This is a genomic window from Weissella thailandensis (genome assembly GCF_005405465.1).
Classification (GTDB): Bacteria; Bacillota; Bacilli; order Lactobacillales; family Lactobacillaceae; genus Weissella; species Weissella thailandensis.
Genome location: NZ_BJEC01000010.1, coordinates 1 through 57,671, shown reverse-complemented (window position 1 = coordinate 57,671; position 57,671 = coordinate 1). Strand labels below are relative to the sequence as shown.

The window sequence follows — 57,671 nt, the reverse complement described above, 5'->3', positions numbered from 1 at the left end:
CCGGTATCAGGCGCCTGCACAACTCGGTACTTTTTGGGTGCCGTACGACTATTTTTAAAAACATTCGACCAGTTACTGGTCTTAATTTTTTCCTTCGGCTTACTTAAAACTTGCCACTGCGCTTGTTTCATCCACTTTGTATTCGCCACAGCATGACCTGATTTATCTTGTAAACTTACTGTTATTTGATCATTTTTGCGTAAAGAACGTGATAGTTTTGCCGTAAAAGCTTGATTTAAAATGACGGACTTCTTTAATAAAGTGTCTTTTTGGTTTTTCACAATGAGTGTGTAGGCAACCGCCCCTTTCTCATTGTCATCATAAATCGTCCCTTTGATTTGATCACTACCAGTTTGTAATTGAATATTCTGTTTCAAATCCATGCTGACAACTGTATTATTAGTCTGCCCATAAATGGCGTGATTAGGTACGCAAAATGCCATCACAAAGAACGTGCTAAAAGCCAATAATGTTTTTAAATATTTCATATTTACCCAATCACCTCACAAACTTTTGCCACAAAAACATTTTTCTATTTTATCATAATAAACTATCCGTAGTCTTGCGCACATTAAAAAAGTAGTTAAGACAACGCATGTCTCAACTACTTTTTGTACTAAAATTTATTGCATATAACCCTGTAAAAGCTTTTCCGTTTTATCCCATAATTGCTGTTGCAAGGTCAAATCATTGACCTGTGGGTTAACCTTCTTTGCTTTTTTACGTTTATTGTAATAAGCCCCTGACTCCCAGGTCTCACCAGGTGTGCCTTCAATAAAGAAACGCAACGTGTCGCCTCCTTCTTGTGCACTTTGCATGACAACCTTATTCAACATTGTATGATAAATGCGATACATCCAACTCTTTTTATCATTAGCAAAGTTTGTGCGAATCATACCAGGATGGAACGAAACGGCTGATAAACCATTTTTATGGAAACGTCGATCCAATTCATTGGCAAACAAAATATTTGCTAGTTTGGCATCGCCATAGGCCTTGCTCCCTTTATATTTTTTATGACTATTATTCAAATCATTCAAATTGATGTGACCAAACAGCTGATGCGCAATACTTGAAGTATTGAGGACAACTGCTTGATCTGAATTAAAGTTTGGCATTAATAATTGGGTCAATAAAAATGGCGCAAGATAATCCACTTGGATAGTTCGCTCAAAACCATCATTTGTTAATGCATGTGTCCCAAACAAACCACCAGCATTATTAACTAAAATATCAATTTTCTGATCACCTAAAGTTCGTTGCAATAATTCTGCTAAATGTCTAACCTGATCAAGTTGTGAAAAATCAGCAGTGAAATATGGCGCATCCACTTCGTTAGCAACTTTAGCGGTCTTCGCCTTATTACGACCAACTAAGTAGAGATTGTACTCTGCTTTATTCAGTCCACGAGCTACTGCTGCACCAATTCCGTCGGATGCACCTGTAATAATCACATTTTTCTTTATCATATAACTCACCAATCCTTTCGAATTAACGTGCGTTTAATTGATTTTTTTGTTACCACAAATCGTTGGTAATCGGCATGATCTAGCTTCATCAACGTTACGGTTGTTCGATCAGCATCACAAACCAAGTAATTAACCCTCGACATTAGCACTCTATCCGCACTTATTTTGATATCTTTACCCACTGTAAAAATATCATTCACTCTTAGTTGTCGGTATTTTTGTTGACTAATAATCCGTCTACTCAAAAATCCGATTGACCATAGTGTACCACCAACCAGTGCTGATTGTTCAAATTGTTCGGTTAATTTTATTTTTATTTTTTTGTCGTCTTTCTGCATAGAACCCCCACTTACTTTTAGTATAGCATAAAATATGTTATGCTTGGAGAAATCCATACAGATGACTGTTATTCTATAGTAAAAAAACAACTTTCTACTATATAAGTGGAAAGTTGTTTTTTATCAAGAGATTAGTATTCTGCCTAGTTTAGTTTTTAATTTGTAAATATACCTTGTGATAATCCTTCGCGCGGTTTGTTACACTTTCGAAATCGCCTATTGATGCGGCTCCTGTCAAATCATTGCCTGCTCCAACTGCTACAACGCCTAAATCAAACCATTCGTGCATATTGTCTAAGTTAACGCCACCTGTTGGCATGACATTAACAAATGGGAGCGGTGCTTTTATTGCCTTAACAAAATTCTTACCAACAGAACTACCGGGAAAGACTTTCACGATATCAGCACCATAACGCAATGCCGTTTTAATTTCGTTAATCGTCATACAACCTGGTAAATACGGTATCTGATATTCATTACATATAAAAGCAGTCTCACGATCAAATGCCGGGCTAACGATAAACTTCGCACCAGCCATAATAGCTACTCTAGCAGTAATAGCATCAAGCACTGTTCCCGCACCAACAATAACTTCTGGGTCATCGCTAAATTCAGCATTAATTTGTTTAATTAATTCATCCGCTGATGGTGCAGTAAAAGTCAGCTCAATGGCTTTAACACCACCTTTAATACAAGCTAATGCCGTTTTATAAGCCATTTCTTTTGTTTCACCACGCACGACTGATATAACACCAGCATTCCCCAAACGTGATAATGTATCAACTTTTTGCATACTATCCCCCCTTTGGCTAGTCTTTACTATTCCATATTACTGTGAGTTGCTTTAGCTGAATCATTAGAAATATTATCTCGGCGACTAACCATTAAGCACAAAACATCTAACGTAATGTGAACGCTTTGATCAAATAATGTACTTAATAGCTGAATAGATTTCAGACCATCACCTGTTTTGGTTGCACCAGGAACAACAATTGTTGCATCCCCAATCTGTCCCAAAGGTGATTGCTGGTCACTTGTTACTGATATTAAAGTAGCGCCAGTTTCCTTAGCTTTCTTACTTGGATTTAAAACACTGCCAGTTTTCCCAGATCCTGAAACTGAGACTAGCACATCGCCCGCCTGAATTGATGGTGTAATTGTTTCACCGATAACAAAGACAGTATATCCAATATGCATAAGACGCATCGCAAAACCTTTTGCCATCAATCCTGAGCGTCCAGCTCCTAAAATAAAGATACGCTTATCTTTATCAATCAATTTTTCCGCTTGTTCTAATTGATTTTCATCAACTAGTGACATAACTTCATTAACTTCACTAACTACTTCTTCAATCAACTTCATTTGATTGCCTCCATAAATTTTTGTGCTGCACTAACAGGATCAGATGTACCAGTGATTTTACCGCCAACAATAATAATATCTGCAATACCTTGTTCAGCAATTTTCTTGGCTTGTTCAATATCAATACCACCAGCAACGGCTAGACGGCTAATTTGTGAATGTTCATTATGAAATTGCTTAATCGTATCTACTGCATCAAATGATTCAACAGAATCTTTCGAATGGTGCAATCCAAAAATAGCATTCGGTAGCGCTGGCATTTGATTTAATTTATCATCAGAAATTTCCATCAAATCTATAAAAATATCTTTTTTTACATCTTGTGCAATCTGATAAGTTTGTTTTAAAGTGCCGTTTGATGAACTACCCATAACGGTTAGAATGTCAGCTGAAGTTTCAAATCCCTTATTAAATTCATACTCTCCTTCATCAATTGTCTTTAAATCAATGAGAAGTTCTGAACTATCAAGATGAAAATCTGCTTGCTTAAGTGCTTCTAGACCATAATCTTTTACAATAGAAGTCCCCAACTCAATAATATCTACCTTACCATCTAGACTACGCGCAATTTCTATCGCTCTATCTAATGACACCCTATCAATTGCTACTTGTAATTTCATTACTCCTCGGACACTCCTTCTTTAATATAAAACTCTTTTAATTCAGTTGGTGTTGGGTAACCATCATTATCACCAAGTGTTTGTACTTGTAATGCACCAACCGCATTACCACGCAATACAGCCGACTTTAATGATTTTCCTTCTAATAGCGCAGTAATTACACCTAATGCAAATCCGTCACCTGCACCAACAGTATCAACGACCTTTTCAACTTTAAATCCACTAACAGTATAGCTTTCACCATCCTGCGCCTTCACATATGCACCAGATGGACCAATTTTAACAATAACTGTCTTAGTACGTTCACCCTTTAGATAGAAATCAGCAATTTTTTCAGGATCATCTGAACCCATCAGAATTTTACCTTCTTCCATACCAGGCAATACAATATCTGCCATACCAGCCAGTTCGTTAATTGTTGAAATCATCTTTTCTTTAGATGACCACAATGTTGGGCGTAAATTAGGATCAAAAGTCGTTAGTATGTTTTTATCAATTAGTCGCTTGAACAATGTGCGAAAAGTATTTTCAGCAACATCTGAAATTGCTGGAAAAATTCCCGACATATGAGCAATTTTTACATCAGATAAATCAACTTGTTCAATCACTTCATCTGTTAAGTGGCATGCAGCTGAGTCTTTACGATAATTAAACGTTGCTGGATCACCCTGTGTTACTAATTGCTTCAACTGATGGCCCGTAAAATGATCAGCATCCTCGGAAATATAAGTTGTACCAACATTATGACTTAAAATTGTTTTCTTCACAAATTGTCCAAATGGATCCGCACCCACTTGTGAGACATATTCTGAACTATGACCTAAACGTGAAACACCAATTGCGACATTTAATTCTGCACCACCCATAATTTTATGAAAGTTAATTGCGTCAGCTAATGAAATATCAGCATCCTTTGACGCAAATGTCACTAACGGTTCACCAATTGTAATAAATTCACTCATCTTTTTTCCCTCTTTTTCTCTCTAATTAGCCAAAGAATACGTATACAAGTACTTCATTGATAATTGAAACTAACCACATCACTGGAACACCATACTTCAAGAAGTCTTTTGACTTAACCTTCATGTAGTCTAATCCCCAAACATTCCATGATTGTGTGATATCTGTTGAAACAGCCATCAAAGTTGGTACATATAACAATGGAAGCAGGAATGCATCACTGAACAATCCGGTACCAGTCAAAACAGCCGCTGTTGCAGCACCAGCTCCCCAAACATGTAATGGACCACGGAACAAAGCTAACGGTGCTAATACACCAAGTGCAATTGCCAAAATTAAATGACTATGCGGCAATATTGCGTTAAATAGTGGTTCGAAGTGTTGTGCATTTAATGTTGCAGCACCACTGAACATGATTAATGCCATCAAGAAAATAATCAATCCTGAAATGTCACTAATTGCTTGTGCGACAGTACTATTGATGAAGTTTACTGTTTCCTTGTAGCTCTTCATCTTACCGGTTAAAATCATGGCAACAATGACAGAAAGTACAAGTGATGGAATTGCATCCCACTTGAATAACATATTCATTGCAACTGGAATAATCGGTACAATGTAGGCAATATAAGGTACTTTCTTAGTCTCTTGACCATCATCGCCAAAACTAGCACCTATCACTTTCAAATTTTCTTCTGCGTTTTGTGGCTTAAACTTCTTACTCATCACGATTAAGAAGATAATCACAATAGCTAACTGAACTAAAGCCGCAGTCCAACCAAATTGCAGATACTTACCTCCATAAACTGCATCTGGAAAGAATGCTTTAATTTGATTGTACAAAACAACGTTGACATACATCGGTGCTCCAATAGCCAATGAAAAAGCTATTAAAGCAATTTCACGTGGCACACCAACAGACAATAGAATTGGTAGTAAAATAACACCAATTGCGATAACCGATCCAACACCGTAGGCACTAACAAAGATAAAGGCCGTTACGATGATAACCAAAATTGCGGCAATCAATGGTCTCTTTTTTCCGACCTTGTTAGTTGCTTCCGATATCGCTGGTGCAATGCCACTTTCAACCAATACTCTTCCAAACCATGAACCAAACACAATATAGATAATTGTTGGCCCATAGTTTAATGCTGGTTCAGCAAAAACTTTTTGAATTGCTGTATTGAAAGGTACTAGCCCAATAATTGACCATAGGATAGCCATTACGAAGAAGCCAATTACTAAATTTCCACCTTTTAAAATGTAGAAAATAAAGATGGCAAATGAAATCAATAATAGTATTGAAATAATTGTCGAACTCATATTAATCACCTATCTCGGCTTTCAATAAGTTAATTTGTTGTTTAATCTGCTCGTCTGAATCCATTGGATACTCCAATGCAAACGAAACTTCACGCGGTAAATGCGTTAAAATATCACGCCAATCATAAACGCCTTCATCTAAATCATCTGATGTACTTAATTCACCATTTACATTAATTGTGTTCTTCAAATGGATATAATTTGTCGACTCACGCAACGCATCTGCACTAGCGATAGCATCCCCATGAGTAAATGCCCAATTACCAAGGTCATACACATAACCTATTCCAGGATATCCAGCTTCATGAGCTGCCTCCAAAAATGTTTTAATCGGCGCAACTTTACCACTCAGAATTGTCTGATCATTTTCGACGTTCATTTCAATTTGATCTAGTGGTAATTCACTAAATGCTGATTGTAAATCACCATCAAATTTATCAAAATGCCCAGTGTTAAACTTAATTTTTGATATTCCCAGAATTTTACCTTCTTCAAAGTAGTTCATTAATTTTGGATTAATCGAACCATCTTCTGAAAAGACTACATCTGGCACACTGTAGTTGACGATTAAGCCAGCTTCTTTAGCTGTTTGTCCAACCTGTGCAAATTCCCTATCCAAATCTTTAAAATATTCGCGACGAACTTCAATACCATCAGCCCCCAATGCTTTGACACGACTAACTAGTTGCGCTTGGTTTGTTCCTTGCTTAACGTCTTTCTCAAAAATCCATGTATTTAAAATTACTGTCATAATAGCCCCCATTTTTTGTATCTAAATATTTATTTACCCTCTTTTATCAACATCAACACAAATACTTCACACCATAGGATCGCCCTCTCTTTTTGGTTTAACGTTTGCCTTACAAGCACTATGGTAAACGTTACACCTAAAAATTGCAAGCGCTTCAAATATGCTATTTAAAAGCAATTTTTATTAAATAATTGAAAAAATATGTATTTTTGGTTTAACGTTTGCCTAAAACGACCTAATTGTTCAAAAATAAAATTATCATTTTCAATACTTTTATTTATTAAATTAATTCTGGTTATTTTTTTCTTTTTCCTCAATTGCTATAAATTGTGATATGTTTATATCATTAAAATCCTTTTTTAACCTATTTTTAAATTGGTTTATAATTAGGATTAATGAGACTAATGGAGGGAACTATGGTCGACGAAAAAAGAAAAAGAAAAGCTAACATGAAAGATGTCGCTCACTTGGCCGGCGTTTCTACAACTACTATTTCGCGTTATTTAAATGGCAATCTTAAAAAGATGTCTGAACAGACTGCGAATAATATAAAAAATGCAATTGAGAAATTGCACTACATTCCCAATGCTGCTGCAAGACAAATGGTCACTAACTCAAGCAAATTAATTGCTGTATTAGTTTCTAATATTGACGATTACTTCTCTACAGAGTTATTCAAAGGTGCCAGTTCATTTCTAGAATCAAAAGGATATATGGCTGTACTTTTTGATAGTAATGCTAGCATAGAAAAAGAGCGTGAAATCATTAAAACAACAAGTACATACAACTTTGATGGCATCATTTTTCAGCCAAACGACAGTGATATGTCGCATATTTTTGCAGATGTTAATGCAGACACCCCAGTCGTAATTGTTGACCGTAATATTGACACATCAATCTGGCCACAAGTCTTAACTGACAATTATGAGAGTGCTAAAAATGCAACTCTTCTATTTAAAAATGCTGGTTATTCACGTGTCATTATTCTAACGTCACCAATTGACAGTGTTTCAACTAGACGAGATCGTTTTTTAGGTATCCAATCAATCATTTCTAACGTTGAAATTGTTGAAATTCCTGAAGAAAATTACAACAAAAAGAAAATTTATAATAACATCAAAAATCTTTTAACAAACAGCAATGAAAAAACTTTGATTTTTTCACTAAAGGAACGCTGGTTCTTAGAGTTTGTATCATTATTAACCTTCGATGGGCTCATTGATAATGACAATGTTGCTGTAACAGGATTTGCGGACACTAAGACTGCACATGCGATTAACCCAGACTCAAAATTAATCACACAAAATCCATTTCTAATGGGCAGTATTTCAGCAGAATTAATGTTAAAACAATTGAATAAAGAACCCATTGATACACAAAAAATTGTTGTACCAGCCAAAATTTTATAATGGCCTAAAAAAATACTACTTTCATTTCATGAATTGAGGTACACGCCTCAAGCTGAAAATGAGTAGTATTTTAGTATCCACTATTAAAATTTGTTGTCTCTTAAGATAATTTCAGGAAGTATAATATTCAATTTATTTTACCATTCCTTTACCTTAACAAGTCTTTTTCAATTATCCTGATCACCTGCTGAACCGCTTCATCCCATAAGCGCCATTCGTGACCACCAGCAGCTTGCACAAATTTATGTTGCAGCCCTTGCTGTTCAATCTGATTATTCAGTATCACATTCATATCATAAAAAGGATCCTTATCACCACAGAATTGCCAAATGAAAGGTACTTGTTCTGGCTGCTGCTGAGTAATCAGATATGCAATATCATTAATAGAATGCCGAACCTGGTCTGGTGAACCAAATAAACTACGGTACCAAGCATCGCGTTCTGGATTTTCACGCCATTTTCGTTCAACATCAGGCATTGCTGACATTGGAAAGATGCCTTGAAATTGGCCAGGATGAGTTAACCCCGTCTTTAAGGCACCAAAGCCACCCATCGACGTACCCGCGATGAATGTCCGTTCACGTTTACTTGATAAATGAAACCACGACCGACAGCGTTGCAAGACTTCCTTGCTGATATACTCAAAATACTGGCTTTCACCCGCCCGGCTCATATAATAGCTACGATCCACGCGTGGCATAATAATCGTGATATCTGTTTGGCTAGCATAATCTGTCAGACGCGACTGATTTAACCAGGCATTCTCATCTTCCCCCATACCATGTAGCAACAATAATATCTTACCGAATTCGGTTGGATGTTCCGGCAACACGACATTGATACTGGTATTCATTTTTAGCTTTTCCGAATAAAACGACATGCGACTAACTGCCATAATATATCCCCCTATTGTTCCCCTCAAATCACTTTGTCTATATAACCATTTATACCATTTTTTATCCCTAACTTTCTAAAAAAGCAACCGAATTCTACAAGAACTCGGTTGCTTAATAGTTTACTTTTTGTGTGTAAAGTCACTACTCAAATAATGCTCACCAGCACTTAAGTCGTACTGGACTAGTTTTAAGTCGTGTAATAATTCTTTTTGCTTCGATGTTAAGTCTTTTGTTTTTAACTCTTTACCATTGTTATCTACAAAAGTATCACGTGCATAATTAGCAAATACCGGCAATTTATCAACCACCTTTGTTTGTAAGGCAAAGAAAGGTGTCACCTTACTATTCGTTGCTTGCAATAATAGTGATGGGAAATCGCTTGGTGATGCGTATGGACGCTGATCACGACGTAACGTTGATTGCTTACTATTGTCACGCGCTGCTTTATTTTGATAAATAAAATAATCAGTTTCATGACTTTTTTTCATCTGCGTCTCTTGGTCAATAAACGTAAATACAACTGGCCAATGATCGCCATAGAAGACTAACGTTACTGGACGATCCATGTTCTCAACCTTATCAATCAGCTTTTTGGTTGCCATATCGGTTTCATGAACCCCAGTAATATATGTTTCCACTTGGTCTTTTGTATTTTGTGAAACTGCGGGTTCCAATACCTTGTACGGACTACCAGGATATTCATTCGCCTTATACATCAAATGATTTTGCATCGTCATTAACTGCAAAAATTGTGATTTTTTACTTTGCGTATCGTCAATTTTATCCAATAAGAAGCGGTAAGCATTCTTATCAGCTGGGTAATCCGTTTTCGACGATAACTTACCTGTATACTTATCCGGATACTTATTCTTCAAACCATCGGTTGTATAGAATTTCTGAATACCGATATCCTTATAAGCATCACGACGGTTATAAAACATACCTGGATATGGATGGAGGACTTCACGTTGATCAAATAAGTTCGGCAACGTTGGTACCTCATTCGCATATGGTACTAATTGCGTATAAGGCACAACCATTTCTGGCGCAAAGGTCGCCAAAGGAAAACCAGCAATCGTCATATATTCAATGTTTGCCGTTCCGCCACCATAACCAGAAGATAACATGGTACCAGATAAGACAGCATCTTGTTTAATTTGATTGATATTCTTATAGACGTCGGGACCTTCATACTTTAATTTTGGTACTTCATTCGGGTTCGTTAGTGATTCACTTAAAATGGAAATAACAGTCTGCCCTTTGAGGTTATCTTGACGTGTTTTATTCAACTCACTAGCATAATTCGTATATTTCTTCTGCAACCGCGCCATCTCTTTGGCCGAATAATCATCAGGCTCACGCATAATCACACTGGAAGTATTTGAAACAAACGTCATGATTGGTCCATTAATCATTGCATCATCAACCATAATGTTGTTTTGTCGCTGATAACCAAAATGGTAGAGAATTGCCTTATTTTGATCAGCATTTACCACAAATGGTGTTGCTAATAAACCAAAAGAAATCAATAGTACACCTAGTCTACTACCGGATTGAAGAAACATCATATTACGTACAGATTCTGCAAACACACCTGCCCGCTTACGACGCATATATAACTCAATTAGTACCGCACCAACCAGTAAAACGGCAATAGCAATAATTGCGCCAATCAATAATCCCTTATCGATCATCTTCGTTAAACCACTAACAGCCGTTAACTCAGCCATATCGCTAAGGATGATGGGTTCATTACGCGTACTCATTTTCATATATTCAGCAACAACCGCGATAATTGCTAATATAGAATAAATAGCGGTTCCAATAAATAGTCTGTTTACTAGCACAACGATGAAAATGAATAACAGTAAACACGCTAACACTGAGTAGACCATTTGCGATCGTGTTAAGAATTCCAAAACATAATGTACGACGACATTCATATCAGTCGATTGCGCACCGCGACGTCCCCAAACTTGAAAATGCATTGCGAATTGCAAAAGCACTGTTGTAAAAAAACTGAAAATCAAGCCAACAGTTAATAGCTTCATGACGCTATTAAAAGACGGTCCCACAAACTTTGTTCTACTTAAAAACTTTTTCATCTTACTCCACTCTTAACACCAACAATTTAATCATATGTATTCTCTAAAAAAGAGCCAGATAAAACTCTAGCCCCTTTGCCTAACTATTATTGTAACATTTTATTAAACAACGTAACCTAATAATCATTACCTATTCGATTAGAACAAGCGTTCTTCTTTCACATAGTTAATCGGTAACCACTCCAATACTCGTTCAATCTGCCTGTCCCAATAATACCATTCATGACGACCTGGTGCTGTTTCATAGGTCACATCATATGACAGTTGCTTTAACTTCGTAACCGCCGTATCGTTAATCTGCTTAAATTCGTCCTGCCCACCTACCCAGTCATACAGTTTGGGCCGATTTTGGCAGTCTTCCGCCAATGTTAAAATATCATTTTCAGAACCACTAAATTGGTCCAAGTCGCCAAAGCTAGCTTGAAAGCACCATAGCCACCCATCGACAACCCAACTACAAAGTTCTTTGATCGTTTCGTCGATAATTGTGGGAAAAAGCTGGCTACTTTATCAGGTAATTCCTTAACAATGGCATCAAAATAATTTAACCCATACTTAGTATTGGTATACCATGCTAAATCTGTCGAAGGCATCACGATTGCTATTGGTGTTTGTCTTACCAATCGTTCAATATCAGTGCGGCGTTGCCAAGTCGTTTGATTATTAGACATTCCGTGTAACAAATATAATACAGGTACATCTTGCAACGTTTCAGCTGTCCAAGTTGGATTGTGATCGGATAATTCAGGTAAGATGACATTCATCGTACGATCCATACCCAAAACCTGTGAATAATAGTCAACTTCTAAATGAGCCATAATCTCCCCTCCCTAGTACCAGCTTTTTAAAATAAATTATATAAATTTATTTATTTGAAAATTTGAATGATAACTTAGCATCAGGATCAATACTGTGAGCAAGTTCCCGATAGAACTCTTTAGCCGACTGTTTTAACAAACCATCGTATTCCTCTACGTATTTCTGCTTTGATTTATCATTCAATACTTTATTAATCATATCAGTTTCACTAATATCTGACGTGAATGAGCTAAAGACACCGTTATGTTCATCTAATAATTTAAAATTAGGATTATTATAGCCAATAAAGATAAATTTAGGGACTGTAATGACATATGAGTCTTTACCATTTGAAGTGATATCAACGTCTTTACCATTGATACCTAATTTCGCATCAAAAGTGGCTTGCATGAATTTCTTCCTGTTGGTTCCCACAATATTTTTACCAAACAATTGCGATGACTTTTCCTCATTAAATACCTCAGACATACCTAAATTAACAAGCACAATTTGTTTTTCTTTAGTTAATGATTTAATGGTCAAGGTTTCTTGGTCTTTTTTGACTGTTTGAGCCACTGGCGTGTGTGAATGACTTTTGTGCTTGTTTATTTGCCAAGCCACAGCACCAAACACCACAACACCAATGACTACCCCAGCCACAAGCCAGAGAAATTCATGTTTAATTCTTTTCCATAATGTGTACGTATGTTTCATGTTATCTCATCCATTCAATATTACTGATTTAATTATATACGTAAATATGTGTTAAGTCAGTATGTTTAATCTAAATTAGTATTCCATATTTTGTCACAACCATTCTATTTTACACAGAATCAATCAAAAAAAACTTGTGAATCTGACGAAACTGTCAGATTCACAAGCCATAATTCGCAAACTCTGCGTGTCTATTTTACGATTTTTATCACCCTTAACGCAAAATATAATATTTAACATAATCAATCAGATAATCTTATTGCAAAAAAATTAAAACTTATATAAAATCAATATTTTTCCCAAAACTGATACAATTCATCAGTTTTTATTAAAATGAAGCCCTTTAAAAAGTCTGCATTAAAATCTTCGTTAGTTATAAAATCATCAATCCGTATTCTGAATTTATTTACGTTACTTAAGTTAACAGAATCATGCTTTAAGTCTTTAATAGACAGTACAACTCCACCTAGAATTTCTTCATTTGAATTTCTAATGCTTAAATCATCCTTAATTAATAGGTAATTAATCATTGCCAGTTGTAACGGCACACTTTTACCATTTAATTCAGCATGATCAAAAATATCCATATTTAAGTCGACCATTGTAACTTTATCAGAGGGCAATTGCAAATTAGGTAAAAATGTAACACCTACGTTAGAAGTTCCCATAACTAAAACATTCTCTTTTGATAAACTGTAGTCTTTCAGTGACGATAACACATCATTCATCAAGTTAATTTTTCGAATATTCGCCGTATAGTGTAAATCTCCCTTATCAAACCACGCTTGACCGTCTACTACAGGATCTGCCGCTAATATTTTATAATTATTTAGGCCACCATTTATCAAAGCACCTGTCGCACCCCTGGATGTTCCATACATAACAATTCTACTAGAATCAACTAAATACTTATCTGCTATTAGTTCTACCAACTCGCTAATTTGTTTTTCATAATCTGGAAAATTTTCTGTATTAGTATAAAAGGAGCCAGCAACAAGATTCATATCACCAATCTCTAAAATATAAGTATTTTTGGCTATACTATCTTTTAATGTAGTAAAGTCAGCTTTAAAATTTCTTTTGAAAATCGAAGTTGACTTTTGATCTGAGAATCCCAAAAACCTCACTAATAGTCTATTTGGACCGTATGTTCTTTTATCCTTTGGAGGAATAATTCGATAATGTAAATCCAAATACTTTGGATACACTCCTACCAAATTTTTTCTTTTAATAAAGCGAAATAAGTTGCCGATATTGCCATGTAATACATAATCTTGCTTTATAATTTTTTTGACTTGTTCATAAGCTTTTTTATTTTCTCTAAAAGCCCTTAAGTCTGTATGTTTACTAGGAACATCTAATAAAACAACATTAGCATCTATTTGCGCACTAATCTTATCATCAGCAGTAATTTTCTTCACAGTTGGTCCTAAATCCCATGTTGCAGCGATTTCCTCTACTTGCGTTTGAACATCGCTATAATAATTTTGATTATAAAAATAGTACCAATGTTTCCCATTACTAAAATTTTGCTCGGCAAAACTATGTTTCTTATCAAAATTCACACGTCGACAGCCTTCATTTTTATATATCAAATTATCAATTTTGGCCCATGCATTATTGTATCTATCTATTGTATCTATTGAAAATTTGTAAAAATCATGATTATATTTTTTCTGAGATAACCCATTAATTGACATTTTCTCAGGAAATCTAGCATTATTAAAAATGACATGTGTTTTTGGAGATAAAGAGTTCACATTCCTGAGAAATAGTTTTACATGATACTGTAAATTTTTATAAAAATTCTTATCGTTAAACGTTTCTCGTACTGCTTCGCTTGGAAAAGTCTTGTTAAGACGAATATTTCGGGTCACATAAGTACCATCCGACAGTACCAAATTTCCAAAGTATATATCAGAAAATAGATCCATCAATAATATATCTGGTTGAAAACTTTTCAGTTTTTCCCAGAATCCATTATTTTCAAAGTTCCAATTTAAAAATTCTTTATATTCTGGCGAAATATTACTTTTATCCGCAAATTTTTTTATGGAAGCATAACTAGACATTAAATGCCCAATTGTATAAAACTCTTTCACTTTTTTTACTATATGCTCTCCACCATAAGTATCATTTATTTTTTTATTAAAAACATATGTGGTTGCAGGTGAACCCATAGATAATATCTTCATTATTTTTTACTCCACATTGTATACATATATTCGTTAGAAACTTTTTTTATAAAGTCATATATGTTCTTAGAATATTCTTGTACATCCGATCCAAAAATAGAATTAATATTATTTTCAGTAGCTTTGTCAATTTCAAAATTTTTATCCAAATAATAAGAAACCTTATTAACAACTTGATCACTTGATTGATAGGATTCTCCGATTGGTAAATTATCTAAGTCCACTAATGAACCGACCTTTTTTAAATACCTTGACTTGTCAAATTGATAAAAAATCACAGGTTTTCTTTGTACAGCAAAATCCCATACAACTGATGAATAATCAGAAATTAATAATGATGCCCCTCTCAACAAATCTCCTAAGTCATAATTATCACTAGATAAAATATGAATCCTTGAATTACTAGAATTTAAATTATGTGTAAGTCGTTGCATAAATGGATGCAAATAAACATAAAACTCGGTGTCATGCTCATTCAAAATATCATTCAATTTCTTATTTTCCAGTAACTCATTAATCTTTTGATAGTACTCACTTTTCACAAATTCTTCATCTGTTGCCTTATTTAGCCATTGTCGCCAGGTAGGAACATAAATAATTTTGTTATTAAATTGCTGTTCAACTAAAGTATTTTCTCCAAACAAATCCCAACGGGAAAATCCTAGAATTGGTAATTGTTCATACGAATACCCCATACTTTGATGCACAACCTCTTGTTCTAAGGTATTAGTTACAACAAAGTAATCAATCATTCCTGAAGCTACGTTCCAAGGCTTATTACTAGCATGGCTTTTCATTGCTGTTACACCATGCTGTAGCATAATAAATGGCTTTTTCATGATCACTTCTTTATAAAAAGGTGATGCATTGCGTCTATTCACATCACCAACCAAATGAAGAGGGCTATCACTAGATACAAGCATGTGTGCTTTAGTAACCATTTCATAATACTTCTGTGTACCTGTATACAAAACTCTGTTAGGATACTTAACGAGTTTATCCGCTTGAGGGCTATCTTTTCTAATTACATAATACATTTCATTATCTGGATCATGTTTTTGAACCCACTCGAATAGAGCAAAAGCATTATCTTGTGCAAAATTTGTTTCTTTTTCAAAAATTATAAATGTACCAGGAGTAAAATGTATCTTATTTTCTTTAAAAAGATTTGTATACCGCTTTTCTAGGTGTATATTGTGTTTATTATCAATATCAACAAGATTATCTGCAATTAAGCTTAATGTATTACCCTCAACAGATGGAAAAATAGTCCTTCCATTATCTTTGTACATAACTCTTCCCTGGGATAATTCTTTTTTTAAATCTGAAGAAGGCATATTGACCTTGATATCAAAAATTTTGTCGTTAATTTTAAGTTTTAAAGCAATCCTATAATACCCATACTCATCATGTGAAATTAAATTTCCTATATCAGAAGTAACTTTTATATTTTGTTTATCAAAGTCTAAATCAATAATATCAAGTTTATGATGTTCATTAATGAAAGCAGTTTTGTACAAATAAATATCTAGAATCTGTATCTTATTCATCCATGGCAACAGCTTCAAATTAAAAAATAAATTAATTACTAATTTTTTATGCACCTGACTAATATGATCAACAGTTAGCGATAAAGGTAATTTTCTCTCTTTTCTATCCAAAGCAAATTTAGACTTATTATGAACAGAAATTACGCCATTATCATTAATAAAGAAGCGACTAGCCATATTGTTTTCTGTCACATTGAAATCAACTGCATTATAGTACCTCAAGTAGCCCGGGTGATTTTTTAAGTCTCCGATACGAAAATAAGTAAGATTAAACAACGAGTGTCTATCAGAATAAATTCCCAGTAATTTTAATTTTGATTCATAGTCTTTAAAAGAATCTAGCGCATCATGTAAGTATAAGTAAATATCTTCTTGAACTTGATTATACGGAATCCCAACAAACTGACTCTTATTCGTATCAACTAAAAATAATTTATTAAACTTTTGATTATTATTCTTTAACCTTAATTTATAACTATAATTATCAATCTGATGTAACCCTGCCACATCCATAACGTTAATATTACCGTTCATTTGAGGCAAATAATGTCTGGCATATGGATTATTATGGTAGTCCATTTTTTGTAAATCAAGCGCATGAGCTTTCTTAACAGAAATAGATACTAACGCCAATCTATTGTGAATAGTGTAATAAAAATAGTTAGCAAATCCAAGATTCTCACCAATTTCAATATACCTTGACGATTTATTAAGCTCCGTTTTCATCTTAGGAGCATAGAGTCTGTAAAAAATATCCGCTTGCTTCAAGAAAAGATAGTATTTAACATCCTTATCCAAAGTAATATTGCGTACATCAATAATTAAGTGATGATTCTTAAACATTACAGGCAAATAAAAGCTATCTAACAATGCTTGATTCGTTTTCTCCTGTTTCCTTACCCAAATCTCTGGACTACTAATTTCTATTTTTTTAGGTAGACGTAAATCTAATAAACCGTTTTCAAATTTTTTCTCAAGTACAACTATATCCCTTTCACTTTTTGATATAGAAGGACGTTTGCTCTGTATAAAAAACTTTTTATCATTGGAAAATTTCCATTTACTAGCCTGATTGCCAACTATAGCACGGTCTACATCATCGCTAAACACAGATTGATATTCATTACCATTGCTGTCAATAAGTAAAAAACTGTACATACCATAATCTGGCAACTCATTCAAGGGGAATAATGTAATTTGACCAGAACTTGTTTTTCTTAAAGGAACAAAATACTTGTCCCCCATTTTATTGATTGCATATACTTGTTCTACAAAAATATCTTCAGAAAATTGTAAATAAATTTCCTCTGCTGAAAATAAGAATTTTTCTATTCTAATCATTCTATTTACACCTTTCACCCATTTATAATTCTATCTAGTTAGTATTAGAATTATAGTTTAAAATTTTTTTCTTTAGTTTCCACAACTTCCTTGAAACCCTTCTCAACAACGTCCACTTATTTTCTATACCTAATAATTTTTTCTTGCTCAAAATAGCCTGGTAAATTCTTTCGGAATTCTGGTGGTCGTGAAAGTTCATATATTTTTTACGCATAGCTGAATACTGATTTTCTTCGGAAAAACCATTTTCAACATACTTAATAATGGAATCTACTGCTTGATCAGAATTAAAGACAACATCTCCAAACAAATCTTTTTCATAATTTAGATAAGCGCCTTCACTTTTCAAATAATCTTCCTGATCAAACTGATAAAATATTACTGGCTTCTCTAAATAGAACATATCCCAAACAACACTTGAATAGTCTGAAATCATCATTGAACTCTTCATGATTTCATTTCCCATATCTACATCTAGATACCCATACTTATCAGTAAAACTTTCATCAATATCAAAAAGATCAACGTAATTTTTAAAATATGGATGTAAAAAGAATGCAAGTCTAGTGTTGTTCGCTTTCAAAACCTCTTTTAATTTAGGTGATTTTAAAAAGGCTTGATACTCTTTATAAAACCTTGTTTTTAAAAATTCCTCACGACTCATACCCTCCATTGATTTACGCCAGGTAGGCATCATAAATATCTGATGGTATGATAATTCATCAGTCTTATCTATATATGAATCCCATCGAGCATACCCTGTTGCAACAACTTCATTTGGAGAATATCCCCATTTTTTTATATTTATATTGTCGCGTTCAAAATCACTGGGCGCTATTATCAAATCTAAAAGGCCTCTTTTTTTATGAAAAACCGGTACTTTTTTTATTCCATTCATTCCGTGCTGCAAGAACACATTTTTCTTTTGTAACATAGACTTAGCTAACAATGAGTCTCTGCGTTGCAAATTGTATGCATGAAATTTAGTGTCTGACGAAATAAATACACGAGCAGAAAACATATACAAAAAGTATTTAAAACTCATATAAACAAGAACTCTATCCTGCATTTTACTCAAATTTTTATACTCAGGAGAATCTTTTCTGATTACATAATAAGTATTGGGATGCTTTTCATTTTCATACATATATTTAAAAAAGTGAAAGGCATTATCATGCGCCCCAAAACTATTCTTTTCAAAAACTATCCAAATGTTTTTTTTATCTAAATATTTTTTAAAATGATTGTATACATTATAAGCTTTAATCTCTCTATTGAAATTTACTTCATTTTCATACGGCTCAATATTTCTATAGGTAAATGCTAATGATCCACCAGCAGTAACATATGGATATAAAATTGTGTTTACTGCTGTTCTTATCTCTTTTTCAAAGACATCCACATCAACTAAATCTTTAACACTATCTGTCAATTTGCTTACTTGAATTGGTAAATTAATATTTTCATTTCCTAAAACGACAAACAAATCCCAGTAAAATGGAATATAGCTGTGTTCTAAGTCTATAATTGAGTCAATTACAACTGAATCTTCATTTTCAGATATTATATTTACAGTGTAATCATTTTCTTTAGGATTGAGAATATTTCTGTTTATTAACCTAACAGACTGAATATTACACTTATCAAGAAGTTCACCCTCTACTTGAAGAGTAAGTTTATAACTATCTTGCTCCCTTTTTAAAGATTTAACTTGTGCTTCTAAATTAAATGTTTTGTTAACTAAATTATGTAATGGCCCCTTTAAGAAAATTAAATCTGTATTTTCTTGTTTAAAAACCTGGATATATTGCTGATACTTTCCTACACCACCAGGTAAAGGTCTCCTATTATCAAATAATTGGTACTTATTAATTCCATTATTGTTAGCTAACTGTAATTTATAAAGACTAGAACTTCTTTCATTTTCAAAACTAACATTTGCGAATATATTCATATTCCTGACGCCATTAACAACACCCAAATCATTAAAAACATCATTAAATTCTATATGCACCTTGTTCTCTATTATATTATTAGGTATTTCAGAAAAAGGCCCCTTCAAGTTATTTGAAGTTGTAATAATTTGTAATGTCCAAATTTTTTCAGGAAATACTAACTCAATATATTTATCAGAAGCGCTTTCTAAGCTCACCTTTAAAGGCTCAGCGGCCACAATTTTTTTCTTCAAGTCACCTGTAACTACTCTAGATCCTAAAATTATAATATTATTTTTGAAGAGGTAATACAGATTGCTTTTCTTAAGGTTAGATGAAATACTATAATTCACTTGTGAAATTTTTCCTTGCTTAATTTCAAAAACTTCCAACGATTTATCGCTTTTATCTCTATATTCCTTTAGAAAAGATTCATCTAATCTAAAATTTTCATCTATACTAAAATGATTTTCACCTAACTGCCCCATTAATTGACAATCATTTTTGTTAGAAAATCTTTCATCTTCAGTAAATTCTAATTTTACTTGATCATATTTTGAATTCTCTATTTGTTGATAGGCTTCGTCTTTATTTTCATATATACAATAGTTAATTTGACGATTAAACTTATAATCTTTAAAATAAATTGATTTAATCTCATTCAAATCAATTGACGTTAAGTCCAGCAGGTACTCATTATCTGACTTTTTTCTATAATTAACTAGGTTAACCGAATTCTCTGTGAAAACTTCAAAAAAATACGGCATCTCCATTTTATAAGGCACTTTTACTCCTAGATAATTACCTTCAAAAAAAATTTTTTCTTTTTTATTTAAATTTATTAACTTATTATCATTATTGGGATAGATTCCAAAGCACATCACATCTGCACGGAAAAAAACATATTTGAGCGTTTGTTCAGTTTCATTAGTAAAATAAGTATTTATAAGACTATCATCAAAAAAAAGTTGGCGTCCATGCTTATCCGTTAAAGTAACTTCTCTATATCCCCACATTTCTTCTGGAATTTTAATATATTTATGATTAAAATTATTTATTACTTTTCCTGATGGAAAAAGTATGTTTATTTCACCAGTTACATCTTGACCAGTATCATCTATAAAATCCAGATTCCCTTTTGGGGTATAATTAAATTCTTTCACTATCATGACTATCCAATCTCCCCTCGATTATATTTCTCTGAAAACATATGCGTTAAAAAGTCTTCCTTATCATAAAATAAAGATCCTGGCTTATAATAATCATCTATGTATCGTTCCTCGCTATTAAAATATTCAATTGTATATATAGCCTTTAACTTATTGCCCACCACGATATCATAATTTTTTACCCAACTATTGAATTCATAGTATCGAATCTTTCTTATAAAACCATTAGTTAAAAAGATTCGACGATATGGCCTAATATCATTTCTTAAATAAACATCTATATGCTTAAATATTCCTGTTTCTAAATTAATGCGAAAACTAAATTTTAAATTTTCTCCATCATAATATAATAAATTATCTTTGACTTTTTTTATTGAAAAGCGATTCCAATTTGGGAAAGTTCTATCCAAAAAAGTCACATAAAAATCACTATCTTGGTTTTGAACTTTCCAAATATTATCATTCAGTTTCTGTAAACTAGTAAATTTTTCAATTATCATGATCAATAACCTCTAACCATCTTGAAACAAAGTTTTCTTCAGAAAAGTAAGATGCTCTTTCTTGAACCTCTAAAGTATTTTTAGGATTATTAACAGCGTTAATCATTTGTCTTTTAAATTCTTCCGGAGTACGTGACTTTGCAACCCATCCGCTTTTTTCGTCTACAATGTCAGTGGGTCCATAATTCACTTCATAAGTAATGATAGGCGTTCCGTTAGAAAGTGACTCTAATGCATTTAATGGGAAACCTTCAAAATTAGAAGTTATCAACAATGCATAAATTTGTTGATATGCTTTGTTTACATTCTGCACATTGCCATGAAAAATTACCTTTTTATCCAATCCCAATTTTTTCACTTGATTTTCTAATTCTGATCGACTCTCCCCATCTCCAAAAATGTCAAGGAAATACCCCTTAATTTCCTGATCAAACAAATAAAAGGCCATAATCACATCATTTAAATTTTTCTGTGGATGTAATCGGCATATGACACCAAAATGATTTTTTCTCTTATCATATTGAATCCTAGTTTTTTTAGTAGAATGAGGAATCACAGCAATCTTATTTTTTAAACTCGGAATTTCTGAAGTAATATCTAATTTTTGTTTCTGCGTAAGAGTGACAATAACACTATTTTCAGGCAAATTTGCATTCAAAATATTCTTAAAGGAATGTTTTATGCCTGATAAGGTATCTAAAGGGTCCTCTAAATGTGGGTTGTGTAATTGAAAAATTCTTTTTCCAACCTTATTTTCGAGTAACGGTTTATCTAAAAGCCTTGCATCGTTGACAACAACATCATTTTCTGAAAAGATATCACCAAAAAAGTATGAAAATAGCTCTTTCTCATTCGAAAAATTAACAGATTCAGACGCAGTGTTTAGATTTATGCTTGTAACTGTATTTCCATTCTTAAATGTTTTCGACAAATACTTAAGACCTTCCTCTGTCACAAATTCTTGTAGAATTCTCGACTTATTTTCGCCGAAAGTCTCTATTTTATGAACAAATCCATTATTATTAACATAAAAAATTTTAAATGGTTCAAAATTCCAATCTCTATATAAAGCAAAAAATTCAATGTTTCCAGAGTCAAGACCTTTAACCACAAAATTAGGAAGTCCATCTCTATAAAAATAAGTACGGTCATTCTGCGATGATCTTTTAACCTTTACGTATTCCGAAAAATCACCAACATATTTTGATAGCATTTCCTTCCAAGTCACTTTAACATTTTTCGTACTATTTTTTTGCTTATAATAATCATAAATATTTTCAAAGGAAGTATTACCCAATACTCGATTTTGTTCTCTAAAAAAAGAGTACGTTTCTTCATATTCCGAATTATAATTAGTCGAAACAATTGTTATATCAATTCCCTTTTGATTTAATAAATGTGCCCTTTGTAATAACGACTTAGTTCTACCCCCATGAATTTTGGGTAAAGTACTAGTTATAAAAAAAATTTTTCTCATATTCAGCCCAACCTCCTTAACTGAAAGGAATCTAAACAATGGCATTCAAAACAATAATATTACCTATTACCATATCCTTAGTTAAAGTTACATCATGAAATCCATAATTAAGAATAGTTGGAACTATTTCCTCATCATGTCCAAAAATTTGATTATTTGCCCATAACTTATGAGCCCTTAAAAATTCCAAATTAGGTTGAAAAATCAAAAATTGTGAATCATTTAAATCTGCCTTAATGCCTGTTCGAACTTTTACCGGTTCCAGCAAGTTTTGCAAATCCGGATTATCACGAAACCCCTTCATTTTCTTAGGTAGCTGAATGATATTCATTCCCCTTAGTCCTGTAAAAAAGGGATTATTAATTTGAGATTTTATACTCAAATTTTCTGTTAAAGTTATTTCAAATCCTGGTAAATTTTTAGTTTTCTTAAGTTTTATATCTTGGTCATTTTCAGAAAAAAATCTCATTTATCTATTCCTCTTCCTACGTTATATCGTACAAATTTAACGGGTTAACACTCTTTAATTTGTTTTCCTCCACTAGAAACACTTCATCTTTTAACGAAATATAGTGTTGAAGCCACATGTTATTAAAATAATCTTTGGTCATACCATTAGACCATTTAGTAGTATCTAGTTGCTTTAAAAAAATTTTATCACCATCTAACTTGATAAAGTCTACGCTATTTTGATTAAACAGCTTTCCTTCTTTCAAGGATAAATCGTCTACCTTTTCAGAATACCTTAATGGTGCCGCATAATATTGATAAATATTAGTTATCTTCAAATCAGCTGGTAATTCATTTTCCGAAAATAATTTATCCAATTGTGATTGATATTTTTCCGATAATCCAAACCATAATACCTCAGAACGTCGCCCTTGCTCAGCTTGGTTTCTAATCTGCTTAAATAACTCCCAACGCATTTGCGAATCTTCAAACAAATTCTCTGTAAAAATAAATTTCACAGTTTCCCCAAAACGTTGTGTTGGCGATTGATAACCATGCCTTACAAAATCTGTCAAACACTTAGCAATCTGTTTATGCACTGATAAAGTAAAATGATCGCGATCATCAACATACTCGTCCATATGGTTACCTAAGTGATAATCACGGATATCAAATATCGGCACCTGAAGTTCTTGGTACACTTCAATAAATGCTGATACCATTTCTTCATAAGTAAAACCATTAGGCCCTTCTAAATGCCAAGCAGGCTTGTGCTTACGAAATGCTAACGTTTCTAAAACACCCACTAATTGAATATGATGATTAAGTCGCCTAATTCGCTGGATGTTCTCACGCAATTTCATTTTAACTTCTTCTAATGTATGCAATGAGCCATCCGGATTAGGTTGTTTCCAATCGTTGTTACCATAAGCAATCAACATCACATCAGCCTGACGAATGTCTTGGCAATAATGCTGAATACTACCTTCAAAACTGTGCGTCCAACCAGCTAGCTGGTCAAGATTGTGTTGGCCTTTAAACTGCCCCGTACCAGTTTCGGCAAAGTTTTCTAACTTATGGGCACGCAAATAATATGAGGCTAGTTTTGCATATACCGCATCACGATACGGTGTTTCTTCACGCACTAACTCTTGGCCGGCAACAATACTATCACCAAAAACAATAACATTTTTATCCGTCCAGTCATTAGTTGACTTCCCAATATGCAAATACTTCAAAAACCGTTTTACTTTGCTTTTAACTGTCATACGAGTTATCTTCCCTACTACTGGTTATTTAGCGACTAGTTCCCTGAAACATCAATTTTTGAGGTATCCACACTTGTGGCCAATTTCTTTTTATTTAGGTCATCTTTGATTTGTGATGTTGAAATTTCTGGCGTACGTGGTAAGTAAACGACTTCTGTGTCTGTTTGCTCTTCAATAAAGTCAAACTTACCTGCCCAGTCATCCCCCATAACTAAAGTATCCACATGATACTCTTTCATATCAGAAACTTTTTGATCCCAACTATTCTCTGGAATAACCAAGTCAACGTAACGGATAGCTTCTAATAATTGCTTACGCTTTTCATAAGAAAAATACGTTTTCTTTTGCTTTGAATCCCAATTAAACTCATCAGATGACAGAACGACAATTAAATAGTCACCTAATTGCTTTGCCCGACGCAATAAATTGATGTGACCATAGTGCAACATGTCAAACGTTCCATAAGTAATAATTCTTTTCATAATTTCTAACTCCTATTAGTATTTATTATTTCAGTATAGCATTAAACGCTTGGCGCGCCTGTTCTTGATAAACGTTAATATCAAATTTTTCTAATTTAGTCTGATTCTCTATGGTAAACAACATTAATTGCGCAAATGAAGTTGCAGTCACATCCTGCGTTACTAAACCATACTCTTGGTTACCTATCACACCAACATTCGCCGCAATATTAGTTGCCACAATTAACCGTTGCTGCATTAAAGCTTCTAGCAAAACCATTGGTTGACCTTCATAAAGTGATGGATGTACGAAAACATCGGCCAATGCCAAGTAGTCCGCAGGATTATCAACTTGCCCAGTAAATAGGACAACATTGGCAATACCCAACTGCATAGCTTTATTCTCCAATTCATCACGGATAACGCCATCACCAATGATAATTAACTCAGCCTCTGGATGTTTTGCATAAACCCTTGCAAAAGCATCTAATAGCATTGTTTGATTCTTTTCAGGTGACAAACGACCAACAGCCACAAAAACAAAATGACTATACGTCGCCCACTGACGACCATTTTGATACAGCAAAGAGTCTGAAACTGCCTGTTGGACATCCGCAGCTAATACTGCATCCCCAGTATCGGACAGCAAAATAGTTTGTCCATTTTGTCGAAGCAATTGTGTGTAATGTTTATCATCATCCCATACAGAAATTTTTCGTGTAATCCATGGTTGGTCAATTTTAGAAACTGGTTGAATCTCATCAACCGGCAACACATCAGCTGCTAGTTTCACACCTGATTGTTCATCAGGTAGCATTTTTTCTTGCACAGACAGTGGTTTCATATGATCATTTGTTAATACCGATTCATCAAACCAACCATATTGATTATCCAACTGACCATAAATCATAAACGCTTGCGTTTGCCAATTCCATACCCGAGCTAATTCCACAATATGATTTGTCACCACTATCTGTTGTTGCTCCTGACTTAATAACATTGATTGATAAGCAACCATGATGTCCCCGCTGACAGCATACACCTCATCAAAGTGTGTCGTATCTAACACAAATACCTCATTTACTGGTACCATCACCGACTCATCAAACTTTTCAGAGTATAGTTGATAAACTGATTGATTATCAACTAACAGGGTAGTTCGATAACCAGCCACCATTACCAAATCATCCGGTAAAGTATTGAAATGTAAACGAATCATCTGTTCACTGGTCCGGTTAAAAATTAATGATTGGTTAACAGGTACATCTAGATAGTCACTCAAATTGACGTGATAGTTATTCGTCAGTAACACATCAATAGATTGTTTATTCATATCTTTTTCAGCAAGCCACCATTGTTTTTGACCGACTTTCACTCGGTAATAATTACCTGTCGTCGTTTGGGCGAATGCCGTTGCTAAATAAAGTCTATTAACCGTTTTTAACTGGCGTTGTTTAATCCCGCGTTTACCCAACCCTAATGGTTGATTAGTCAAGACAACCTCATGATTAATCATAAATAGTTGTTTGACACCAACATTATATACTTGTTCAGTAACTTTATTAGACATTCTGTTCCATAACCATTGATAAAAGGCAAACTTCGATGCGGACTGCATCGGTAAGATGCTTGACGCCTTTAACCAAGCTAATTGCTGACTTTTTGGTAGCTGGACTTGGTAATATCGACCATCCCCCGTTTCAGCTTGTGCAACAATTTTGACAAAAGTATGGTTTAACCATTTTGCCTGGCCAATGACATCACTAGTATCTTCACCTTTTAAATATGGTGTCTGGAACAGACGTCGCTTATTGTTATACACCCAACCAATTTGATGAGCTGGTTCTTGGTACAATAATTCATTAACTTCCTGAACATCGACATACTTTGCAGCAACCCAACCACTTGGTAAGTCATTTATCGCAAGCTTGTAGAATGTTTGCTGATTAATGCGGGCTCGCCCAAGAACACGAATATGATCATTACGATTGACTGCTTTAATAACGGTTACACCCTGTGCAATATCCGCCAAAGACATATACATCTCAACATCCTGTACACGCATAGTTGCAGCCGCTTGATAATCTTCAATAACAGGTAAATTATCTGCTTGCTGATCTACCTCTGTAGGTAGCGTCAATGAATTTGGCACTGCCACCATTTGTTCTGGCCGAACATATTCTGACAGCTTCTTCTCATTGATTTGCTTTAAAGTTTCCGAAACAGAAACGATTTTATCGAAAACTTGATAGAGCGTAAATAAAGCGCCTAACTTCTTGGCATGCACTTGCTTACCATTAATTACTTTCTGTGAATCGGTGTATAAATCATTATGTTGATAAACAACCAATTGCTTTCTAGGCATGACCGCAAATAGCTTTGAGCCGTTAAATGAGTATCCCGAAAAGTCAACCAATGTATCAAATTGAACACTATTAAATAATCGATCTGCTTCACGTTGGTAACCAATTTTTGGAATATTCGTATCAGACCAACGTTTGATTCCATGTTCACTGACATAACGGTCTTGTCGATGTTCCGGACGGGTTAAGGCAGTGACCCCAAAGCGGTACATAATGCGCACATGTTCATCTAACTGCGCAACGTTATTGATAATTTCTTCATTATCGTTGTCCCACAACAAATATGTCACATCGTATTTATCATAATCAATATGATGACTTAAATTGATGGCACTAGTCGTAATCCCATTATTTCCCATACCACCGGGATAAATCAGCAATTTTGTCTTATCCAAGCCACTTGCTGGGATATGCTTTACACCTGACACTGTTTGTTGATTAAAGACTGTTTGAACGATGCGAGTAGTGACTTGACCATCATCGTATGGGACAACTTTTTCTTTAATTTGTTGATATTTGTGCTGATAATGTTCACTAATTTGATTAGTATGCTGCAATGCATGTCCTACTGATTCAATATCATCTAAAATTGGACCAGGTAACTCATTATCATCAAAATACATGCCACGATAACTACTATATAATTCATGGTCCCAAGCATAGAAAATAACTGGTTTATCAGTCACTAAATAATCAAAGAAAATACTTGAATAATCAGTAATCAAGACATCAGTGATTCCTAAAATCAAGTTAGCATCCATTTCATCCGGCACTAAATATGGGCGTAACCCTTCATGACGTTTAGCCAATGGATAAGCATATGGATGTACTTTAACCAAAATATTTTTATCAGGATTTAACTGTTTTAATTGCTTAATCTCTTCATAAATTTGCTGAATGCTCCCAGATGGGTTTGTAATTGACGTTCCCTTCCAGGTTGGTGTGTACATGACAATGAGTTGCGTTAAATCTAGTTGCACACCACTTTGTTGCAAATATGCCAGAGTACTTTTTTGCTCATGCGCATAAGTCAAATCAATCCGCGGATAGCCACCCTCAAGCACTTCGCCTTGGTACAAGCCATTTAATTTATAACGATCTAAAAACACATGCGATGTATGGGCGTTCGGTGAAATAATATAATTCGCCATTAATAAATTACGTTGCACATTTTTTAAGGAAGTCTTTGAACCAGGAATATCATAACCCATATATTTCAACGGCGTACCATGCCAAGTATTTAGATAAACTTGCGCTGGCTTCTTATGCCAAAACGACTGAAATGTTGAATTGGTAATCAAAAACTTTGCCTTTAGTAACCATTTCGCATAGGCAATCGTATTGCGCTTCACCCAAATAATTTTGGACTGCACATCAGACGGTACATTCGCAACCATTTTTGCCAGATTTTCTGGGCTGTCATCCGTCACGACCCACACATGTTGCAGATATTGATACTGTGCATGAGAACTCAGATAACGAAAAATTGCTAATGGGGAATCCGTCATTGACTGCCCATCACGGGCTTCGTACAATACTACCTGATCATCAACCGTAGCCTGATCATAATGGCGTATATAATATTCGCGTGTTTTTTTCAAGTCAGAGTACCGATAAGTCATGGCAACCTCTGAAATATGTGCAACACGTTTTACTTTTTTCTTCAAATCCATCTCAATTGCCACCCAATCACTACATTAGAAAGACTTTGGTCACGTCATGCTGATGTTCAAATAACACATCATAGTGGCGATTCATATTAATCACATAATCATCTGGTTGAATAATACGATTAAACCACTGTTCATATAAATCGACTTCGCTATATACTACGGGTTCATCCCAACCAACTAGCTGATAATCTGAGCGTAAACCACGCTCATCAAAATGGACTGTCAACTGTGTCTTTAAGTCCGTGTCTAAATACTCATCAACAACTGGCAAATGGGTCTTATCATCAAAATGACGTAACACTTGAATATTACCAGCAGCATTAACCGAGACACGTTGGTGCGGTTTCTTTTGACCTGGCTTAGCAAAGTCAACCGCCGTGACTTTACCAGCTTTATTATTAATGATGGCAATCCGTACTTCACCATCTTGCATAAAAAGGCGTTGGCCGCCTTTCTTTTTAACAGTAAATTTTTGGTTGCCAATATAGTCTTGTGTAAATTGATTGACGTTGTCGCGTCGATTGCTCTTCAAATATTGTGACACATAGAAACTTTCAATCTTTATGTTCGGGAAGTCACCCGAAAGCTTTTCATACTCATTAATCAACTGGTTATAGTCGCCTTTATACCGTGGATCTAAAATCGTCAATGTAAAATCAGAACCGATCAGTTGACGCAAATTATCTATATAACGTTTTATTGTCTTAACTTCATCAGCGCCTAACTTATCAATAATGATTTTTACTTGATTACTCATATGAATATCCCTCTAATTTTTAATATGTATCCAGGAGTTAATCCTGGTATGAGAACTTCTTCTACATTAATTGACGTAAACAATGAAGTCCGAATCATGGTCAGGTTCACCATTAATGATTGGACTTACCCGCCAACCTTCTTTTACCTTAGCAATATAGTAAGACCATGAACGATTACCTTTATCAGGACTAGCCAAAACTAAGCGACCACGGGTACGATTAGTAAAGCGATTATCGACTACTACTAGATGTTTACCTTTTGCATCTTTGACTTCAGAGTCTGAAACTTCCATGGTTTGCCATTTATTCGCATTTGATGTCTTATAAGTACCATTTGGAATAATCGGCGTGTTATCGGCGTAGCCAAATGCATGACTGCGTTCCGCAAAAGCCCCAATCATGATACCAATAACCAAAATTGCTAATACTTGAATGATTCCTAGTGTCTTTTTCATTTTTTCTTCCTTTATACAAAGTCCATGAAACGATTACGGAAACGCATATGGATATGTGCACCAACTGTGAGGAGAATAAGCACAATCCCCCAGAACAATAGATTGGCCGTAATATTATGCCAGAACCAAATCGGGTTTTCTAACAACGTTTCTCTAAATCCTTGAATAATGTAATACAATGGATTTAATTTCAATGCATTTGACAACAATAGTGGGAAATTGGGACTATCAACCGGAATAATCACTCCAGAAATCCACATTCCGACACGTAAGATCGCTGCATAGGCATTATAAAAGTCTGGAACTAATACCGTAATAGTTGACGTCACCAACGATAATGCATATAAGAACACCATCATCGCAAAGAAATAATAAAAAAATTGTAGCCAATAAATGGATGGTTTAACATTCATGAACAAGATTGCAAAAAAAGCAATTCCCAACATGACGAAATATCGTCGTAATTCAGTGATAATTTCAGTCATTGGGATCGCCGACAGCGAAAACTTCATTCGCGATAGAATATTAACTTGTGATTGGATACTTTTTGCTGACTTTCTCATCGCTGACTGCATAAAGAAATAAGTAACCATTCCCAATGCAATCCAAGCAATATATCCTGCCAAGCCAGTTGCATGCGGATTACCTTTATCACCACCATTACGGATTGCGAACATTAAAACCATAATTCCAATCTGTAAAAGTGGATCAGCGAAGTGCCAAAAATCTCCCAGATAGTTTTCCCGGTAGGTCTGATCATTATTGTAACGAGCGATTCGTTGCATTACCGGCCAACTCTTCACTAATTCCTTAAAAATTTTCCAAATATCTTTCACAATAACTACCTCTCAACCGGCAAAATAATTTCTTGCCCCGGATTGACCACTTGATCAGTCATTTGATTTGCTTGCATAATCGCCTCAATCGAAATATTTGCTTTCTCGGCAATACCAGCCAACGTTTCACCATCTTTGACCGTATACGTATTTTGCGTTGCCGAGTAAACAGGTGTCTCAGCACGTTCATTACTTCCCGTACGTCCATGACGTTGGTTTAACTGTGCCAATTTTGACGGTGCAAAGTTCGTGATCAAATGCGTCGGATGTGCTGCTACATTAGCCCATGACATGTTTAACAATTGCTTATTCATCAATCCCACCGTCAATATCGTAATGACAAGCAAGAAAATACGAGTGAACCACCCCATCTTCTCACTACCTTCAGTAAAGAACTGTTCATTTTCTTTTTGTCGTTTCAAAGCTGTGGATGGATCCAATAACATTTGGCGATTACGTTCTAGCTGCTTTAGATGTCCTAGCGTAAATGTTTTTTGCGCTTCTTTATAACGCTTTTGATACGCCAGACGTTCATTTTCTGAAAAACGATTGAAATGCTTTAAGAAACGCTCGTATTCTGGCATCACTTCGTCAATTGGGCCATCCATCCGGATATCACCATAGTGCATCCAAATCACACGATCTGCCATTTGACGCATTTGTGCCGCAGAATGCGACACGAAGAATATTGTCTTACCCCCTTCTTTAAAGCGCTTCGTACGTTCCATTGATTTTTGCGTAAACGTCGGATCACCCACAGAGAGGGCCTCGTCAATAATGACGATATCAGCATCAGAATAAACTGAAATGGCGAAACCTAGCTTAGATTTCATACCAGATGAATATGATTTAACCGGTTGGTCAATAAAATCACCTAGCTCAGAAAACTCGATGATGTCATCCATCTTGGCTTCAATTTCTTTTTCCGTCATTCCTTGCATTAAGGCCTTCAAACGAATATTAGCGCGCCCAGTTAATTTGGGACGCATCCCCGCCCCAATCGCAATGATTGAAGTTGAGCCGTTGATGGTCATTTGCCCACTGGTTGGTTGGGTCAATCCCGCTACCATTTCTAGCAAGGTTGATTTACCTGACCCGTTGGTTCCAATTACCCCAATGGTTTCACCGGCATGTGCTTCAAAGGACACACCCTTTACTGCCCAAAAATTAGGAATACCTTTTCCCCAAAATTTGAAGACAGCTTTCACTTTATCTGATTGTCGTTCAGCTAAATCAAAGCGCTTCGTGACATGATTTGCTGCAACGGTTACTTTGTTTTCAACCATTTTTCTAACCTATCTTCATTGTACTGTGCTACCATCATCAACAACTGAATCTTCCGTACCAGCTGCATCATCTGACGCTTCACTACCTTGTGTACCAGTATCAGCGGCACCAGTGTCGGTTGTCGCCTCACCAGTACCACTAGCTGGCGTATCTGCAGGAGTTTCTTCCGGCGTCCAAGTTGGCGTATAGTTTGGTGTCTCATCATAAGATGGGGCCACATGTGCTTCAGCAGTATCAGTTTCCGCACTATCTTCAGTCAATCCTGGATCAATTGCCTCTTCAGTACTCGTTTCTGCAGTCACAGCTGGTTCTTCAACAACTTCTTCACTGGCTGGTTCAACAATTTCTGCTTCACTAACTGACGTGCTTGTTGATTCACCGACCTTTTTTTGATCATCCTTTTGAACCGTAATATGCTTCGTGATTTTGTTTTGACCACGTGTTGCCTTAACAGTGTACTTACCAGGCATCACAAAAGTCACCTTGATATCTTTTTTACTTTTATTAGGTTTGTAGTTTAAGTCATGGAGCTGTTCATGATTGCTAGATACTTTCACGGCCGTATTCTTAGATACATGAATGGTTACCTTGGCTTCACCATCTTTGATTTTCACTTTTTTATCACTCAAATGAACCAGTTCAGCATCATAAATTTGTTCTGCTTGCACTTTCTTTTGATGATCTTGGGCTGCTTGATGCGCCTCTTTTTCTTTATTAATTGAAAAACCAGCAAATAAAGCAACGATTATCCCGAATGTCAGGAAAAAATGCCCCATTCTCTTAGAACGATCAATTTTCTTAACACGGGCAAAAATAGTTACAAATAGGCCGAAAATGGCAACAACACTAGCGATGAGTAGTATGTATAAACTAATCATGTACTTCTACTCCTTTATTATAAAAACGGGCATGCGTTTTTTGTTTCTTTTTTGGTGGCAGAGCCTGCCAATTACCATACATCTGGGTAAGATAATATTGGCTAGCTGCCGGTATGTAGACAGTTAAACTTTCAAACGGGACTGATTGTCGTTGTTGATAAACAGCTAGTGGAAAATTTTCCCTTGTTTTATTCAATCCCTGGACAATGTACAAACTATAGATATTTGAACACGCAACATGGCGTTGATTCATCTTTTGCGCTAACTTATCCATGCGTTGCACCCACCACCCCGTCGTATGCCGTTGCGCATATTTAATAAGCAGTGGTTTCAACCACCAGCCGGGTTCTTGTTTTGAAATAGCGATTCGTCGAGTTGAATTACGCATCACATCAAGATACTTCATCCGATAGTACGCCATTTTTTGGCCGATTTTAGATTTTGGTACCGCGTCAATCGGAAAAACATCCACATAAACGCCATTATGCACAAGTGCCCATTTACCATCAGCTTGCGTCTGCGTATCACTCACCCGCGCATAAGCATACAACCAATTCTCAGTGTTATACGGGGTTAACAATTCATACTGTGAATTATATGGTCGATACTCACGAATGAACCTTTCGTATTCGTCTCTCGGTAATGCCACATCGGCGTCATCATCCCAAGGAATAAATCCTTGATGACGGACCGCCCCTAAGGCACTACCACCCGTTAAGACATAATGGTAATTATGTTCATTAAAATATTTAATCATGTCAGCCAGAATAGTCAACATGATTTTCTGCACCTCAGGTACAGTTAAATATTTTAATTGTTCACCCATTCCAATACCCCAATCTTTTAGCTAATTCATGGTAATGCCCATTAACATGAATTATTGCTATAATCTCAAAATTTTTTATAAGTCTGTAAAAAATTACTACTAACGTTCTAAGTTTATCTCAATTTCTTTTTATACGCAACTGGATAACAATGCCTTAAACTAGCGGTTTTACTTGGATTTTCCAACAAAAAAGCGTCAGTGTAACAATCCACTAACGCTTTAATTTATATTAAAAACGTATTCCAAAAGTCTGAATCCTCAATGTAACAAAATTTACGCCCTTACTATTCTCCGCCTTGCTGCAGTCTGCAGTCAAAGACGGCACAAAGCATGTGTCACACCAACTTCAAAACAACTTTTTTCTCGCTCTATTTAATCGATATCCTTCTCAATCTTCACAGCAGTCCCATAGGCCATAGGCCGTAACCGAGTCACCAATTGCTCCTGATGATGAGTCAAAACGCATCATGATAACAGCATTAGCGTCTACTTCGGCAGCGGCAGTCTTTAAACGATCGATGGCTTCATCACGGGCTGCATCTTGCAACTTCGTATAACCTTTGATTTTACCACCAACAATAGCCTTCATTGATTGACCAAATGATGACACCACATTTCGTGAACGGGTTGTTAAGCCAAACACCTCACCCATTGTTTCGACAACATGGTAACCAGCAATTGCTTCCGTTGTCGTAACCAGTACTTTTTCAGACATACATATTCCTCCTTATCTATAAGCTTATCACTACCGACTACGCATCCAAAACGTCATCATTTGTTGACGAGCTAACTGATGAATTAAATTCATCAATTGATGATGCAATTTGATCACTATAGTAAGCCAACATTTTTTCTTCTAGTAATTCCGATAACTGTGACTCAGTTTTGATCAATGATTTGGCCGGCATCTTTACCTTTAACTTATCATCTCGCTTTGTGTTGATTTTAGAGGTTAATTGTTCTTTGCGATTATTTTCTTTTCCCGAAAAATCAATTGCAAATGAATTTCCTTTATCACCAACAGTTAACTTGAGCATGAAGTTTTTGACTGGATCAAGCGCTGATTTGGCCTCTTGCCATTCAGGCTTCGAAATTTCCTTACCTGATTTTGTTTTTGAAATCTTCGTCATCAAACTTTTCATATCTGCTTTATTCAAGTTAACTCTGTAGCCATTAGACACTTTCTTGAACTTATTACTATCTAAGTCCTTAAACCATTCTGTCACAGCGGTCGCGTCTGAACGTACCTCTTTCGTATCAATAGAGCTATACGAGTCTTTTAACGATGCACTTTGAGATGAATCAAGCCAATATTTATCCAGTGATTTGGTTACTTTAGTTAGACCTTTTAAGCCATATCCTTTCACCGAACTTGTCAGCATGTCCGCAGACACATAAATGTGTTTTTTATCCATTTTAATATTCATGGCTTCTGGTGTGTTTTTATCAGTTACTTTTAAATGCACGGCCAGTTTATTTTCATTCTGTGAATCTGCTTCAAGCGTGCCGCTAACATTACCCGTATCGTCACTCGTGCCATTAGCCTTTACGCGAAAATTTGCAATATTATCATTACTTTTAGTCATCTTCACTAGGTTAGACTCGAACTGTCGCTTTGGTGTGTGCAAGACAGCATAAGTTCCCCCACCAGCAACTACCGTAATAACCACAACAGTAGTGCCAATAACAACTGTTTTATTCATAATAATCTCCCATTACAAATGCTCCGATGAAATCATCGCCCACATGTCTTTTTAATTATGATACTTCATTGTAATTGTAGCAGAACCGTTGGTTAACCACCAATTATAATACTTATGTATTATAATTTATAAAATCGGCGCATTGTTAAATCAATCATTTTTTGACGTAATGCTAAACGCTCTGACCATTCTGGAATAGTCTGCCAAGCAAAGCCGGGTATTTCTTGACTGATCATCACATTAGATAGATAAAAGTCCGTATCTTCAGTTAATTCATTGGTGATTTTGATATTTAATGTATCCCATTGACTAACCATTTGCGTTAAATAGTTCTCTAACGCAGGCATATCGATCAAATCAATCGTTACTGTAATCAACGGGAAAATATCACTCACCGTAAACACTTTAATGAAGGTACTCAGCAACGGATTGAACAACATCCCCATCAACTGTTCTTCACTATAATCAAACCGATGTGTAAACATGTGAATGACCTGCTTCGTAAAAGCTGTATGAATTGGGTAAGTCTGCATTTGAAAATCAACGTCAGGCAAAGGTTGGATATCATATGGTGGGAAATAACATAAACGAATCAAAACTGGCCCAATCAATGCTTTGATGGCTTGTTTTTGTTCTTCAGGCAGTTCTTTCATAAAATAATGCCAGTAAGCGCGACCAATTCGTTCAACGACCCAAGTAACAGTTGCTTGATTATCAGTTGTTAAATCCGATAAATAATCGGTCGTTTGCCCAATACCCAACGCATAACATACCGACAAACCATAACGGAGCTCATCGTCCACCCAAGTATCTTCAGGATCTAACCGTAGTCTTAGATATGAAGCAAACTGTCCCATTAGTTGTTTGGCAGAAAATTGCAACTCTTCGGTTGGTTTAAGCAAATCTTCATCCGTTGATTGAATATGATGACCGTTCATCACGCGTGTATGCCAGACACCAATCGTAATTTCTAGTACACGCTTAATCGTTGCCCGCTTAGTCAATAAAGGCACCACATCATTTTGGACCTGTTTCACATATTGTTGCGTCTCTTGACTAAACGGTAACGGCGAATTAGCAAAAGCTAAATAAATTTGCTCAATCATCAGGGTTCGAATTTGACGCTCATCACCCAATAATTGGTAATTATCCGCAATCCGAATGTCCTGCTGCAACAACTGTTCACGTACTTCTTCTTTTACCAACCGGACCACCGTCGTACTAGAGGAATGACGAAAGGCAATCACTTCATTAGAATGAAGCCTTCTAGAAAGACATCTAATAGAAGGTCAAATTTTAGTGACTGTCGTAAATAATATCCTTTCAAGGCAGCGCCACTGATTAACTGTAAATCATGCAAGGTGATCGTCCGGTTAGCATCAGACAGAATAACAAAGTCTTGTGATGACTGGGTAATTGCCTGACAGTCAACGTTTAACTGTTGCGCAGCTTGTAGTGTCAAGTACCGAGACCAGCCCATTGCTGCCATCAAATCTTTAATTAAAAAGCTTTTACTATGATGAGTGATTAGGTACTGATGTAGAGCCAATCGATGCTCATCTTTCTTTGAAAGTAACCAATTCATTGTGTCCACTCTCTCCATTCGATTAGTCATGAAGCCATCATAACTTTATTTATCCATTTATTTTCGCTAATTTTTTATCCGATGAAAAAAATATAGTCAATGTTAGTACCATTTCATTAAGTCCACCCTGTTTCCAATTAATAGTCCACCATGCGGGTAAGCCGATAAATTATCTCACGCGCTGGACTAATCCCGAGTCAAAAGCCACCTTCATGACAAATCCATGAAAGTGGCTTGAAAACAGCTTATCGCCATTTAAGTGAATATCTATTCTTTATTAAATAGTGACTCATACTCACTATATCCTTGGGCCGCTAATTCAGCGACCGGCACAAACTTTAGCGCTGCTGAATTAATACAATAGCGTAACCCACCTTGTGCGATTGGACCGTCAGTAAAGACATGACCCAAATGTGATTCAGCATCTTGTGACTTAACTTCTGTTCGGTACATCCCATGTGATGTATCAAGATGGCGTTTTACTGATTTTTTCTCGATTGGCTTGGTAAATGATGGCCACCCACAACCAGCATCGTATTTATCCAAAGAACTAAACAATGGTTCACCACTCACAACATCAACATAAATACCTTCATCAAACCAGGCATCATATTTATTATTGAATGGCGCTTCAGTTGCCGCCTCTTGAGTGACCGCATATTGTTCTGGCGTTAATTGCTCACGTAAATCTGCTTCATTAGGCTTTGCCATTATTTGCATCCTCCTTATCTGACCAATACTTATGCTGATACCTCTTTCTTGGCATCATCATCATCATTTCACGTAATGGATTTTTCTTATAAAACTGTTGATGTTCTTCTTCAGCATCGTAAAATGGTTTAGCATCTTCGATTGTTGTTACAATTGGCTGATCAAAACGCCCGGATGAATCTAATGCCTGCTTAGAAGATTCAGCGATTTGACGTTGTGCATCATCCTTAACAAAAATAACTGGTCGATAAGCGTCACCACGATCCGCAAATTGTCCCATGGCATCGGTTTGATCGGCCAGTTGCCAATAAAGTTCGACCAAAGACTCATATGACACAATGTCGTCATCGAACCAAATCTTAACTGCTTCTGTATGGCCAGTAATATGAGCAGCTACCTCGTCATACGTTGGATCAACCATCGTACCACCGGTATAGCCTGATCGTACTTTTTCAATTCCTGGTAAGGTTTCGAACGGTTCGACCATACACCAAAAACATCCACCTGCAAAAATAGCTGTTTGCTTTGTCATTAATCATACCCCCTAATTAATAGGATACACCGTTAACCTACTTTTTTAATCTTTATCGTCTTTATCTTTGTCATCGTCATCATCTTTACTGCTTGATTCTGACGCCTTCTTAGCATCATCTGCCGCTTTTTGGGAAGCTGATGCAGCCGACTCGGCTTGCTTATTGGCGTTATCTGCATTTGCTTTCGCATCTGCCAAGGCCTTGTCAGCTGAACTTTGAGCCGCTTGAGCTGCAGCTGTCGACTCACTCATTTGCTTCTTTAAGTCTTTGAGCTCACTATCCTTCTTATCCACTGATTTTTGCAACGACGAAGCTGATAATTGATATTTACCAGTGTCCTTCTTAGCTGTTACAAACCGTTGATTCGTTTTAGCAGCCTTTTTTAGTAAGGCCACCCCACCATCAGTATCAATCGCTCGCTGATACAAACTTTGGGCTGACTCCCAATTTTGCTTCTTAATCTCTGTATCTGCTCGCTCTAAATCATTCAATTGTTCACTGGCGGTCCGATTCTCAACCGAAACACGTACCTGCCGCGACGCCTGATAATGTTTCTTGGCAGTCTGCCAGTCCTGAACCGCGACGGCATCACGGGCTTTATTTAATTCTCTCGTATACGTCCGATCATCACTAAACCATATGATGGCCCCATAACCAGCCACAATGACCACAACGAGTCCGAGTACCGATAACATAATCTTCTTTCGACTCATGCTATACTCCTTCAATAAGTATTTGTTGCATTATATCACGATTTGCAACTAACCAACAATTCAAGACAGAGCGTGATAAAAGTCGTTTTGAAGCCAGTTGTAACGATGATGGCGTCATTTTGGCTCGTAGCGCAGCGAAGAGACGGAATTATGCCATTGTTGTTACATTAAGGCTTCAGACTTTTGGAGCGCGTTTATATAGAGCGTGACGAAACCCTACTATACCTGTAAAATGATAGTTATCTTAAAAAATGGAGAAAAAATCATGACAATTAAACATTTCGATCAGTTATTAGATAAATATGCCGATTTAATTACCCGTGTTGGTGTTAATGTAAAACCCGGCCAAGATGTCATTATCTATGCCGAAATTGATCAAGCTGACCTGGTCCACCGGATTATGCATGCCGCTTATGCATTAGGTGCTAATCAAGTCATTGTTGAATGGAAAGATACCATTTTGCAACGCGAATTTTTGACACATGCCAGCGAAGCAACCTTAACCAATATTCCTGCTTGGGTTTCTGTCCGTGCCGAATCTCTAATGGCTAACCAAACCTCACGAATTTCCATTGTTTCGAATGATCCTGATGGCTTTAGCGATGTTCCCAGCGATCGGGTCTCACTTTACGAACAAGCCTATCAAAGAGCTAATACGGCCGTTCGTCAAGCCACAATGAATAATGACGTGGCCTGGCTAGTTGTGTCTTCTGCTGGTAAGGAATGGTCACAAAAAGTATTTCCAGATGTAGTAGCTGATGAAGCGCAAGATAAATTATGGCAAGAAATTTTCAAGATCAACCGCATTTCAGAAGATAATGATGTCATTGCTGATTGGCAAGAACATATCGAGACGCTCAACGAAAAAGCGGCCTGGTTGAACCAACAAAATTTCAAGGCACTTCAATACCATTCTGAAAAAACATCATTAACTGTTGGCTTAGCTGAAGACCATGTCTGGGAAGCTGCTGAATCATTCAACAAAGCTGGTAACCGTTTTGTACCAAATATGCCAACTGAAGAAGTCTTTACGTCACCTGACTATCGCCATATTGACGGTACAGTACAATCAACGAAGCCTTTATCATATTCAGGTGTCCTAATTACAGATATTAAATTAACATTTGCCGATGGCAAGGTCGTGGCTGCTGAAGCAACGACTGGTCAAGACGTATTACAACAATTAATTCAAACAGATGCAGGCGCTGCATCATTGGGTGAAGTTTCATTAGTACCAGATGATTCGCCAATCTCTAACTCGGACATTGTTTTCTATACGACTTTAATTGATGAAAATGCCTCTGATCACCTAGCACTTGGTGCTGCCTACCCTTCAAACATTAAGAACGGTACCCAACTATCAGTTACTGATCGTCAAGCAAAGGGCCAAAACGATTCAATCGTACACGTTGACTTTATGATTGGTTCCGCCGACATGGACATTGACGGTATCACTCAAGATGGCCAACTAGTCCCTGTTTTCCGCCAAGGTAATTGGGCTTAAGACAGAGTGTGACAAAAAACATCTAATAATGAAAACGAGGTTTGGACTTTGACATCCAAACCTCGTTTTTAATTGCAATATTTAATTAGTTAGAAACACCAACAATGACGTCACCAACTTGTGCAAAGCCAAAGTGAGTTGAACTTGCACGCATCTCCCAGTCACGGTGACCAGTTCCTGATGCAGTCGTCATATTTGTTTCGTTATACCAAGCGTCAACAACTGATGACCCAGCACCAAAGCCAATTGAAATGACTTCATTACCGTTGCTCCAGTGTTCATTAGGAATTGAACCACCGTTGTTAGCGATTTGTTGGGCACGTGCTTGCGCTTGGGCTGCTAAGTCAGATGACCATTCAGTCGTCATCCCACTACGCTTAGACTTTAAAGCATCAAATGTGGCATTGTCAACGTTACCAGCAGTTGATGAAGATGCTGTTGTTGACTCTTCAGTAGCTTGTTGGTTAGCAGTTGCTTGCTTAGCAGCGGCTTCTGATGAAGCAGCAGCCTTAGCAGCACTGTCAGAAGCAGCTGATGATGATACTGAGGCAGCTGATTGTGCAGCCGCACTTGACTTAGCAGTTACAGCCATTGCCTCTGATTGAGCGGCTTTGGCGGCAGCTTCACTAGCTGCCGTTGCGTCTGACTCAGCAGCGGCCATTGAGGCAGCTTCAGCTTCTGATGAAGCAACACTAGCAGCAACTGATGCAGCATAGGCTTCAGAAGCAGCTTGTGATGAAGCAGCGGCTTGGCTGGCAGCGGCCTCTGATTCAGCAGCAGCAGAGTCTGCAGCGGCTTGGCTGGCAGCGGCTTGGCTAGCTGCTGTATCATCTTCAGGTGCAACTGATGATGCTTCATTGGCTGCCGGTGCTGGTGTATAAGCAGTTTGGGCTGGCGCAGCAGCTGATTGTGACGTTGCTGACTGAGCATTTGCTGCAGTTGCCCCATTGAATGATTGACCAGCAACAATCAAATCAGGGTTAATAATACCATTAGTTGTCGCAAAATGATCAACTGAATCATTTGTTGCCATGGCTAATGCCCAAACCGTATCACCGTTTTGGATTTGGTAATTGTTAACACCACCATTTGATGAAACTTGTGATGCAACTTGATCAACAGTGTTAGCTTGCCATACATCTGCAGAAGCAGACTCATTAGCACCAACAAAAGCGACACCCGCTGCAGTAGTTGCTACTGCAACTGATACCCATTGCTTACCTGCCTTATACATTTTCTTGTGTGACTTGATTTCCATTGAAGAAGTTTCCCCTTAATTCGTTACGCGTTTATGCGTATTTAATTTTTGTTTAATACAACATTTTTTAATAATAACAGAAGTTCTTAACAAAATCATTACATTTCGAAGGAAAATTTTGAAATTTCTTAATAACTTCGGGTAATTACTTAAGATTTACCGGGAAACTAGGCGGTAACCGGGCCCCAATCGACTTGATGTCATTTGAAAAAGGAATCGGTAATTGCACACTGGCAGAATGTAACAATAAACCACCCGCATAATTAGACTGTGGATTATACAAGTCATCCCCTACCAATGGGTGCCCGATTGCTGCCATATGTAAGCGAATTTGGTGGGTCCGCCCAGTTTCTAACTGTAACCGTACTAGTGTCTGTTGATAGACCGTTTTAATTTTTGTCCAGTGAGTCACTGCGGGTTTCGCATTGATACCATTGATCTGACGCAAACGACTATTAGTTGGATGTTCACCAATTGGTAGGTTAATCGTCCCTGTTGGCTGTGTCAGGTGGCCGTCGACCCAAGCCAAATAAGTACGTTTGATGGTCTTATCATGTAACAGTTGATTCAACATTGGTACCACGTATGGTACTTTTGCAATAATCAAGGCCCCAGTCGTTTGACCATCCAAACGATGAACCATGTATGCCCGTTTCCCCTGCTTGATCAAGTATGCTTGGGCAAAGTTCATCATCGTACCATCTTCACCAGGAGAATTGGGATGCGTTTTAACACCTTTAATTTTATTAACAACTAATAACTCGTCGTTTTCATATAGGATTTGTAAGGATTGTGAATCATCAGGGACATAATGTGAATCCGGCGTTATAAAGTCAGTCGGTAACCAGTGCAATAACAACACATCATGTGGTTTTAAAATAGTTGAAGTCGGTTGATACTCACCATTCAAATAAATACGACGTGCGATTCGAAAATTGCCTCGTATCCGTCGTGGCACATGCCACATGGTAAGTTGCTCTTTAATTGAGACCGCCGGCTGATCCGCTGGCAACTCGATTTGCTTTGTCCACCCTACCATTGCACACTCTCCATAGAAATAATGTGTCACTATTACCACAATAAAAGAGCCTAGGAAAATTCCCAGGCTCTTTTATTTTTTAAACTGATTAACGATTACAACTTTGTAACGTTAGCAGCTTGCAAACCACGGTCACCTTGTTGTACTTCAAATGATACAGCTTGACCTTCTTCTAATGACTTGAAGCCATCAGATTGGATTGCTGAGAAGTGCACGAATACATCGTCGCCTGATTCGCGTGAGATAAATCCGTAACCCTTGTCTGCGTTAAACCACTTTACTGTTCCTTGTTCCATGTCTGAAACCTCCTGGCATCCTGCCATAAAAATTAATAATCCAAAACGAAGATGCCCTTATTTCTGAGAAACATAAAACAAAATCTTTCAAACTATGTTTTAAGTATAACACGTGTTCCTACTTAATGATACAAACATTTTAACTGATAGCGAAATTATTATCGCATGACTAGCGATGATACCGGTTATAGCAGGCGATTACATTGATAATAAAAAAACATTTACTAAGCAGTTAAGCTATCAGTATCCCCTAATTCAGACGACCCAATCACCTAACCTGTTAATAAATGTTTTTACTTACTATTTAATCATTTGCTTCATGGCATCTGCTGTCATTTCCGCAGTTGCTTCATGAGAATAATCGGCAACGTCATTGGCGCTTGCCTTTGGATTATCCTTCATATATGCAGCAACTTTAGCTTGAATGGCATCACGCATTTGCTTTTGTTGCGCAGCAGCAGCGGCCTTATCTTGACCAGCTGCCTTTTGCTTTGCTGTCACTTGTTTTGCTTGTTGAGCACTCAAAACGACCCAAGTGTTCTTAGGAACAGTCACAGTGCTTGTTTGCTTAACTAATGAGTGACCTTCGCCTCCAAAGTCTAACAACCACTTAAAGAAGTCGTTTTGCCACTCACGACGAGTTGTCACCGTCTTAACGGTAGCCTTATCAACATCAGCAGTCTTATAAGTTGCCTTCTTGTTAATAGCCTCGGCCATGTTCTTCTTGTTTGGGACAAAATGTGGCTTAGCTTTACCATCTTCACTATCCGCATAGATCATGACATAGTTGCCTGACTTCGTACCAAGTTCTTGTGTAATCAACATACCAGCGGGTGATTTTGAACCACCAGCTGAATAAATTGTCTTTTCGGTAGTTGTTGTCACATTCTTCATACCATAATGTGACTTGATATTAGCGGTTAGCAACAACACAGTTGCTCCTAATAAAGCAAAAGAGATTAGGCCCATAATAAGACGTGTTGGCGCACTTTTAATGTAGAACCATGAGATATATGTTAATACTGCAAATACTGCTAAAACAATAATAATCATGTTGCCTAATCCTCCTTTTCATCTGATGAGACATGTTTTGTCATACCCTCAGGTACAACACGACCTCCGCGGACAAATAGCGCCACAATAATACCAAGAATTGCGAAGCCGAAACCGATGGCAAATGATACACGGAAGCCCTTCATCGAGGCATCAAGCATATCTGATCCATATTGTAATGGATTAGCTGTCTGCAAAGCCTTGCCTGGCTCGTTGTTATTGATAATATTTTGTGTCACTGATGTCAACAAGGCAACAACAACTGACGAAGCCACTTGACGGGCCGTGTTATTAGAAGCTGTCGCATGGGGTGCTTCATTAGCTGGCAAAACTGACATTGACATTGTCGTTAATGGCATCATAACCATCGCAACACCAAACATACGCAAAGCATATAGGGCTGTAATGAAAGCACCTGAAGTCGTTGTCGTAATGAACATAAATGGCAAAGTTCCCAAAGCCAAGATAGCAAAGCCGACAATTGCTAGACGCTTTGCACCAATTTGGTCATACATACGTCCAGTCAATGGTGCCAACAATCCCATCATCAATGCACCTGGCAACAAAACTAGTCCAGAATTCAATGTTGACATACCATGCACGTTTTGCAAGTAAGTTGGCAACATCATTTGAACACCCATCATGGCCATCATAGCCAACATAACGCCTAAGGTCGTCAATGAGAATTGCTTATTCTTAAAGACACGGACGTCCATAAATGGTACATCCATTTTAACTTGGCGCCAGATGAACAAAATGATTAGTAGCAAACCAGCGATGATTGGTAAGATAACTGATGAGAAATCACCCCAACCTGCTGTAGCCACATTTGTAAATCCTAGTAGGAAGACACCGAAACCAAGAATTGACAAGATGAATGAACCAACATCCAACTTGATCTTCTTAGTAGGCAAAACATTCTTAACATAGAAGAATGACAAAATAAATGCAATGGCAATAACGATCAATGGCAAAATAAAGATTGTTCGCCATGAAGAAGAAATTGTCCAACCAAGTAACGTGTGGTCCTTTTCAAGAATCCAGCCAGACAAACTAGGACCAATAGCAGGCGCTAGCCCAATCACGATACCGTTGATTCCCATGGCAGCACCACGTTCTTCAATTGGATAGATGTTAAGCATTACCACTTGCATCAAAGGCATCGTTACTCCAACGGCAATGGCAGTTACGATACGACCAGCTAAGAACATCCACCACATATTTGAATCAGCAGGTGTAAAGGCCGTCAAAGCCATTCCTGCAGTTAAAAGTGCATAAGCAATAATATATAATGTTCTTGATTTAATACGCGTTGATAAGAAAGCTGAAACGGGCATCATCACCCCGTTTGCTAGTAAGAACCAAGTTGTTGCTTGTTGCGCCGTTGCAAACGAAATATCAAAATCGTTCATTAGGGTTGGAATAGCCGTTCCCAATGATGTTTGCATCAACACACCAGCAAAAGTACCGATTAATAATACGGCGACCATGGCTGTACGGTTAAATGGCTTACCGTCCATATCCAAAGTCACACTTTTATCATGTGCCATTTGTTTTCCTCCATTTGTTTTAATCACAATGTATCATTGTAAAACTCGTTTTCTATTTAATCAAGGTTTTTTGTTAAGTAATTTAACAAACATTGTAGTTGTGTTCACAGGAAACAACTGTACTGGCCAATCGTGGTCATCAATTCATCTATCAATATCGCTATGCCATAAGCAATGAAATCCCTTACAGATTAATATAACTTATTGAACAGTCGTTTGTGATGTGTTCACAACTTTCAAAAACTTTTTTCATAAAAAAAGAAGACTGAGACAATTTAATTGCTCAATCTTCTGATTATTATTCATTAAGTGTTTTTTACCACCAACCGTTAGCTTGACGGAAGGCCGTTGCGTTTTCAATTGAACCGTAACGTGAAGTGGCATAATCAACCATTCCTGAAGTTTGGCTGGCAACACTACCAGATCCCCAACCTTCTTTGGTTTGACCAAGACCATGGTAACCATTTGGTGAAACGGCATTAGGATTTCCACCTGATTCTGGCATAACAACTGAACTCCACAAAGCTTCAGTTCCACCGTTAGCCAAGAATTGTGCCTTAACTGATCCACCAGCTTCATTTCTTGATGATGGTGTGCTTTCTGAAGCAGATGACTCATTTGAAGTTGCTGGTGCAGCTTGTTGAGCTGGCTCTGCAGCTGCAGTCGTATCTGCTTGAGCAGCTTCGCTTGCGGCAGCCTTGTCAGCAGCAGCTTGTGATGCAGCAGCGGCTGCTGATGATGCTGCGGCAGCTGAACTTGCAGCAGCTGATGATGCTGCTTGAGACATTGCCAATGAAGCAGCATCGTTAGCTGCAGAATCAGTTGATGCATCAATATCAGTTTCAGCAAGGTCTGCTGAATCTGGCACTTCAATCTTTTGATCAACGAAGATCATGTTCGCATCTTTCAAGTCGTTTGACTTTACCAAGTCATCAACTGTCATGTTGAACTTGTTGGCAACTTCTGATAAAGTATCGCCCTCTTTAACTGTATAAGTTGATGCGGCATTAACAATAGATGAACCAGCAACAAAGACTGACGCAACTCCGGCAACTGCTAAGGCTGTTTGTTTCACTTTACTACTCATAAAAATTAATAATACTCCTAATGGATAATTTTGATTACTATATTTAATACCTGTGACTACGCAGGTTGATGAATTGGGCATTACCCAACGACAAGTAATAGTTTAACAATTTCAGCTTATAGCAAGTTACATAAACATTACATGAATTTAAACGGTTAATTCAAAGCCGCCAATACACGAAATATTTTTGTAACATTAGAAAGTATCCCCTATAAAATAGGTATTTATAAAGAAAACATTAAGATAGTTAACTCGAAAAATAATCTCTAAAATTTCCTTAAAAATAAAAAATAAAGACGCTGAACACGAATGTTCGGCGTCTTTATGGCTTTTTGTTACATTATCGTCATTTTGAAAAGTAATGTTTTTAGAATTTGCGTAACCATATCGTATCTATCTCGTGATTAGCTTGTTTATGCAATACTAAATCGGCACGCTCACGAGTTGGTAAAATATATTCGTTTAGGTTGGGCAAATTTACTTGGCGCCACACATCTAAAGCAGATGCTACCGCTTGTTCCGTTGGCATCTTTGTATACTCAGCAAAGAATTCATTGTCAGCCGGATTATCCTTGGCAGCTGATAGCAACGCCTTAAACCGTTCAATATACCATTGCTCGATCAAATCTGTTTGGGCATCCACATAAATCGAAAAGTCAAAGAAATCCGAAACGTATACTGGCGTGTTCGCCCCACTTTGTAACGTGTTGATACCTTCAATAATGAAAATATCTGGATTATCAAACTCATCATACTCACCTACCAACACATCGGACATATCATGAGAATACTTAGGCGAATGGACAGTCCGTTTACCTTCTTTCAATGCATTCATAAAAGCTAATAACTCTGCCATATCATAAGACTCAGGAAAACCTTTACGGTCAAAAATACCAGCAGCCCGTAATTTTTCATTAGAATATAAAAATCCGTCCGTTGTCGTTAAAGCAATTTCCTTCTCGGGGAAAGCTGACTGCAACATGTATTGTAACAAACGTGCTGTTGTCGATTTACCAACCGCCACTGAACCAGCAATACCGATAATAAATGGTCCTCGTGATGCTGACCGACCAAGAAAATCAGCACGTTCTGCTATATCATGCCGATACTGGTCATAACGTAATTTAATATAGGTCACCAACGGTCCGTAAATATTAAATACATCGGCCATCACAATGCGGTCATTATATGCCTTAATGTTCTGCAATGTCTGTGGTGTCATATCAATCTTTTCTGGCACCACATACTGATTAGCTAATTTTTGCCAATTCTCTCTATTAAAAACAGCAAAATTTAACGGTGCTGTCGCCATAGTAGACTACCTCATCTCGTATAAGTTATCAGCCACATTCGCTAATAGTGGCGTCAATTCTTGAACGGCAAATATCGTTAACTGATGCATTGCACGAGATGCAATGGTATAAACAAGTTGTCGTTCATCATCTCCATGATACACCTTTGGCGACGCATTCCACATAATAACGGCATCAAATTCTAGTCCCTTGGCCAAGTAAGCAGGCACAATAATTGTTCCTGGTACTAAGCGTTGATTCTCTGTTCGGATAATCGTGACATCCGCTTGGTCACGTAAAGCCGCATAGGCTATTTCAGCTTCCGCCAAAGTCTTCGTAATAATCGCCGTCGTCTCTTCTGCAGCTTGATTATCGGCTAATTGTTGCACAATTTCCGTCACCATTGCTCCAGTAGTTGGCACGATTGAAACCGCTGGTAAATCACCCGCGCGTTCAAAAGCATCAATTTGCGCACCATTAATCAAAATATCTTTTGAAAAGTCCGTAATTTGTTGGGTTGAACGATATGTTTGGGTTAACTCAATGTACTCTGACTTATCAGGATCAAATAGCTGTGACAATTCATCCTGCAAACTAACGGCGTTTTCCTTGGTAAAGATGGCCTGATTCAAGTCACCTAACATTGTAAAGCGAGCTTTTGGAAAACTAAACTTTAAGAACGCCAACTGGAAAGGCGTATAGTCCTGAATTTCGTCAATGAAGACAAAGCGGATATCACGTTCCCCACGGCTCCCCTTAATGAGATCGAACAACATCATATAAGGCGTCATATCTGCCATTGGCAAAATACCTTGGCGCATTTGTTCAACGGTGTGCTTGACACCAGTTTGCCATTCTGCCTGACTCATATCATAGTCAGCCAAATTGATAAGCTGAGGTACTGATTTTAAGAAGTGCACAAATTGCTCATTAATATTGATGAAATGATTACGATTAACACCACGGATAACCGGCGTGAATGCTTTCATTACCAACTGCTTCGCAATATATTTATACTCCGCTTCGTCTGAATCAAATTCACGTGGATTGTCACGGAGCATCGTATCATATTGTTCCTTACTCAAATTTTGCACTTCATTTTCTACCCAATCAGCATGGACTTCATTACCTGATTTACCTTGCAAAATCTTCATCAATGGTTCTTTCGTCGCATGCAGACGATTACCAAGGTTATAGTTATCATTAAATGAATAGTAGATTTCCGCAATTTTATCCTTGCTGATTATTTCTTGACCACGGAATTTAATCGGCCGTAGTTTCAAATTGGCTTGGTTTAATGATTGCGCGTACGCTTGCATGGCTTTAAAGTAGGCACTTGTCCCCTTTAAGTCAATAATTTGCTTGGCCATGCCTGTTGGTTGCGATTCAAAACGTTCTTGCAATGTTTCTAACTGTAACCTAGGCAAACGGCGTGATGCATACTGATAAAAGGTCATTTGCACCATGTTTTGCTCACCTAATTCTGGTAGCACTTGATCGATATAATCATTAAACAATTGATTTGGCGAGAATAGTACGACTTGTCCTGAAGTTAAATGACCACGATAACGATAAAGCAGATAAGCCACTCGTTGTAGTACAGCCGATGTTTTACCAGAACCAGCGGCTCCCTGCACAAACAGCAAGTCCGCTGCCGTATTACGGATGATTTTATTTTGTTCCTTTTGAATCGTCGTAACGATTGACTTCATCTTAGTCGTTGATTCACCTGAAACCGCATTAAGCAGCATCTGGTCACCAACTGCTTCGTCAGTATCAAAAATCGTGACAATTGTGCCATCCTCAATTTGAAATTGACGTTTCAAAGAGACTTCAGCATCTTGTTTACCATCAGGTGTATCATAAGAGACTTGACCTAACCCACCATCATAATAGATAGAAGAAATTGGTGCACGCCAATCATAAATCAAGAAATTATCTGGTCCATCTGAAAATGATGCTAAACCAATATAGATTTGATCAACCTTTTCTGCTCCCTTTTCTTGCACATCAATGCGTGCAAAATAGGGGCGTTCAGTCAAACGATCCAATACGACTGCTTGATGTTCGGCTGAATCCATCGCCAACTCACGTTCTTGTAACATTTGTTGTTGTTGACGGACCGACATCGCTGTCTCAAACAAGCTACCATACGTTGATGTCTTAAAACGAACATCTTTCCAGCCAGAATCAACATCCGCCTTCTTTTCCTTGGCGTTCGTTTGTTGCATTTTATTATTTGCCTTAGCGTCCTGAATTTTTTCTAGTACAGAATCTAGGCGTTTTTGCTCTGAGTCATACGGCGTCATGTTATGCTCCCCCGATAAAAATTAGTGTTTCTATGTTACACCACTTTGGCCTGTTTCGCTAGTTATTTTTACAGACAAAAACTGGGACAAACATGATGTCCCAGTTTTTTCCTATTAATTATAGATTATTTTTCTTCAATATCCAATGGCACTTCATCACCATCTGCTTCTTGTGCAGCTTCAGGTGCATCAGCTGATCCATCATGGCTACCAATATAAGCCAGACGAACTTGATCATAAATTTCATCGTAAATTTCTTTATGTTCTGGTTCCTCTAACCAGCGAATAACATTGACCTTTCCTTGGCCAATCTTTTCACCTTTATAAGAGAACCATGAACCAGCTTTAATGATGATTTCTTTATCAGCTGCTAAGTCGATCATTTCACCAGTCTTTGAAATTCCCTTTCCAAAGAGAATTTCAACTTCAACTTCACGGAATGGTGCGGCAACCTTATTCTTAACGACCTTAATACGTGTCAAATTACCAACAGATTTGATATTATCACCATCCGCCTTAGTTGCATCAATACCACCCTTACGACGAACATCCAAACGTACTGATGAATAGAACTTCAATGCACGTCCACCAGGAGTTGTCTCAGGATTACCAAACATCACACCAATCTTTTCACGTAATTGATTGATAAAGATAGCCGTCGTTCCTGTCTTTAAGATAGCACCTGACATCTTACGTAGCGCTTGTGACATCATACGTGCTTGCAAACCAACTGACGAATCACCGATTTCACCATCAATTTCTGCCTTAGGTGTCAAAGCGGCAACAGAGTCGACAACAACCATATCAATCGCACCTGATGCTACCAAAGCGTCCGCAATGGCCAATCCTTGCTCACCAGTATCTGGTTGAGATAATAGTAGTTCATCAACATCAACACCTAATGCTTTGGCATATTCCACATCCATCGCATTTTCAGCATCAATATAGGCAACGATACCACCATTTTTTTGTGCTTCCGCAACCGCATGCAAAGCCAAGGTCGTCTTACCAGATGATTCAGGTCCATATATTTCAACAACACGACCCTTTGGATAACCACCAATACCCAAAGCCACATCCAACTTTAACGAACCAGTTGGTGTTGATTCAACTTTGGTGAAGCGACTGTCTCCAAGCTTCATAACCGAGCCCTTACCGAAAGACTTTTCAATCTTTTTCAAAGCATCATTCAATGCATTTTGACGTTCTTTAGGGTCAGTAATCTTACCTTCTAATTTTTTATTTGGATTAATATTCTTTCCTGTAGCCATATCTTTTGGGCCTCCACTCATTAACTTTAACTTAACGCAGTTCTAGTGTAACCTAATTAACACTTTTTTTCAATACATCTAATCAATTGACGATTCTTTGGCTAATAAATCTGCCAACCAGTCAAAGCCAGCTGCGACACTCGCCTCACGGACTGCTTGCCGATCACCACTAAACTGATATTTCTGCGCCATTGTTTGTCCAGACGGCGTTGCCACACCAATATAGACTGTCCCAGCTGGGTGTCCTTCTAGCGCATCCGGACCAGCAACGCCAGTAAAGCTAATCGCCCAATCAGTTGTTAACTTTGCTTGCGCACCCTTGGCCATAGCTTGCGCCACTTGGTCAGATACGACACCATACTGCGTAATCAATTCTGCGGGCACCCCCACTAATTTCGTTTTAGCAGCTGCCGCATAAGTCACAAAAGCCCCTGGTAGCGCTGCAGAGATACCACTAACTTCAGCTAATGTTGCCACAAACAACCCAGCTGTTAAAGATTCAGCTGATGTAATCGTTTGGTGACGAGTAATTAAACTTTTTCCAACTTGTTCTTGTTGCATTGCCAACCTCCTTCCCCATTAATAAAGAGGCAACATGTTCTATAAATGTCTTTTATTAGTATAAATCAAAAATTGATATTCGACGACCATTATGGAATATAAAAGCCAGGACATTTCGTCCCGGCTTTTATACTTAAATTTCATTTATTATGAGATTCAAGGCGCTTTTTGTCTCACTCTCTCAAACGCGTTCCAAAAGACTGAAGCCTTAATGTAACAACGATTACGTAATTCTGTCTCTTCGCTTTGCTACGAGCCAAAATAACGCAATCATCGTTACAACCGGCTTCAAAACGTCTTTTGTCTCGCTCTATTTAAACCCATCGGCGAATACGCCACGGTTCTTATAGAAGTAATCAATTCCTGAATAAACCGTTGCGATTAAGGCAATCCACATCATAATCATGGCGAATGGTACATTGATCATTTCGAAGAAAACATCATGTAGTAGGAAGAAAGAAATTGAGACCATTTGTGAAGCGGTCTTAATCTTTCCCGGCATAGCTGCTGCCAAAACCTTACCATTATTTTCAACAATCAACGTACGCAAACCAGTAATTGCTAACTCACGGATAACAATAATGGCAACCATCCAAGCTGGTACCCAATCAAATTGAACAAAATAAATCAAGGCTGTCATAACGAGTAACTTATCAGCTAATGGATCCGCAAACTTACCAAAGTTTGTGATCAAGTGACGCTTACGAGCAATTTTACCATCGGCAAGATCAGTTAATGATGCGCCAATAAATATAATTGCAGCGACTAAATGTGCGACAGGTAATGTTGTACCGCCAAACGACAAAACACCCCAATCAGGTGAAATTGACAATACTAACATAAACACTGGAATCAAAATCATTCGAAATACAGTCAGTTGATTTGGTAAATTCATTTTTTATTTGCTCCTACGTTTTTATCGTGTAAAGTTCATATTCAAGTGCCAAACACTCGCATTATTAGATTGCAAGTCTACTGACTTACCATTTAGTGATACTTTTGTTGCTAAGGCATTTCCAATTGAAACCTGCACACCATTTGCTGATGTTGGAATCTCAACCTCTTGCGTCTTACTATCTTCCACAGTACCATTCCACAATACGGTACCAGCTGCATCACTAACTTGCATCCATGAAGAACCATCTTCCGCCTTCAACTGCATCTTCATTGCCTTGTTAGGGGCTTTCACTGAGTCGTAGCTAACTGTCGTCCCACTTACATTACTTTCGCCCAAGTCAACTTTAGCTGTCTTTTCCTTCTTTTCAGAAGATGACTTTGATGATGCCTTCTTTGAGCTGCTTGATGCTGATGATTTTGACTCACTATCAGAAGATGTCGTTGCTGATGACTTTGATGACGCCTTCTTTGAAGAAGAATCCTTGTTAGCAACTTGTGATGTTGATACTGAGACGGTCGACTGATTCTTTGATTCTTGCTTAGCAGAACCAGCAAACGATGAAACCACTGCCCAGATAATCGCGATAATCGCAACGATGACCACACCAATAATGATTTTTGGCATCATGCTTCGTGTTTTATCAGCAACTGTCTCTTCAGTTTTATGCATGCCCGCCCGAGTCACATTATCTGCATCAACACGTGCTGCACTTAAATCAGGTTGTGGTGTTTCAGCGTCTTCATTTTCATATTTTTGCATGAAGGCAACCGCATCTATTCCAACCGCCGTTGCATATTGACGGACAAATGCGCGTTCATAAAAAGCACCTGGTAATTGATCAAATTGGCCACTCTCAATCGCCGCTAAGTAGCGTTTTTGAATTTTCGTTGATTGTTGAATATCATCAAGTGATAGCCCTTTATCAAGTCGAGCCTGTTGGAGCTCTTGTCCGATAGCGCTATTGCGTTCTTCGTTCATAATCCCTCATCCTAACTTTTAAAATTTAGCATAATAAATATAATTGCATTCTATTTCATTTTAACATAATTACAACATATCAGGTCGAGCGATTATGCTGGCCACTGGGCTGACCGCTGTCTGTGTTAATACCGTAATCATATCATTGACTGTTAGCGCTTGCAAAATAGCTATTTCATCTTGCAAGGTTGCTTCATCAAATGTTTGGCCTTCAAAACGAATAGCCGTTTCTTCTATTTGATTTAATTTATTGATCAAACGACTTAAGGCATCATTCTTCACCAACTTAAAACTAGTCTTAAGTTGGACAACTTGCGCCGTTAAATCATTCAAAACCTGCGAAACTGCTGCAATGACGCGCTCTGGTTCTGCCGTTTCAGCAGCAATTGTCAAATAAGCAAAGTGTCGTTCCGCGTCAAAGTCGGCACTAAAGTTATCATCAATGAGGCCATCGTTATACCAAGTCATATACGTTGGTGAAAACTCACCAAAGACAAGATCGATAGCGAGACTACCAATAATTGTCACCCGTAAAATATCACGTCGCGACAATTTGGCGAAATCTAGTTCCCATCGTTGACCCAATACCACTTTATTCCGTACGACATTTAAAGGCACTTCTAATGGCGTTGTGATGACAGGTTTTAATTCTGGCACCAACTTGGTAACTGATTTGGCTCCTACGCGCTGCCCTGCTGGTGAGTTTTCAATCAATGACAGTAACTTGGTCTCATCAAAAGCTCCCGTGACCACCACATCCATATTATCTGGTTGATAAAATGATGAAAATGCTAACTGCAACTGTTCCGGCGTGATTTGGTGAACTGATTCGACTGTACCCGCAATATCCTGTCCTAAAGGATCATCTGGGTATAAACGCGCTAGGATTAGACGGTATAGTTTTGAATTAATATCATCCTCATACATGTCTATTTCTTGCGTAATTATTTCTTGTTCACCTTGGACAATTGCTAAGTCAAAATACGGTTCTTGCGTGAATGTCATTAATTCCTGCAATGCTGCTTGATTACCAACGGTTGTTGACAGATAATAACTTGTTCGTGTCTGGGTCGTAAATGCATTGGCATTTGCCCCAAGTTCGCTTAATCGTGAAAACGCATCATAATCTGGCTGTGCAAACAGTCGATGCTCAACAAAATGAGCAACACCTGCTGGTTGTGAAATGAGTTGCCCTTGATCCATAAACAGGCGATCACGAGCACCATAGTCTACCGTGACCATTGCGACCACTTGGTGAAAGTCTGGTCGTGGGAGCAGATGCACCCGCAAACCGTTCGACAAAGTTAGATGTCTTTCAGCTGGTAAAAATTTTTTTGATTTAGCCAACATTCACTTCTCCCCCAACCATTGCATACTGCAATTGCCAAACTGCGCTCTGTGCGAAACTTCGAACTTGTTCAGCCGTGACCGCGTCAATCTTTTCCAACCAAGCATCATCGGTGATTGGTTGATCTAAAACTTGTTGATTATACAGACGATCTGCTAAATAAAGTGGCTGATCCAATGTCATCGTATACGATGTTTTTAATAATTGTTTTACTACTGTCAATTCTTCATCAGGAACTAATTCCTGTTGGAGACGTTGTAATTCTTCATTAACTTTTGTTGTTGTAATAGCTAGATTGACTTGATCAACACCTGCTTCCACGACCAATAATCCAGTATATGGATTGTAATCAGATGAGATACCATAAACTAGCCCCGCTGATTCACGAACGTTTAAAAATAATCTTGAAATCGCCAGGCCACCAAATAGACCATTAAACACATTGGCAATGAAACGTTCATCACCAGATGACATTAATGTATAGCCCAACACTAAACGCGCTTGAGTCACATCATCCTGTGACTTGACCTGCTTAACTTGTGGCAATAACGTTTGCTGATAGGTTGCCTGCAATTGATGATGACGTGGTGCAAAATTAAATTGCCTTGTTGCTGCAAGTACCTCGGCTAAGGTAATATCCCCTACGACCACAATATCAATGCGATCATTTGCGACACTTTCTTGCCAAACCTGCCAAGCTTGCTGTGGCGTGGTAGCTTGCAAACCAGAAATGGTTCCAAAAGCTGGCAATGCTTGATCTGCAGCGCCAAAGTAAGCTTGCAAGGCTTCTCGTAAGGCATAGTAAGGTTTATCTTCGCGAAGACCAGCAACTTCATCAAGGGCAATTTCTTTTTGTCGATTAAACATGACTGGTGAAAAACCAACTGACTCGTCACCCATTGGCCGATTAATAACTTCATTTAGAAAATTGAACCCATCACGCAGAATATCACTATCTGTCGTTGCAAAAGTTTCGTGAACCAAATTTAATTGCAAGCGAATGGTATGTAATTGACCGACTTTAAAAATCTCTGTCCCAAAGGCTGCCCCAGTCATTTCGCTTAGTGCCTGAGCAAGCTTGGTTTGCGAGGAATACTTTGCAGAAGCCGTTTCCAGCATATTACTTGCTAGGACACGTGCATTGAGAGTTTGTTGATTTAATTGTTGCGTAAAATTAACCGCGATGTGCGTTGTTGCAAATTGTTTTGTCGGTAAAACGTGGACAAACACACCCGTTTGAATTTCTTTTGTTACCACAAACGTACCTTCGCTGATGAAAATAGCTCTTGTATTTTCACTTTCATTTAAAATATGTGCTTAAAATTAGCAATTGTCTTTAAGTATAACCTTTCGACTAGCGACTTACCACATTTCCTAATAAGGATTAATAGTTTTTTTATTTGTCATCATTTTCCTAAAGACAAATAAAAAAACTGAGATAGAAAATCTATCTGAACTGAACCCCAAAAATTGGAGAGAAGTTTAAGCAACTAGCTGGTCGGAAAGACTTCGGTATTGAACCGGAGTTTTTCCGGCCAGCTTTGTTTTAATCCGTTTATTGTTGTAGTAATAGATATAATTATTGACGGCAGACTTCAGCTCGTCATAGTTTTGATAATGGTTATTATGGACAGTTCCTACCTTCAAGAGATGAAAGAAGCTCTCCGCCATAGCATTATCTAGACAGGTCGCTTTGCGACTCATACTTTGAAACACATGGTTGTTCTGCAAACGTGAGACATATTCATAATTTTGATACTGGAATCCCTGGTCAGAGTGGATTGTTAAACGGTAATTTAATTTGGGTCTAGTATTT

50 protein-coding genes and 2 pseudogenes (1 of these 52 running past the window's edge) are annotated in these 57,671 nt (G+C 37.3%); 2 read left to right on the top strand and 50 right to left on the bottom strand.

Annotated elements, in window-relative coordinates; translation table 11 throughout:
• The 9 genes from FFM62_RS05895 to FFM62_RS05855 all read right to left on the bottom strand — a co-directional run.
• Nucleotides 1–488: the beginning of a hypothetical protein gene (locus tag FFM62_RS05895; RefSeq protein WP_115471254.1), read on the bottom strand. 1,000 nt of this gene lie to the left of the window's left edge; 488 of the gene's 1,488 nt are visible here — the first part of the coding sequence; the start codon lies at nucleotides 486–488; its stop codon lies off the left edge, out of view.
• A 135-nt stretch (nucleotides 489–623) separates the two neighbouring features.
• Nucleotides 624–1,469, bottom strand: a complete 846-nt coding sequence (locus tag FFM62_RS05890) for an SDR family NAD(P)-dependent oxidoreductase (protein ID WP_115471253.1) — start codon at nucleotides 1,467–1,469, stop codon at nucleotides 624–626.
• Between the two features lie 5 nt (nucleotides 1,470–1,474).
• A complete protein-coding gene (locus tag FFM62_RS05885) occupies nucleotides 1,475–1,807 on the bottom strand; it encodes a hypothetical protein (RefSeq protein ID WP_075269440.1) in 333 nt (110 codons plus the stop codon).
• 148 nt (nucleotides 1,808–1,955) lie between these two features.
• Entirely contained in the window at nucleotides 1,956–2,600 is a 645-nt protein-coding gene (locus FFM62_RS05880) for a bifunctional 4-hydroxy-2-oxoglutarate aldolase/2-dehydro-3-deoxy-phosphogluconate aldolase (protein ID WP_075269439.1), read from the bottom strand.
• A gap of 26 nt (nucleotides 2,601–2,626) precedes the next feature.
• A complete protein-coding gene (hxlB, locus tag FFM62_RS05875; protein ID WP_075269438.1) occupies nucleotides 2,627–3,169 on the bottom strand; it encodes a 6-phospho-3-hexuloisomerase in 543 nt (180 codons plus the stop codon).
• A complete protein-coding gene (locus FFM62_RS05870) occupies nucleotides 3,166–3,789 on the bottom strand; it encodes an orotidine 5'-phosphate decarboxylase / HUMPS family protein (protein WP_075269437.1) in 624 nt (207 codons plus the stop codon). The genes hxlB and FFM62_RS05870 overlap by 4 nt, the downstream gene beginning before the upstream one ends.
• Complete coding sequence (locus FFM62_RS05865; protein ID WP_075269436.1) at nucleotides 3,789–4,751, bottom strand: sugar kinase; 963 nt, start codon at nucleotides 4,749–4,751, stop codon at nucleotides 3,789–3,791. Before FFM62_RS05865 ends, FFM62_RS05870 begins: the two co-directional genes overlap by 1 nt.
• A gap of 25 nt (nucleotides 4,752–4,776) precedes the next feature.
• Entirely contained in the window at nucleotides 4,777–6,072 is a 1,296-nt protein-coding gene (locus FFM62_RS05860) for a transporter permease (protein ID WP_075269435.1), read from the bottom strand.
• A 1-nt stretch (nucleotide 6,073) separates the two neighbouring features.
• Entirely contained in the window at nucleotides 6,074–6,823 is a 750-nt protein-coding gene (locus FFM62_RS05855) for a sugar phosphate isomerase/epimerase family protein (RefSeq protein ID WP_075269434.1), read from the bottom strand.
• Nucleotides 6,824–7,239: 416 nt separating this feature from the next.
• Between FFM62_RS05855 and FFM62_RS05850 the strand changes: the two genes are divergently transcribed.
• Complete coding sequence (locus tag FFM62_RS05850; protein WP_115471252.1) at nucleotides 7,240–8,232, top strand: LacI family DNA-binding transcriptional regulator; 993 nt, start codon at nucleotides 7,240–7,242, stop codon at nucleotides 8,230–8,232.
• 148 nt (nucleotides 8,233–8,380) lie between these two features.
• On the opposite strand, the gene FFM62_RS05845 is transcribed toward FFM62_RS05850, so the two are convergent.
• The 26 genes and pseudogenes from FFM62_RS05845 to FFM62_RS05720 all read right to left on the bottom strand — a co-directional run bounded on the left by FFM62_RS05845 (nucleotide 8,381) and on the right by FFM62_RS05720 (nucleotide 39,411).
• A complete protein-coding gene (locus FFM62_RS05845; RefSeq protein ID WP_115471251.1) occupies nucleotides 8,381–9,127 on the bottom strand; it encodes an alpha/beta hydrolase in 747 nt (248 codons plus the stop codon).
• Between the two features lie 120 nt (nucleotides 9,128–9,247).
• A complete protein-coding gene (locus FFM62_RS05840; RefSeq protein ID WP_115471250.1) occupies nucleotides 9,248–11,233 on the bottom strand; it encodes an LTA synthase family protein in 1,986 nt (661 codons plus the stop codon).
• A gap of 138 nt (nucleotides 11,234–11,371) precedes the next feature.
• A pseudogene (locus FFM62_RS05835) lies at nucleotides 11,372–12,051 on the bottom strand (alpha/beta hydrolase).
• A gap of 46 nt (nucleotides 12,052–12,097) precedes the next feature.
• Nucleotides 12,098–12,745: a hypothetical protein gene (locus FFM62_RS05830; protein WP_083603424.1), complete on the bottom strand. Its 648-nt coding sequence runs from the start codon at nucleotides 12,743–12,745 to the stop codon at nucleotides 12,098–12,100.
• 287 nt (nucleotides 12,746–13,032) lie between these two features.
• Nucleotides 13,033–14,940 carry an XcbB/CpsF family capsular polysaccharide biosynthesis protein gene (locus tag FFM62_RS05825; RefSeq protein ID WP_075269430.1) on the bottom strand — a complete coding sequence of 636 codons (1,908 nt, stop codon included), beginning with the start codon at nucleotides 14,938–14,940 and terminating at the stop codon, nucleotides 13,033–13,035.
• Nucleotides 14,940–17,831, bottom strand: a complete 2,892-nt coding sequence (locus FFM62_RS05820) for a CDP-glycerol glycerophosphotransferase family protein (protein WP_075269429.1) — start codon at nucleotides 17,829–17,831, stop codon at nucleotides 14,940–14,942. The genes FFM62_RS05825 and FFM62_RS05820 overlap by 1 nt, the downstream gene beginning before the upstream one ends.
• A 34-nt stretch (nucleotides 17,832–17,865) precedes the next feature.
• Complete coding sequence (locus tag FFM62_RS05815) at nucleotides 17,866–20,934, bottom strand: CDP-glycerol glycerophosphotransferase family protein (protein ID WP_115471249.1); 3,069 nt, start codon at nucleotides 20,932–20,934, stop codon at nucleotides 17,866–17,868.
• A 2-nt stretch (nucleotides 20,935–20,936) separates the two neighbouring features.
• The gene (locus tag FFM62_RS05810; protein WP_075269427.1) at nucleotides 20,937–21,434 is read right to left on the bottom strand and encodes a hypothetical protein; all 498 of its coding nucleotides are present in this window, start codon (nucleotides 21,432–21,434) and stop codon (nucleotides 20,937–20,939) included.
• On the bottom strand, nucleotides 21,424–22,911 hold the full coding sequence (locus FFM62_RS05805; protein WP_075269426.1) for a glycosyltransferase: 1,488 nt from the start codon (nucleotides 22,909–22,911) through the stop codon (nucleotides 21,424–21,426). Before FFM62_RS05805 ends, FFM62_RS05810 begins: the two co-directional genes overlap by 11 nt.
• A 31-nt stretch (nucleotides 22,912–22,942) precedes the next feature.
• Nucleotides 22,943–23,380 (bottom strand): hypothetical protein, encoded by a 438-nt coding sequence (locus tag FFM62_RS05800; protein ID WP_075269425.1) that lies wholly within the window; start codon nucleotides 23,378–23,380, stop codon nucleotides 22,943–22,945.
• Nucleotides 23,381–23,396: 16 nt separating this feature from the next.
• Nucleotides 23,397–24,629 (bottom strand): SGNH/GDSL hydrolase family protein, encoded by a 1,233-nt coding sequence (locus FFM62_RS05795; RefSeq protein WP_115471248.1) that lies wholly within the window; start codon nucleotides 24,627–24,629, stop codon nucleotides 23,397–23,399.
• Between the two features lie 35 nt (nucleotides 24,630–24,664).
• Complete coding sequence (gene tagD / locus FFM62_RS05790) at nucleotides 24,665–25,111, bottom strand: glycerol-3-phosphate cytidylyltransferase (protein WP_075269423.1); 447 nt, start codon at nucleotides 25,109–25,111, stop codon at nucleotides 24,665–24,667.
• A gap of 25 nt (nucleotides 25,112–25,136) precedes the next feature.
• Nucleotides 25,137–29,126, bottom strand: a complete 3,990-nt coding sequence (locus tag FFM62_RS05785; protein ID WP_115471247.1) for a CDP-glycerol glycerophosphotransferase family protein — start codon at nucleotides 29,124–29,126, stop codon at nucleotides 25,137–25,139.
• Nucleotides 29,127–29,145: 19 nt separating this feature from the next.
• Nucleotides 29,146–29,883 carry a hypothetical protein gene (locus FFM62_RS05780; protein ID WP_115471246.1) on the bottom strand — a complete coding sequence of 246 codons (738 nt, stop codon included), beginning with the start codon at nucleotides 29,881–29,883 and terminating at the stop codon, nucleotides 29,146–29,148.
• Nucleotides 29,884–29,949: 66 nt separating this feature from the next.
• Nucleotides 29,950–30,339: a hypothetical protein gene (locus FFM62_RS05775; protein WP_115471245.1), complete on the bottom strand. Its 390-nt coding sequence runs from the start codon at nucleotides 30,337–30,339 to the stop codon at nucleotides 29,950–29,952.
• Between the two features lie 11 nt (nucleotides 30,340–30,350).
• Nucleotides 30,351–31,175 carry an ABC transporter permease gene (locus tag FFM62_RS05770; protein WP_115471244.1) on the bottom strand — a complete coding sequence of 275 codons (825 nt, stop codon included), beginning with the start codon at nucleotides 31,173–31,175 and terminating at the stop codon, nucleotides 30,351–30,353.
• 5 nt (nucleotides 31,176–31,180) lie between these two features.
• Nucleotides 31,181–32,461, bottom strand: a complete 1,281-nt coding sequence (locus FFM62_RS05765) for an ATP-binding cassette domain-containing protein (RefSeq protein ID WP_115471243.1) — start codon at nucleotides 32,459–32,461, stop codon at nucleotides 31,181–31,183.
• 15 nt (nucleotides 32,462–32,476) lie between these two features.
• Nucleotides 32,477–33,340: a hypothetical protein gene (locus FFM62_RS05760; RefSeq protein WP_115471242.1), complete on the bottom strand. Its 864-nt coding sequence runs from the start codon at nucleotides 33,338–33,340 to the stop codon at nucleotides 32,477–32,479.
• Nucleotides 33,333–34,166 (bottom strand): LicD family protein, encoded by an 834-nt coding sequence (locus tag FFM62_RS05755; protein WP_115471241.1) that lies wholly within the window; start codon nucleotides 34,164–34,166, stop codon nucleotides 33,333–33,335. Before FFM62_RS05755 ends, FFM62_RS05760 begins: the two co-directional genes overlap by 8 nt.
• A 372-nt stretch (nucleotides 34,167–34,538) precedes the next feature.
• Nucleotides 34,539–34,881 (bottom strand): annotated as a pseudogene (locus FFM62_RS05750) (heavy metal-binding domain-containing protein).
• 37 nt (nucleotides 34,882–34,918) lie between these two features.
• Complete coding sequence (locus FFM62_RS05745) at nucleotides 34,919–35,869, bottom strand: hypothetical protein (RefSeq protein WP_115471240.1); 951 nt, start codon at nucleotides 35,867–35,869, stop codon at nucleotides 34,919–34,921.
• A gap of 119 nt (nucleotides 35,870–35,988) precedes the next feature.
• Nucleotides 35,989–37,074, bottom strand: coding sequence for a hypothetical protein (locus FFM62_RS05740; RefSeq protein ID WP_133296304.1), 1,086 nt, complete (start codon nucleotides 37,072–37,074; stop codon nucleotides 35,989–35,991).
• A gap of 38 nt (nucleotides 37,075–37,112) precedes the next feature.
• Entirely contained in the window at nucleotides 37,113–37,454 is a 342-nt protein-coding gene (locus tag FFM62_RS05735; protein ID WP_115471238.1) for a hypothetical protein, read from the bottom strand.
• Nucleotides 37,455–37,721: 267 nt separating this feature from the next.
• On the bottom strand, nucleotides 37,722–38,165 hold the full coding sequence (gene msrB, locus FFM62_RS05730) for a peptide-methionine (R)-S-oxide reductase MsrB (RefSeq protein ID WP_075269412.1): 444 nt from the start codon (nucleotides 38,163–38,165) through the stop codon (nucleotides 37,722–37,724).
• Entirely contained in the window at nucleotides 38,152–38,697 is a 546-nt protein-coding gene (gene msrA / locus FFM62_RS05725) for a peptide-methionine (S)-S-oxide reductase MsrA (RefSeq protein WP_115471237.1), read from the bottom strand. The genes msrB and msrA overlap by 14 nt, the downstream gene beginning before the upstream one ends.
• Before the next feature lie 45 nt (nucleotides 38,698–38,742).
• On the bottom strand, nucleotides 38,743–39,411 hold the full coding sequence (locus tag FFM62_RS05720) for a hypothetical protein (protein WP_115471236.1): 669 nt from the start codon (nucleotides 39,409–39,411) through the stop codon (nucleotides 38,743–38,745).
• A 265-nt stretch (nucleotides 39,412–39,676) separates the two neighbouring features.
• On the opposite strand from FFM62_RS05720, the gene FFM62_RS05715 reads away from it, so the two are divergent.
• The gene (locus FFM62_RS05715; protein WP_115471235.1) at nucleotides 39,677–40,915 is read left to right on the top strand and encodes an aminopeptidase; all 1,239 of its coding nucleotides are present in this window, start codon (nucleotides 39,677–39,679) and stop codon (nucleotides 40,913–40,915) included.
• A gap of 85 nt (nucleotides 40,916–41,000) precedes the next feature.
• On the opposite strand, the gene FFM62_RS05710 is transcribed toward FFM62_RS05715, so the two are convergent.
• From FFM62_RS05710 to FFM62_RS05640, 15 genes are all read right to left on the bottom strand, one after another.
• The gene (locus FFM62_RS05710; protein WP_115471234.1) at nucleotides 41,001–42,173 is read right to left on the bottom strand and encodes a CAP domain-containing protein; all 1,173 of its coding nucleotides are present in this window, start codon (nucleotides 42,171–42,173) and stop codon (nucleotides 41,001–41,003) included.
• A 145-nt stretch (nucleotides 42,174–42,318) separates the two neighbouring features.
• Nucleotides 42,319–43,212 carry an RluA family pseudouridine synthase gene (locus tag FFM62_RS05705; protein WP_115471233.1) on the bottom strand — a complete coding sequence of 298 codons (894 nt, stop codon included), beginning with the start codon at nucleotides 43,210–43,212 and terminating at the stop codon, nucleotides 42,319–42,321.
• Nucleotides 43,213–43,307: 95 nt separating this feature from the next.
• On the bottom strand, nucleotides 43,308–43,508 hold the full coding sequence (locus tag FFM62_RS05700) for a cold-shock protein (RefSeq protein WP_075269406.1): 201 nt from the start codon (nucleotides 43,506–43,508) through the stop codon (nucleotides 43,308–43,310).
• A 300-nt stretch (nucleotides 43,509–43,808) separates the two neighbouring features.
• Nucleotides 43,809–44,561 carry a DUF4811 domain-containing protein gene (locus tag FFM62_RS05695; protein WP_115471232.1) on the bottom strand — a complete coding sequence of 251 codons (753 nt, stop codon included), beginning with the start codon at nucleotides 44,559–44,561 and terminating at the stop codon, nucleotides 43,809–43,811.
• Nucleotides 44,562–44,566: 5 nt separating this feature from the next.
• Complete coding sequence (locus FFM62_RS05690; RefSeq protein WP_115471231.1) at nucleotides 44,567–46,111, bottom strand: MDR family MFS transporter; 1,545 nt, start codon at nucleotides 46,109–46,111, stop codon at nucleotides 44,567–44,569.
• 316 nt (nucleotides 46,112–46,427) lie between these two features.
• Complete coding sequence (locus FFM62_RS05685) at nucleotides 46,428–47,198, bottom strand: LysM peptidoglycan-binding domain-containing protein (RefSeq protein WP_115471230.1); 771 nt, start codon at nucleotides 47,196–47,198, stop codon at nucleotides 46,428–46,430.
• A gap of 367 nt (nucleotides 47,199–47,565) precedes the next feature.
• Nucleotides 47,566–48,510 carry a type I pantothenate kinase gene (coaA, locus tag FFM62_RS05680; protein WP_115471229.1) on the bottom strand — a complete coding sequence of 315 codons (945 nt, stop codon included), beginning with the start codon at nucleotides 48,508–48,510 and terminating at the stop codon, nucleotides 47,566–47,568.
• A 6-nt stretch (nucleotides 48,511–48,516) separates the two neighbouring features.
• Nucleotides 48,517–50,799 (bottom strand): RNA polymerase recycling motor HelD, encoded by a 2,283-nt coding sequence (gene helD / locus FFM62_RS05675; RefSeq protein WP_115471228.1) that lies wholly within the window; start codon nucleotides 50,797–50,799, stop codon nucleotides 48,517–48,519.
• 125 nt (nucleotides 50,800–50,924) lie between these two features.
• Nucleotides 50,925–52,070: a recombinase RecA gene (gene recA / locus FFM62_RS05670; RefSeq protein WP_115471227.1), complete on the bottom strand. Its 1,146-nt coding sequence runs from the start codon at nucleotides 52,068–52,070 to the stop codon at nucleotides 50,925–50,927.
• Between the two features lie 78 nt (nucleotides 52,071–52,148).
• Nucleotides 52,149–52,631 carry a nicotinamide-nucleotide amidohydrolase family protein gene (locus tag FFM62_RS05665; protein WP_115471226.1) on the bottom strand — a complete coding sequence of 161 codons (483 nt, stop codon included), beginning with the start codon at nucleotides 52,629–52,631 and terminating at the stop codon, nucleotides 52,149–52,151.
• Nucleotides 52,632–52,941: 310 nt separating this feature from the next.
• Entirely contained in the window at nucleotides 52,942–53,526 is a 585-nt protein-coding gene (gene pgsA / locus FFM62_RS05660) for a CDP-diacylglycerol--glycerol-3-phosphate 3-phosphatidyltransferase (protein WP_115471225.1), read from the bottom strand.
• A gap of 21 nt (nucleotides 53,527–53,547) precedes the next feature.
• On the bottom strand, nucleotides 53,548–54,507 hold the full coding sequence (locus tag FFM62_RS05655) for a helix-turn-helix domain-containing protein (RefSeq protein ID WP_115471224.1): 960 nt from the start codon (nucleotides 54,505–54,507) through the stop codon (nucleotides 53,548–53,550).
• Nucleotides 54,508–54,576: 69 nt separating this feature from the next.
• A complete protein-coding gene (yfmH, locus tag FFM62_RS05650; protein WP_115471223.1) occupies nucleotides 54,577–55,857 on the bottom strand; it encodes an EF-P 5-aminopentanol modification-associated protein YfmH in 1,281 nt (426 codons plus the stop codon).
• Nucleotides 55,847–57,112, bottom strand: coding sequence for an EF-P 5-aminopentanol modification-associated protein YfmF (gene yfmF, locus FFM62_RS05645; protein ID WP_115471222.1), 1,266 nt, complete (start codon nucleotides 57,110–57,112; stop codon nucleotides 55,847–55,849). The genes yfmH and yfmF overlap by 11 nt, the downstream gene beginning before the upstream one ends.
• 225 nt (nucleotides 57,113–57,337) lie before the next feature.
• Nucleotides 57,338–57,671 (bottom strand): IS3 family transposase (locus tag FFM62_RS05640; RefSeq protein ID WP_137604531.1); only part of this gene is annotated, 334 nt, incomplete at its 5' end.

What these genes read in the sequence shown, in the direction of transcription:
- FFM62_RS05890 (WP_115471253.1), bottom strand. Translation starts at nt 1,469, where the DNA reads ATGATAAAGAAAAATGTGATTATTACAGGTGCATCCGACGGAATTGGT.
- FFM62_RS05885 (WP_075269440.1), bottom strand. Translation starts at nt 1,807, where the DNA reads ATGCAGAAAGACGACAAAAAAATAAAAATAAAATTAACCGAACAATTT.
- FFM62_RS05880 (WP_075269439.1), bottom strand. Translation starts at nt 2,600, where the DNA reads ATGCAAAAAGTTGATACATTATCACGTTTGGGGAATGCTGGTGTTATA.
- hxlB (WP_075269438.1), bottom strand. Translation starts at nt 3,169, where the DNA reads ATGAAGTTGATTGAAGAAGTAGTTAGTGAAGTTAATGAAGTTATGTCA.
- FFM62_RS05870 (WP_075269437.1), bottom strand. Translation starts at nt 3,789, where the DNA reads ATGAAATTACAAGTAGCAATTGATAGGGTGTCATTAGATAGAGCGATA.
- FFM62_RS05865 (WP_075269436.1), bottom strand. Translation starts at nt 4,751, where the DNA reads ATGAGTGAATTTATTACAATTGGTGAACCGTTAGTGACATTTGCGTCA.
- FFM62_RS05860 (WP_075269435.1), bottom strand. Translation starts at nt 6,072, where the DNA reads ATGAGTTCGACAATTATTTCAATACTATTATTGATTTCATTTGCCATC.
- FFM62_RS05855 (WP_075269434.1), bottom strand. Translation starts at nt 6,823, where the DNA reads ATGACAGTAATTTTAAATACATGGATTTTTGAGAAAGACGTTAAGCAA.
- FFM62_RS05850 (WP_115471252.1), top strand. Translation starts at nt 7,240, where the DNA reads ATGGTCGACGAAAAAAGAAAAAGAAAAGCTAACATGAAAGATGTCGCT.
- FFM62_RS05845 (WP_115471251.1), bottom strand. Translation starts at nt 9,127, where the DNA reads ATGGCAGTTAGTCGCATGTCGTTTTATTCGGAAAAGCTAAAAATGAAT.
- FFM62_RS05840 (WP_115471250.1), bottom strand. Translation starts at nt 11,233, where the DNA reads ATGAAAAAGTTTTTAAGTAGAACAAAGTTTGTGGGACCGTCTTTTAAT.
- FFM62_RS05830 (WP_083603424.1), bottom strand. Translation starts at nt 12,745, where the DNA reads ATGAAACATACGTACACATTATGGAAAAGAATTAAACATGAATTTCTC.
- FFM62_RS05825 (WP_075269430.1), bottom strand. Translation starts at nt 14,940, where the DNA reads ATGAAGATATTATCTATGGGTTCACCTGCAACCACATATGTTTTTAAT.
- FFM62_RS05820 (WP_075269429.1), bottom strand. Translation starts at nt 17,831, where the DNA reads ATGATTAGAATAGAAAAATTCTTATTTTCAGCAGAGGAAATTTATTTA.
- FFM62_RS05815 (WP_115471249.1), bottom strand. Translation starts at nt 20,934, where the DNA reads ATGATAGTGAAAGAATTTAATTATACCCCAAAAGGGAATCTGGATTTT.
- FFM62_RS05810 (WP_075269427.1), bottom strand. Translation starts at nt 21,434, where the DNA reads ATGATAATTGAAAAATTTACTAGTTTACAGAAACTGAATGATAATATT.
- FFM62_RS05805 (WP_075269426.1), bottom strand. Translation starts at nt 22,911, where the DNA reads ATGAGAAAAATTTTTTTTATAACTAGTACTTTACCCAAAATTCATGGG.
- FFM62_RS05800 (WP_075269425.1), bottom strand. Translation starts at nt 23,380, where the DNA reads ATGAGATTTTTTTCTGAAAATGACCAAGATATAAAACTTAAGAAAACT.
- FFM62_RS05795 (WP_115471248.1), bottom strand. Translation starts at nt 24,629, where the DNA reads ATGACAGTTAAAAGCAAAGTAAAACGGTTTTTGAAGTATTTGCATATT.
- tagD (WP_075269423.1), bottom strand. Translation starts at nt 25,111, where the DNA reads ATGAAAAGAATTATTACTTATGGAACGTTTGACATGTTGCACTATGGT.
- FFM62_RS05785 (WP_115471247.1), bottom strand. Translation starts at nt 29,126, where the DNA reads ATGGATTTGAAGAAAAAAGTAAAACGTGTTGCACATATTTCAGAGGTT.
- FFM62_RS05780 (WP_115471246.1), bottom strand. Translation starts at nt 29,883, where the DNA reads ATGAGTAATCAAGTAAAAATCATTATTGATAAGTTAGGCGCTGATGAA.
- FFM62_RS05775 (WP_115471245.1), bottom strand. Translation starts at nt 30,339, where the DNA reads ATGAAAAAGACACTAGGAATCATTCAAGTATTAGCAATTTTGGTTATT.
- FFM62_RS05765 (WP_115471243.1), bottom strand. Translation starts at nt 32,461, where the DNA reads ATGGTTGAAAACAAAGTAACCGTTGCAGCAAATCATGTCACGAAGCGC.
- FFM62_RS05760 (WP_115471242.1), bottom strand. Translation starts at nt 33,340, where the DNA reads ATGATTAGTTTATACATACTACTCATCGCTAGTGTTGTTGCCATTTTC.
- FFM62_RS05755 (WP_115471241.1), bottom strand. Translation starts at nt 34,166, where the DNA reads ATGGGTGAACAATTAAAATATTTAACTGTACCTGAGGTGCAGAAAATC.
- FFM62_RS05745 (WP_115471240.1), bottom strand. Translation starts at nt 35,869, where the DNA reads ATGAATAAAACAGTTGTTATTGGCACTACTGTTGTGGTTATTACGGTA.
- FFM62_RS05735 (WP_115471238.1), bottom strand. Translation starts at nt 37,454, where the DNA reads ATGAATTGGTTACTTTCAAAGAAAGATGAGCATCGATTGGCTCTACAT.
- msrB (WP_075269412.1), bottom strand. Translation starts at nt 38,165, where the DNA reads ATGGCAAAGCCTAATGAAGCAGATTTACGTGAGCAATTAACGCCAGAA.
- msrA (WP_115471237.1), bottom strand. Translation starts at nt 38,697, where the DNA reads ATGACAAAGCAAACAGCTATTTTTGCAGGTGGATGTTTTTGGTGTATG.
- FFM62_RS05720 (WP_115471236.1), bottom strand. Translation starts at nt 39,411, where the DNA reads ATGAGTCGAAAGAAGATTATGTTATCGGTACTCGGACTCGTTGTGGTC.
- FFM62_RS05715 (WP_115471235.1), top strand. Translation starts at nt 39,677, where the DNA reads ATGACAATTAAACATTTCGATCAGTTATTAGATAAATATGCCGATTTA.
- FFM62_RS05710 (WP_115471234.1), bottom strand. Translation starts at nt 42,173, where the DNA reads ATGGAAATCAAGTCACACAAGAAAATGTATAAGGCAGGTAAGCAATGG.
- FFM62_RS05705 (WP_115471233.1), bottom strand. Translation starts at nt 43,212, where the DNA reads ATGGTAGGGTGGACAAAGCAAATCGAGTTGCCAGCGGATCAGCCGGCG.
- FFM62_RS05700 (WP_075269406.1), bottom strand. Translation starts at nt 43,508, where the DNA reads ATGGAACAAGGAACAGTAAAGTGGTTTAACGCAGACAAGGGTTACGGA.
- FFM62_RS05695 (WP_115471232.1), bottom strand. Translation starts at nt 44,561, where the DNA reads ATGATTATTATTGTTTTAGCAGTATTTGCAGTATTAACATATATCTCA.
- FFM62_RS05690 (WP_115471231.1), bottom strand. Translation starts at nt 46,111, where the DNA reads ATGGCACATGATAAAAGTGTGACTTTGGATATGGACGGTAAGCCATTT.
- FFM62_RS05685 (WP_115471230.1), bottom strand. Translation starts at nt 47,198, where the DNA reads ATGAGTAGTAAAGTGAAACAAACAGCCTTAGCAGTTGCCGGAGTTGCG.
- coaA (WP_115471229.1), bottom strand. Translation starts at nt 48,510, where the DNA reads ATGGCGACAGCACCGTTAAATTTTGCTGTTTTTAATAGAGAGAATTGG.
- helD (WP_115471228.1), bottom strand. Translation starts at nt 50,799, where the DNA reads ATGACGCCGTATGACTCAGAGCAAAAACGCCTAGATTCTGTACTAGAA.
- recA (WP_115471227.1), bottom strand. Translation starts at nt 52,070, where the DNA reads ATGGCTACAGGAAAGAATATTAATCCAAATAAAAAATTAGAAGGTAAG.
- FFM62_RS05665 (WP_115471226.1), bottom strand. Translation starts at nt 52,631, where the DNA reads ATGCAACAAGAACAAGTTGGAAAAAGTTTAATTACTCGTCACCAAACG.
- pgsA (WP_115471225.1), bottom strand. Translation starts at nt 53,526, where the DNA reads ATGAATTTACCAAATCAACTGACTGTATTTCGAATGATTTTGATTCCA.
- FFM62_RS05655 (WP_115471224.1), bottom strand. Translation starts at nt 54,507, where the DNA reads ATGAACGAAGAACGCAATAGCGCTATCGGACAAGAGCTCCAACAGGCT.
- yfmH (WP_115471223.1), bottom strand. Translation starts at nt 55,857, where the DNA reads ATGTTGGCTAAATCAAAAAAATTTTTACCAGCTGAAAGACATCTAACT.